Source organism: Rhodosalinus sp. 5P4, assembly GCF_041365695.1.
Classification (GTDB): domain Bacteria; phylum Pseudomonadota; class Alphaproteobacteria; order Rhodobacterales; family Rhodobacteraceae; genus Rhodosalinus.
Genome location: NZ_JBGFSJ010000009.1, coordinates 1 through 51,502, shown reverse-complemented (window position 1 = coordinate 51,502; position 51,502 = coordinate 1). Strand labels below are relative to the sequence as shown.

The 51,502-nt window shown below is 67.7% G+C and carries 64 protein-coding genes, 1 tRNA gene and 2 pseudogenes (1 of these 67 cut by a window edge); 19 read left to right on the top strand and 48 right to left on the bottom strand.

Annotated features, from left to right (window positions below; genetic code table 11):
* Window positions 1-427 carry the 5' portion of an aminoacyl-tRNA hydrolase gene (pth, locus tag AB6A69_RS15490; RefSeq protein WP_371061447.1) on the bottom strand. The gene continues 287 nt to the left of window position 1, outside the view, so 427 of the gene's 714 nt are visible here — the first part of the coding sequence; the start codon lies at window positions 425-427; its stop codon lies beyond the left edge, outside the window.
* An 83-nt stretch (window positions 428-510) separates the two neighbouring features.
* Here pth and AB6A69_RS15485 point away from each other — a divergent pair, with 83 nt between their 5' ends.
* Window positions 511-822, top strand: coding sequence for an antibiotic biosynthesis monooxygenase (locus tag AB6A69_RS15485; protein WP_371061446.1), 312 nt, complete (start codon window positions 511-513; stop codon window positions 820-822).
* Between the two features lie 143 nt (window positions 823-965).
* Window positions 966-1,814, top strand: a complete 849-nt coding sequence (locus AB6A69_RS15480) for a hypothetical protein (protein WP_371061445.1) — start codon at window positions 966-968, stop codon at window positions 1,812-1,814.
* 153 nt (window positions 1,815-1,967) lie between these two features.
* Here AB6A69_RS15480 and AB6A69_RS15475 read toward each other — a convergent pair whose 3' ends face one another.
* Window positions 1,968-2,618: a 50S ribosomal protein L25/general stress protein Ctc gene (locus tag AB6A69_RS15475; RefSeq protein WP_371056637.1), complete on the bottom strand. Its 651-nt coding sequence runs from the start codon at window positions 2,616-2,618 to the stop codon at window positions 1,968-1,970.
* A 148-nt stretch (window positions 2,619-2,766) separates the two neighbouring features.
* Here AB6A69_RS15475 and AB6A69_RS15470 point away from each other — a divergent pair, with 148 nt between their 5' ends.
* Window positions 2,767-3,921, top strand: coding sequence for an MFS transporter (locus AB6A69_RS15470; protein ID WP_371037264.1), 1,155 nt, complete (start codon window positions 2,767-2,769; stop codon window positions 3,919-3,921).
* On the opposite strand, the gene AB6A69_RS15465 is transcribed toward AB6A69_RS15470, so the two are convergent.
* The 3 genes from AB6A69_RS15465 to trpA all read right to left on the bottom strand — a co-directional run bounded on the left by AB6A69_RS15465 (window position 3,901) and on the right by trpA (window position 6,568).
* Window positions 3,901-4,521, bottom strand: coding sequence for a hypothetical protein (locus tag AB6A69_RS15465; RefSeq protein WP_371061444.1), 621 nt, complete (start codon window positions 4,519-4,521; stop codon window positions 3,901-3,903). The genes AB6A69_RS15470 and AB6A69_RS15465 overlap by 21 nt on opposite strands.
* An 8-nt stretch (window positions 4,522-4,529) precedes the next feature.
* Entirely contained in the window at window positions 4,530-5,699 is a 1,170-nt protein-coding gene (locus AB6A69_RS15460) for an L-lactate dehydrogenase (RefSeq protein ID WP_371061443.1), read from the bottom strand.
* A 77-nt stretch (window positions 5,700-5,776) separates the two neighbouring features.
* The gene (gene trpA, locus AB6A69_RS15455; protein WP_371037261.1) at window positions 5,777-6,568 is read right to left on the bottom strand and encodes a tryptophan synthase subunit alpha; all 792 of its coding nucleotides are present in this window, start codon (window positions 6,566-6,568) and stop codon (window positions 5,777-5,779) included.
* A gap of 169 nt (window positions 6,569-6,737) precedes the next feature.
* Here trpA and ychF point away from each other — a divergent pair, with 169 nt between their 5' ends.
* Window positions 6,738-7,835 (top strand): redox-regulated ATPase YchF, encoded by a 1,098-nt coding sequence (gene ychF, locus AB6A69_RS15450; RefSeq protein ID WP_371037260.1) that lies wholly within the window; start codon window positions 6,738-6,740, stop codon window positions 7,833-7,835.
* Window positions 7,836-7,881: 46 nt separating this feature from the next.
* Here ychF and AB6A69_RS15445 read toward each other — a convergent pair whose 3' ends face one another.
* On the bottom strand, window positions 7,882-9,207 hold the full coding sequence (locus AB6A69_RS15445; protein WP_371061442.1) for an esterase-like activity of phytase family protein: 1,326 nt from the start codon (window positions 9,205-9,207) through the stop codon (window positions 7,882-7,884).
* Between the two features lie 396 nt (window positions 9,208-9,603).
* Between AB6A69_RS15445 and AB6A69_RS15440 the strand changes: the two genes are divergently transcribed.
* Window positions 9,604-10,413, top strand: a complete 810-nt coding sequence (locus tag AB6A69_RS15440) for a recombinase family protein (protein ID WP_371061441.1) — start codon at window positions 9,604-9,606, stop codon at window positions 10,411-10,413.
* Window positions 10,414-10,751: 338 nt separating this feature from the next.
* On the opposite strand, the gene AB6A69_RS15435 is transcribed toward AB6A69_RS15440, so the two are convergent.
* The 6 genes from AB6A69_RS15435 to AB6A69_RS15410 form a co-directional block, all read right to left on the bottom strand.
* Complete coding sequence (locus AB6A69_RS15435; protein ID WP_371061440.1) at window positions 10,752-11,507, bottom strand: ATP-binding cassette domain-containing protein; 756 nt, start codon at window positions 11,505-11,507, stop codon at window positions 10,752-10,754.
* Window positions 11,508-11,518: 11 nt separating this feature from the next.
* Window positions 11,519-12,691, bottom strand: a complete 1,173-nt coding sequence (locus tag AB6A69_RS15430; protein ID WP_371061439.1) for an FtsX-like permease family protein — start codon at window positions 12,689-12,691, stop codon at window positions 11,519-11,521.
* Entirely contained in the window at window positions 12,688-13,917 is a 1,230-nt protein-coding gene (locus AB6A69_RS15425; RefSeq protein WP_371061438.1) for an HlyD family efflux transporter periplasmic adaptor subunit, read from the bottom strand. Before AB6A69_RS15425 ends, AB6A69_RS15430 begins: the two co-directional genes overlap by 4 nt.
* Window positions 13,918-13,970: 53 nt before the next feature.
* Window positions 13,971-14,396, bottom strand: a complete 426-nt coding sequence (locus tag AB6A69_RS15420; protein ID WP_371061437.1) for an EF-hand domain-containing protein — start codon at window positions 14,394-14,396, stop codon at window positions 13,971-13,973.
* A gap of 66 nt (window positions 14,397-14,462) precedes the next feature.
* Window positions 14,463-14,966, bottom strand: coding sequence for a cytochrome b (locus AB6A69_RS15415; RefSeq protein ID WP_371061436.1), 504 nt, complete (start codon window positions 14,964-14,966; stop codon window positions 14,463-14,465).
* Between the two features lie 62 nt (window positions 14,967-15,028).
* Window positions 15,029-15,556 (bottom strand): EF-hand domain-containing protein, encoded by a 528-nt coding sequence (locus AB6A69_RS15410; RefSeq protein ID WP_371061435.1) that lies wholly within the window; start codon window positions 15,554-15,556, stop codon window positions 15,029-15,031.
* A 173-nt stretch (window positions 15,557-15,729) separates the two neighbouring features.
* Here AB6A69_RS15410 and AB6A69_RS15405 point away from each other — a divergent pair, with 173 nt between their 5' ends.
* Together AB6A69_RS15405 and AB6A69_RS15400 are read left to right on the top strand one after the other, a co-directional pair.
* Window positions 15,730-16,461: a response regulator gene (locus tag AB6A69_RS15405; RefSeq protein WP_371061434.1), complete on the top strand. Its 732-nt coding sequence runs from the start codon at window positions 15,730-15,732 to the stop codon at window positions 16,459-16,461.
* The gene (locus tag AB6A69_RS15400) at window positions 16,461-17,828 is read left to right on the top strand and encodes an ATP-binding protein (protein ID WP_371061433.1); all 1,368 of its coding nucleotides are present in this window, start codon (window positions 16,461-16,463) and stop codon (window positions 17,826-17,828) included. Before AB6A69_RS15405 ends, AB6A69_RS15400 begins: the two co-directional genes overlap by 1 nt.
* Here AB6A69_RS15400 and AB6A69_RS15395 read toward each other — a convergent pair.
* Together AB6A69_RS15395 and AB6A69_RS15390 are read right to left on the bottom strand one after the other, a co-directional pair.
* Window positions 17,817-19,136 (bottom strand): MFS transporter, encoded by a 1,320-nt coding sequence (locus AB6A69_RS15395; RefSeq protein WP_371061432.1) that lies wholly within the window; start codon window positions 19,134-19,136, stop codon window positions 17,817-17,819. The genes AB6A69_RS15400 and AB6A69_RS15395 overlap by 12 nt on opposite strands.
* 8 nt (window positions 19,137-19,144) lie before the next feature.
* A complete protein-coding gene (locus AB6A69_RS15390) occupies window positions 19,145-19,405 on the bottom strand; it encodes a metal-sensing transcriptional repressor (RefSeq protein WP_371061431.1) in 261 nt (86 codons plus the stop codon).
* Between the two features lie 87 nt (window positions 19,406-19,492).
* Between AB6A69_RS15390 and AB6A69_RS15385 the strand changes: the two genes are divergently transcribed.
* From AB6A69_RS15385 to AB6A69_RS15375, 3 genes are read left to right on the top strand one after another with little or no spacing between them, the layout of a single operon-like run.
* Window positions 19,493-19,846 carry a hypothetical protein gene (locus AB6A69_RS15385; RefSeq protein ID WP_371061430.1) on the top strand — a complete coding sequence of 118 codons (354 nt, stop codon included), beginning with the start codon at window positions 19,493-19,495 and terminating at the stop codon, window positions 19,844-19,846.
* Between the two features lie 58 nt (window positions 19,847-19,904).
* A complete protein-coding gene (locus tag AB6A69_RS15380) occupies window positions 19,905-20,633 on the top strand; it encodes a HupE/UreJ family protein (protein WP_371061429.1) in 729 nt (242 codons plus the stop codon).
* Between the two features lie 12 nt (window positions 20,634-20,645).
* A complete protein-coding gene (locus tag AB6A69_RS15375) occupies window positions 20,646-21,296 on the top strand; it encodes a transmembrane anchor protein (protein WP_371061428.1) in 651 nt (216 codons plus the stop codon).
* A gap of 54 nt (window positions 21,297-21,350) precedes the next feature.
* On the opposite strand, the gene AB6A69_RS15370 is transcribed toward AB6A69_RS15375, so the two are convergent.
* From AB6A69_RS15370 to AB6A69_RS15360, 3 genes and pseudogenes are all read right to left on the bottom strand, one after another.
* Window positions 21,351-21,611, bottom strand: coding sequence for a hypothetical protein (locus tag AB6A69_RS15370; RefSeq protein WP_371061427.1), 261 nt, complete (start codon window positions 21,609-21,611; stop codon window positions 21,351-21,353).
* Window positions 21,586-21,777, bottom strand: a complete 192-nt coding sequence (locus AB6A69_RS15365; RefSeq protein ID WP_371061501.1) for a hypothetical protein — start codon at window positions 21,775-21,777, stop codon at window positions 21,586-21,588. Before AB6A69_RS15365 ends, AB6A69_RS15370 begins: the two co-directional genes overlap by 26 nt.
* Before the next feature lie 4 nt (window positions 21,778-21,781).
* Window positions 21,782-22,114: pseudogene (locus AB6A69_RS15360) on the bottom strand (peptidase M15); the annotation flags it as partial.
* A gap of 47 nt (window positions 22,115-22,161) precedes the next feature.
* Between AB6A69_RS15360 and AB6A69_RS15355 the strand changes: the two are divergent.
* Window positions 22,162-22,365 carry a hypothetical protein gene (locus tag AB6A69_RS15355; RefSeq protein WP_371061500.1) on the top strand — a complete coding sequence of 68 codons (204 nt, stop codon included), beginning with the start codon at window positions 22,162-22,164 and terminating at the stop codon, window positions 22,363-22,365.
* Here AB6A69_RS15355 and AB6A69_RS15350 read toward each other — a convergent pair.
* From AB6A69_RS15350 to AB6A69_RS15295, 12 genes are all read right to left on the bottom strand, one after another.
* Window positions 22,362-23,456 carry an IS630 family transposase gene (locus AB6A69_RS15350; protein WP_371061426.1) on the bottom strand — a complete coding sequence of 365 codons (1,095 nt, stop codon included), beginning with the start codon at window positions 23,454-23,456 and terminating at the stop codon, window positions 22,362-22,364. The genes AB6A69_RS15355 and AB6A69_RS15350 overlap by 4 nt on opposite strands.
* 67 nt (window positions 23,457-23,523) lie before the next feature.
* A protein-coding gene (locus AB6A69_RS15345; protein WP_371061425.1) for an IS5 family transposase occupies window positions 23,524-24,281 on the bottom strand; the annotation gives its coding sequence in 2 pieces (ribosomal slippage) (window positions 23,524-23,960 and window positions 23,960-24,281; 759 coding nt in all).
* 372 nt (window positions 24,282-24,653) lie between these two features.
* Window positions 24,654-25,187 carry a hypothetical protein gene (locus AB6A69_RS15340; RefSeq protein WP_371039407.1) on the bottom strand — a complete coding sequence of 178 codons (534 nt, stop codon included), beginning with the start codon at window positions 25,185-25,187 and terminating at the stop codon, window positions 24,654-24,656.
* Between the two features lie 74 nt (window positions 25,188-25,261).
* Entirely contained in the window at window positions 25,262-25,441 is a 180-nt protein-coding gene (locus tag AB6A69_RS15335; RefSeq protein ID WP_371039408.1) for a hypothetical protein, read from the bottom strand.
* 90 nt (window positions 25,442-25,531) lie between these two features.
* Complete coding sequence (locus AB6A69_RS15330) at window positions 25,532-26,338, bottom strand: transglutaminase family protein (RefSeq protein ID WP_371061494.1); 807 nt, start codon at window positions 26,336-26,338, stop codon at window positions 25,532-25,534.
* 34 nt (window positions 26,339-26,372) lie between these two features.
* A complete protein-coding gene (locus AB6A69_RS15325; RefSeq protein ID WP_371061424.1) occupies window positions 26,373-27,113 on the bottom strand; it encodes a hypothetical protein in 741 nt (246 codons plus the stop codon).
* 256 nt (window positions 27,114-27,369) lie between these two features.
* Window positions 27,370-27,855 (bottom strand): hypothetical protein, encoded by a 486-nt coding sequence (locus AB6A69_RS15320; RefSeq protein ID WP_371061423.1) that lies wholly within the window; start codon window positions 27,853-27,855, stop codon window positions 27,370-27,372.
* Window positions 27,856-28,152: 297 nt separating this feature from the next.
* Window positions 28,153-28,584 carry a phosphate-starvation-inducible PsiE family protein gene (locus AB6A69_RS15315; RefSeq protein WP_371061422.1) on the bottom strand — a complete coding sequence of 144 codons (432 nt, stop codon included), beginning with the start codon at window positions 28,582-28,584 and terminating at the stop codon, window positions 28,153-28,155.
* Window positions 28,585-28,637: 53 nt separating this feature from the next.
* A complete protein-coding gene (hflC, locus tag AB6A69_RS15310; RefSeq protein WP_371061421.1) occupies window positions 28,638-29,726 on the bottom strand; it encodes a protease modulator HflC in 1,089 nt (362 codons plus the stop codon).
* Window positions 29,723-30,790, bottom strand: coding sequence for an FtsH protease activity modulator HflK (gene hflK / locus AB6A69_RS15305; RefSeq protein ID WP_371061420.1), 1,068 nt, complete (start codon window positions 30,788-30,790; stop codon window positions 29,723-29,725). The genes hflC and hflK overlap by 4 nt, the downstream gene beginning before the upstream one ends.
* 105 nt (window positions 30,791-30,895) lie before the next feature.
* Window positions 30,896-31,240, bottom strand: coding sequence for a hypothetical protein (locus AB6A69_RS15300; RefSeq protein ID WP_371039414.1), 345 nt, complete (start codon window positions 31,238-31,240; stop codon window positions 30,896-30,898).
* On the bottom strand, window positions 31,237-31,551 hold the full coding sequence (locus tag AB6A69_RS15295) for a hypothetical protein (RefSeq protein WP_371039415.1): 315 nt from the start codon (window positions 31,549-31,551) through the stop codon (window positions 31,237-31,239). Before AB6A69_RS15295 ends, AB6A69_RS15300 begins: the two co-directional genes overlap by 4 nt.
* Before the next feature lie 432 nt (window positions 31,552-31,983).
* On the opposite strand from AB6A69_RS15295, the gene AB6A69_RS15290 reads away from it, so the two are divergent.
* Together AB6A69_RS15290 and AB6A69_RS15285 are read left to right on the top strand one after the other, a co-directional pair.
* Window positions 31,984-32,286, top strand: coding sequence for a hypothetical protein (locus tag AB6A69_RS15290; protein ID WP_371061419.1), 303 nt, complete (start codon window positions 31,984-31,986; stop codon window positions 32,284-32,286).
* Window positions 32,283-32,672, top strand: a complete 390-nt coding sequence (locus AB6A69_RS15285; protein ID WP_371039417.1) for a hypothetical protein — start codon at window positions 32,283-32,285, stop codon at window positions 32,670-32,672. The genes AB6A69_RS15290 and AB6A69_RS15285 overlap by 4 nt, the downstream gene beginning before the upstream one ends.
* 402 nt (window positions 32,673-33,074) lie before the next feature.
* Here AB6A69_RS15285 and AB6A69_RS15280 read toward each other — a convergent pair whose 3' ends face one another.
* Window positions 33,075-33,266, bottom strand: a complete 192-nt coding sequence (locus AB6A69_RS15280) for a Thivi_2564 family membrane protein (protein ID WP_371039418.1) — start codon at window positions 33,264-33,266, stop codon at window positions 33,075-33,077.
* A gap of 97 nt (window positions 33,267-33,363) precedes the next feature.
* Window positions 33,364-33,576, bottom strand: coding sequence for a DUF3185 family protein (locus tag AB6A69_RS15275; protein ID WP_371039419.1), 213 nt, complete (start codon window positions 33,574-33,576; stop codon window positions 33,364-33,366).
* Between the two features lie 320 nt (window positions 33,577-33,896).
* Between AB6A69_RS15275 and AB6A69_RS15270 the strand changes: the two genes are divergently transcribed.
* Window positions 33,897-34,085: a hypothetical protein gene (locus tag AB6A69_RS15270; RefSeq protein ID WP_371039420.1), complete on the top strand. Its 189-nt coding sequence runs from the start codon at window positions 33,897-33,899 to the stop codon at window positions 34,083-34,085.
* Window positions 34,086-34,143: 58 nt separating this feature from the next.
* Here the strand turns inward: AB6A69_RS15270 and AB6A69_RS15265 are convergent, their stop codons facing one another.
* Entirely contained in the window at window positions 34,144-34,878 is a 735-nt protein-coding gene (locus tag AB6A69_RS15265) for a Crp/Fnr family transcriptional regulator (protein WP_371061418.1), read from the bottom strand.
* Window positions 34,879-35,043: 165 nt separating this feature from the next.
* On the opposite strand from AB6A69_RS15265, the gene AB6A69_RS15260 reads away from it, so the two are divergent.
* A complete protein-coding gene (locus AB6A69_RS15260; protein ID WP_371061417.1) occupies window positions 35,044-35,286 on the top strand; it encodes a hypothetical protein in 243 nt (80 codons plus the stop codon).
* A 415-nt stretch (window positions 35,287-35,701) separates the two neighbouring features.
* On the top strand, window positions 35,702-35,860 hold the full coding sequence (locus AB6A69_RS15255; RefSeq protein WP_371061416.1) for a fatty acid desaturase: 159 nt from the start codon (window positions 35,702-35,704) through the stop codon (window positions 35,858-35,860).
* Here AB6A69_RS15255 and AB6A69_RS15250 read toward each other — a convergent pair.
* From AB6A69_RS15250 to AB6A69_RS15235, 4 genes and pseudogenes are all read right to left on the bottom strand, one after another.
* Window positions 35,855-36,612, bottom strand: a protein-coding gene (locus AB6A69_RS15250; RefSeq protein WP_371061415.1) for an IS5 family transposase whose coding sequence is annotated in 2 segments (ribosomal slippage) — window positions 35,855-36,285 and window positions 36,285-36,612 — 759 coding nt in all. Because the reading frame shifts where the segments join, the coding sequence is not laid out codon by codon here. The two genes, AB6A69_RS15255 and AB6A69_RS15250, sit on opposite strands and share 6 nt — an antisense overlap.
* Window positions 36,613-36,640: 28 nt before the next feature.
* Complete coding sequence (locus tag AB6A69_RS15245; protein ID WP_371061493.1) at window positions 36,641-37,720, bottom strand: glycoside hydrolase TIM-barrel-like domain-containing protein; 1,080 nt, start codon at window positions 37,718-37,720, stop codon at window positions 36,641-36,643.
* A gap of 31 nt (window positions 37,721-37,751) precedes the next feature.
* A pseudogene (locus tag AB6A69_RS15240) lies at window positions 37,752-38,141 on the bottom strand (phage tail tube protein); the annotation flags it as partial.
* A gap of 105 nt (window positions 38,142-38,246) precedes the next feature.
* Window positions 38,247-38,666, bottom strand: a complete 420-nt coding sequence (locus AB6A69_RS15235; protein WP_371061414.1) for an acyl-CoA transferase — start codon at window positions 38,664-38,666, stop codon at window positions 38,247-38,249.
* A 180-nt stretch (window positions 38,667-38,846) separates the two neighbouring features.
* Here AB6A69_RS15235 and AB6A69_RS15230 point away from each other — a divergent pair, with 180 nt between their 5' ends.
* A complete protein-coding gene (locus AB6A69_RS15230; RefSeq protein ID WP_371061413.1) occupies window positions 38,847-39,965 on the top strand; it encodes a calcium:proton antiporter in 1,119 nt (372 codons plus the stop codon).
* 62 nt (window positions 39,966-40,027) lie between these two features.
* Here the strand turns inward: AB6A69_RS15230 and AB6A69_RS15225 are convergent, their stop codons facing one another.
* The 5 genes from AB6A69_RS15225 to AB6A69_RS15205 all read right to left on the bottom strand — a co-directional run bounded on the left by AB6A69_RS15225 (window position 40,028) and on the right by AB6A69_RS15205 (window position 43,924).
* Window positions 40,028-40,768, bottom strand: coding sequence for a DUF6441 family protein (locus tag AB6A69_RS15225; protein ID WP_371061412.1), 741 nt, complete (start codon window positions 40,766-40,768; stop codon window positions 40,028-40,030).
* Between the two features lie 40 nt (window positions 40,769-40,808).
* Window positions 40,809-41,174 (bottom strand): head decoration protein, encoded by a 366-nt coding sequence (locus AB6A69_RS15220; RefSeq protein ID WP_371061411.1) that lies wholly within the window; start codon window positions 41,172-41,174, stop codon window positions 40,809-40,811.
* A 4-nt stretch (window positions 41,175-41,178) separates the two neighbouring features.
* Complete coding sequence (locus AB6A69_RS15215) at window positions 41,179-42,177, bottom strand: head maturation protease, ClpP-related (protein WP_371061410.1); 999 nt, start codon at window positions 42,175-42,177, stop codon at window positions 41,179-41,181.
* Between the two features lie 193 nt (window positions 42,178-42,370).
* Window positions 42,371-43,705: a phage portal protein gene (locus AB6A69_RS15210; RefSeq protein WP_371061409.1), complete on the bottom strand. Its 1,335-nt coding sequence runs from the start codon at window positions 43,703-43,705 to the stop codon at window positions 42,371-42,373.
* Between the two features lie 3 nt (window positions 43,706-43,708).
* Window positions 43,709-43,924 (bottom strand): phage head-tail joining protein, encoded by a 216-nt coding sequence (locus tag AB6A69_RS15205; RefSeq protein ID WP_371061408.1) that lies wholly within the window; start codon window positions 43,922-43,924, stop codon window positions 43,709-43,711.
* Between the two features lie 56 nt (window positions 43,925-43,980).
* On the opposite strand from AB6A69_RS15205, the gene AB6A69_RS15200 reads away from it, so the two are divergent.
* Together AB6A69_RS15200 and AB6A69_RS15195 are read left to right on the top strand one after the other, a co-directional pair.
* The gene (locus tag AB6A69_RS15200) at window positions 43,981-44,322 is read left to right on the top strand and encodes a type II toxin-antitoxin system RelE/ParE family toxin (protein WP_371061407.1); all 342 of its coding nucleotides are present in this window, start codon (window positions 43,981-43,983) and stop codon (window positions 44,320-44,322) included.
* Complete coding sequence (locus tag AB6A69_RS15195) at window positions 44,319-44,609, top strand: helix-turn-helix domain-containing protein (protein ID WP_371056887.1); 291 nt, start codon at window positions 44,319-44,321, stop codon at window positions 44,607-44,609. Before AB6A69_RS15200 ends, AB6A69_RS15195 begins: the two co-directional genes overlap by 4 nt.
* A gap of 3 nt (window positions 44,610-44,612) precedes the next feature.
* Here AB6A69_RS15195 and AB6A69_RS15190 read toward each other — a convergent pair whose 3' ends face one another.
* The 7 genes from AB6A69_RS15190 to AB6A69_RS15160 all read right to left on the bottom strand — a co-directional run bounded on the left by AB6A69_RS15190 (window position 44,613) and on the right by AB6A69_RS15160 (window position 51,411).
* Complete coding sequence (locus tag AB6A69_RS15190; protein WP_371061406.1) at window positions 44,613-44,948, bottom strand: hypothetical protein; 336 nt, start codon at window positions 44,946-44,948, stop codon at window positions 44,613-44,615.
* A 284-nt stretch (window positions 44,949-45,232) separates the two neighbouring features.
* Window positions 45,233-45,322: transfer RNA gene (locus tag AB6A69_RS15185), tRNA-Ser, on the bottom strand.
* Between the two features lie 359 nt (window positions 45,323-45,681).
* Window positions 45,682-46,566: a 2-oxo acid dehydrogenase subunit E2 gene (locus tag AB6A69_RS15180; RefSeq protein ID WP_371061405.1), complete on the bottom strand. Its 885-nt coding sequence runs from the start codon at window positions 46,564-46,566 to the stop codon at window positions 45,682-45,684.
* 1 nt (window position 46,567) lies between these two features.
* Window positions 46,568-48,025 (bottom strand): NAD-dependent succinate-semialdehyde dehydrogenase, encoded by a 1,458-nt coding sequence (locus AB6A69_RS15175; protein ID WP_371061404.1) that lies wholly within the window; start codon window positions 48,023-48,025, stop codon window positions 46,568-46,570.
* A gap of 14 nt (window positions 48,026-48,039) precedes the next feature.
* Complete coding sequence (locus tag AB6A69_RS15170; RefSeq protein ID WP_371061403.1) at window positions 48,040-49,410, bottom strand: biotin/lipoyl-containing protein; 1,371 nt, start codon at window positions 49,408-49,410, stop codon at window positions 48,040-48,042.
* On the bottom strand, window positions 49,400-50,398 hold the full coding sequence (locus AB6A69_RS15165) for an alpha-ketoacid dehydrogenase subunit beta (protein ID WP_371061402.1): 999 nt from the start codon (window positions 50,396-50,398) through the stop codon (window positions 49,400-49,402). Before AB6A69_RS15165 ends, AB6A69_RS15170 begins: the two co-directional genes overlap by 11 nt.
* A complete protein-coding gene (locus AB6A69_RS15160) occupies window positions 50,395-51,411 on the bottom strand; it encodes a thiamine pyrophosphate-dependent dehydrogenase E1 component subunit alpha (protein WP_371061401.1) in 1,017 nt (338 codons plus the stop codon). Before AB6A69_RS15160 ends, AB6A69_RS15165 begins: the two co-directional genes overlap by 4 nt.
* Window positions 51,412-51,502 lie beyond the last annotated feature (91 nt).

Sequence of the window (51,502 nt, the reverse complement as noted above, 5' to 3'; positions counted from 1 at the left end):
GCGCCACCAGCTCCTTGCGGCCCGGATGGCCGATGCCGAGGCGCACGCGGGCGTAGTCCGGCCCGATATGGGCGTGGAGCGAGCGCAGCCCGTTATGGCCGGCATGCCCGCCGCCCTGCTTGACGCGGCACTTGCCCGGCGCGAGGTCGAGTTCGTCGTGGAAAACGGTGATGTCCGCGGGCGTGAGCTTGTAGAAGCGCATCGCCTCGCCCACCGACTGGCCGGAAAGGTTCATGAAGGTTTCGGGCTTCAGAAGCAGCACCTTCTCGGCGCCGAGCCTGCCCTCGCAAAGCTGGCCCTGGAACTTCGCCCGCCACGGGGCGAAGCCGTGATCTTCGGCGATGCGGTCCACCGCCATGAAGCCGATGTTGTGCCGGTTCCGCGCGTATTTCGCGCCGGGGTTCCCGAGGCCCACGAAGAGTTGCATGGGGTCTCTCCTTGCTGGCGGCGGTCGCGGACTCTACATCGCCCGAAACGGCCCGGAAGGCCAGAGCTGGGAAGGAGACCGCGATGTATCTGACGATGAACCGTTTCAAGGTGAAGCCCGGGGAGGAAGCGGCCTTCGAGGAGGTTTGGACCCGGCGCGACAGCCATCTGAAATCGGTGCCGGGGTTTCTCGCCTTTCACCTTCTGAAGGGGCCGGAAAAGGACGGGTACCGCCTTTACGCCTCTCACACTGCCTGGGAAAGCGAGGGGCACTTCCTCGACTGGACACGGTCGGAGGCGTTCCGGGAGGCGCACAAGGGCGCGGGCGACAACAAGCATCTCTATCTCGAAACGCCCGAGCTGGAGGCTTTCGAGACCGTGCAGGCGATCGGCTGATCTCCGCCGGGGCCCGGCGCATCGGCATGTTTTGGTCGGCGCCGCGCCCGATTTCCGCCAGATTTGTGTTCGACCCGTGAAACGGTCGGGGCCGGTCGGACCGATCGTGTCCACCGGGTGGCGATCAGCAGAAGGAGTTGAACATGGGACAGTCTTTCATTCGAACGATGGGCGCCGCGGCGATATCCGCGCTTGCGCTGGGCACTCTTGCCGTCGGCGCGACTGCAATCTCCACCACGCAGGTCGAGGCGCAAGGCCAGGGCAATGGCGGTAACGGCAACGGAAATGGCGGTGATCGCGGCGGCGGCAACGGAAATGGCGGCGGCAACGGCAAGGGCGGCGACCGCGGTGGCGAGCGCAGCGGCAACGGCAAGGGTGGCGATCGCGGCGCCGGCGCATCGGGCGCCAAGGGCGGCAACGGCGCGGAGCGATCGGCCCGGGCGGGATCCCGCGGCGCGATCGCGAGCGAGCTCAAGGGCCTCAACGCCATGAACGCGAGCCCGCAGGCCTTCGCGAACGCCGCGCCCGAAAGCCAGGTGGGCCGGATCCGGGAATACCGCGATGCCGTGATTGCCTCGAAGGAACTCGATCAGGCGGCGACGGACGCCGCCAATGACCTCGAGGAGGCCCGCGCGTCCTTGAGTGGCGCCCGAAACGATGCGGTCAGCGCCCTCGGGGACGTCGAGCCGACCGACACCCTCTCGCAGGAGACGATCGATCAGGCGATCGCGGACCTCGAGGACGGGGTAATCGGGACAGAGGCGTTGAACGACGTGGCGGCCGCGCTCGAGGGCACCGAGACCGCTGGAACCCTCGACGCTCTCTTCGACAGCGCAACAACCTACGCAACGGCAAAGACGACGGCCGAGACTGCGGAAGCTGCGGCCGAGACCGCGCAGGAGGACGCCGATGCCGCGCTGCTCGACGCAAGTGGCGGGCGCACGCTTTCGGATGCGGCTCTGGCGGAGTTGAACGCCACGCTGGGGCTCTGAAGAAGCGCCGCGTGCGGGCTTCGCCGTTTCCGGGTCGCGCGGGGCGGCCATCGCCGCCGCCCCGGCCATTCGCCCCCGATCCAGAAAGACCGGCTGAAACGATAACGGGGCCCCGCGGGGCCCCGTCGCCGTCTTTCGTGAAGCGCGGAGGGTTCAATCCTCGGCTTCGGTCTCTTCCACCTCGGCTTCGGCGTCTTCGCCCTCTGCGCCCGCTTCGGCTTCGTCGGCCTTGAGGCCCGACGGCGCCGAGATGTTCGCGATGACGAAGTCGCGGTCGATCGTCGGTTTCGCGCCGGCGGGCAGGCTCACCATCGAGATCGTCACGGTGTCGCCGATGTCGAGGCCCGTCAGGTCCACGGTGATCTGCTCGGGGATGTCGCCGGCGGTCACGACGAGTTCCACCTCCGGGCGCACCGTGGTGAGCACACCGCCCCGCTTCAGGCCGGGCGCGGCCTCCTCGTTCTCGAACACGACCGGAATGTAGAGGTTGATCTTGGTCGTGCGGCGCAGGCGCATCAGGTCCACATGGGTGGGCAGGTCCTTGACCACGTCGCGCTGCACGCTGCGGCAGATCACGCGCACGTCGTCGTGCCCGTCCACCTTCAGGTTGAACAGCGTGGCGAGGAAGCGCCCCGCCCGCAGCCGCTTGATCAGCGCGTTGAAGGGGATGTTGATCGGCAGCGGATCGACGCCGCCCCCGTAAACGATCCCCGGCACCAGGTTCTCTCGGCGTGCCTGACGGGCGGCCCCCTTGCCTGTCCCCGTCCGAACCTGGGCGTGAAGATCCGGAATCTCTCCAGCCATGTCGGTGTCTCCTTGATTGAGGCAGGCATCCTCCAAGGGTGTATGCCCGCGTGAAGGCGCGCGAATAAACCGGATCGGCCCGGTTGGCAAGAGCGGTTCGGCAGAGACGCGGCTTGCCCGGGCGCGGGCGCCGTGACAGAGCCTTTCCATGCCGGCCTTGCGAGACCTTGCCCTGACACGCGCGCCCTCTGCCGCCTTCGCGGCGATGGCGCTCTTCTGGGGCATGCTCGCCGCGCTGATGCCGCAGATCAAGACGCGCGCGGGGGCGAGCGATGCGGAGCTCGGCCTTCTGCTGCTGCTGGCGACCTGCGGCGCGGGGGTCGCCGTCCTGCTGGCGGGGCCGCTGGAGCGGGCGCTCGCGGGCCGGGCTGCGGCGCTTTCGGCGCTGGCCATGGCGGTGGCGCTCGCGCTGCTGGGCGCGGCGGACACGCGCCTTCTGTTCGGCGTGGCGCTTTTCGTGGGTGGCACGGCCTCGGGGCTGATGGACGTGACGGTGAACGTCCGCATCGCCCGGACGGAGGCGGGCACCGGGCGCGGGCTGATGAACCTCGTCCACGGCATCTACGCCGTCGCGCTCGCGCTCGCCGCCTTCTCGGCCGGCCTCGCACGTGAGGGCGGCGTGCCCCTGCCGGTCATCCTGTGGGTGGCGGCCCTGCTCGTGCTGCCCCTTGCGCTTGCCTGCGCCGGGGCGGATCCCGATGCGCGGCCCGAGCCTGCCGCCGTGGGGCGGCCGCCCGCCGGCGCGGGCGCGCTGGTCGCCGCCGGGGGCGCGGTGATCCTCGTGGGCTTCATCGCGGAGCAGGCGAGCGACGGCTGGTCCGCGCTTCACCTCGAACGCAGCGCGGGTGCGGGCCCGGCGGCCGCGGCGCTGGGGCCGGTGATCCTGAGCCTCGCCACCGGGGTGGGCCGCCTGTCCGCGCAGGCCGTCCTCGGCCGCGTGGGCGAGGCCGCGCTTCTGCGCTGGGCGGCCGGGTTCGCGGCGGCGGGCGCGGGGCTGGCCGCCTGGGCGCCGGGGCTGGGCTGGGCCTATCTCGGCTTCGCGGCGATGGGGCTCGGCGTGTCGGTCATCGTGCCGCTCGCGCTCGCGCTCGTCGGACGCGGCGCAGGCGAGCGCCGGATGCGGGCGATCTCGCTCGCCTCGGCGATCGGCTACACGGGCTTCTTCCTGGGCCCGCCCGCCATGGGCTTCCTGTCGGAATGGCAGGGCCTGTGGCTGTCCTTCCTCGCCGTGGCGGGGGCGCTCGCGCTCATCCCTCTGGCCCTCGGGCCCTGGCTTGCCGCGTCAACGCGCCGGAGCGGCTGAGCCGGGTCCGAGGTAACCGCCCGCCGCCATGAGGCGCGCGTGAAGCGCGTATTCCTGCGCCCGCGCCGCGCGCAGGCGATCGTGCAGCGCCCCGGGCAGCGCGGCGTCGCGCGGTGCCGAGACGTTCTTGCGCGGCAGCGAGATCTCCGTCTCGAAGCGTTCGGACAGGAAGGCCAGCAGGCGCGGCATCGCCTCGTAGGCGAAGAGATGGTCCACCGCCAGCCGTCCCCCGTCCGTCAGGAAAGCGTGCTGGTCGCCCACGCCGGCCCAGGCGGGCGGGGAGGGGGACAGCACCGCCTGCACGAAGGCCGGGAAATCCGCGTCGCCGACGCCGTGGGTCGCGCCGGGGCGGCTGCGGTAGCGCCACCAGCTTGCGAGCCGGTCCGTGGGCTCGCGCATCACCGCGACCACCTCCGGCGCGAGGCGGTAGCCGTCTTCGAGCAGGGGCGCCACCCGGCGCGCGAAGCGCCGCGCGGTCATGTGGCGGAACCGGCCGCGAAAGACGATGTCCGCGCGCCCCCGCAGCGCCGTCTCCAGCGCGGTGGAGCCGGTCTTGGGCACCGCCAGCAGGGCGAGGTTCTGGCGCGAGAAGATCAGCACGGGGCCGGTCAGCCGGTCTGCCAGGTGCCCTCGAAATCGCGCGGCACCAGCAGGATGTCGCGGTCGAGCTCGTCGACGCGCCGCCGCCCGCAAAGCGCCATGGTCGTGTCGAGCTCCTTGCGGATCACGTCGAGCGCCGTGCTCACGCCCTTCTGGCCCATGGCGCCCAGCCCGTAGACGAAGGCGCGGCCGATATAGGTGCCCTTCGCGCCGAGCGCGACCGCCTTCAGCACGTCCTGGCCCGAGCGGATGCCGCCATCGAGATGCACCTCGATCCGGTCGCCCACCGCGTCGAGGATCGAGGGCAGGGCCCGGATCGACGAGAGCGCCCCGTCGAGTTGCCGCCCGCCATGGTTCGAAACCACGATCGCGTCGGCCCCCACGGCGAGCGCGGCCTTCGCATCCTCGGCGTCGAGGATGCCCTTGAGGATCACCGGCCCGTCCCACTTGTCGCGGAGCTTCTTCACCTTGTCCCAGTCGAGCGTGAGGTCGAACTGCTCGTTGATCCAGGACATCAGCGAGGCCGGGTCCGAGACGCCCTTGACGTGGCCCACGATGTTGCCGAACTGCCGCCGCTTCGTGCCGAGCATCTCCAGCCCCCAGCTCCATTTCGTGGCGAGGTCCGCCATGGTCGAGAGCGTCAGCTTCGGCGGGGCGGAGAGGCCGTTCTTCAGGTCCTTGTGCCGCTGGCCGAGGATCTGCAGATCGAGCGTGATGACGAGCGCGGAGCACTTCGCCTCTTTCGCGCGGGCGATCAGCCGGTCCACGTAGTCCTCGTCCTGCATGACGTAGAGCTGGAACCAGAAGGGTTTCGAGGTGTGCGCCGCCACGTCCTCGATCGAGCAGATCGACATGGTCGACAGGGTGAACGGCACGCCGAAGCGCTCGGCCGCCCGCGCGGCCTTGATCTCGCCGTCGGCGGCCTGCATCCCGGTCATGCCCACGGGCGCGAGCGCCACCGGCATCGCCACGTCCTCGCCCACCATGCTCGAGGCGGTCGACCGGTCCGCCATGTCCACGGCGACGCGCTGGCGCAGGCGGATCAGGTCGAAGTCCGAGACGTTCTCGCGGAAGGTCTGTTCGGTCCAGCTGCCCGACTCGCAGTAATCATGGAACATGCGCGGGACCCGACGGGCGTAGATCCGCTTCAGGTCGTCGATGTTCGTGATCACGGGCATGGTCGCCGCCTCCTCGCGCAAATCCCGAAAAGGCGTAGCAACGTGCGCGCGGCGTGGCAATTGCCAGGACGCCGCGCTCAGCCCCGGTGCGCGCCGTCCGCGAGGCTTCTCACGAAGGAGAGAATGTCCGGCACGGGCTTGCCTGCGGCGATTTCGCCCACGATCGCGCTGCCCACGACGGCGCCGTCGGCCACCCCGGCGATGGCCTCGGCGGTCGCGGGCGACCTGATGCCGAAGCCCACCACGACGGGCAGGTCGGTCTGCGACTTGATGCGCGCGACATCGGGGCCCACGTCGGCCGCCTGCGCCTCCGCCGCGCCGGTGATCCCGGTGATCGAGACGTAGTAGACGAAGCCGGAGGTGTTCTCGAGCACCTTGGGCAGGCGCCTGTCGTCCGTGGTCGGCGTGGCCAGGCGGATGAAATCGAGCCCTGCGGCCTTCGCCGGCAGGCAGAGCTCGTCATCCTCCTCGGGCGGAAGGTCCACCACGATCAGGCCGTCGATGCCCGCCGCGCGCGCATCCTCGAGAAAGCGCGCGACGCCGCGATTGTAGATCGGGTTGTAGTATCCCATGAGCACGATCGGGGTCTCGTCGTCGCGCTCGCGGAAGGCGCGCGCCATGGCGAGCGTCTTCTCCAGCGTCTGGCCGCCCTCCAGCGCGCGCTGGCCGGCACGCTGGATGGTGGGGCCGTCGGCCATCGGGTCGGTGAAGGGCACGCCCAGTTCCACGATGTCGACGCCCGCGCCGGGCAGGCCCATGAGCACGTCCAGCGAGGTCTCGTAATCGGGGTCGCCGGCCATGATGTAGGCGACGAACGCCTTGCGCCCCTCGGCCTTCAGCCTCGCGAAACGGGCGGCGATGCGGGTCATGGGCTCCTCCGGGCGCTGGTGGTCCGCGCTCCATTGCCTCACGGGCGCGGCGAAATCAATGGCTGCGCCCGTCCGGCCCGCGCGGTTTTTCCCGCCGTCGCCCTGCGCGGCTTGCGCCGCCCAGCCTTCCTGCCTAGACACGCGCCGTCACGCCAGGGAAGGGACGCGCATGGGCTTCAAGGTCGGAATCGTGGGGCTGCCGAACGTGGGCAAGTCCACGCTCTTCAACGCGCTGACCCGCACCGCCGCGGCGCAGGCGGCCAATTTCCCCTTCTGCACGATCGAGCCCAATGTGGGCGAGGTCGCCGTGCCCGACGCGCGGCTCGATCGGCTGGCCGCCATCGCGGGCTCGCGGCAGATCGTGCCGACCCGGATGACCTTCGTGGACATCGCGGGCCTCGTGAAGGGCGCCTCGAGGGGTGAGGGGCTCGGCAACCAGTTCCTCGCCAACATCCGCGAGGTGGACGCCATCGCCCATGTGCTGCGCTGCTTCGAGGACGACGACGTGACCCATGTCGAGGGCCGCGTCGATCCCGTCGCCGACGCCGAGACCATCGAGACCGAGCTCATGCTCGCCGACATGGAAAGCATAGAGAAACGCCTTCAGGGCCTGTCGCGGAAGGTTCGCGGCGGCGACAAGGAGGCGGTGCAGCAGGAACGGCTGCTCAACGCCGCCCTCGCCATGCTGTCGGAGGGCAAGCCCGCGCGCCTCGTCGAGGTGGACGAGGAGGACGCGAAGGCGTGGAAGGCGCTCCAGCTTCTGACCGCGAAGCCCGTGCTCTACGTCTGCAACGTCGAGGAAAGCTCGGCCGGACACGGCAACGCGCAGTCCGCCCGCGTGGCCGAGATGGCGGCGGGGCAGGGCGCCGGCACGGTGGTGATCTCGGCCCGCATCGAGGAGGAGCTCGCCCAGCTCGACGCCGAGGAGGCCGAGATGTTCCTCGACGAGATGGGGCTCGAGGAGCCGGGTCTCGACCGGCTGATCCGCGCGGGCTACGAGCTGCTGCACCTTCAGACCTTCTTTACCGTGGGCCCGAAGGAGGCCCGCGCCTGGACGATCCGCGAAGGCACCCGCGCGCCCCAGGCGGCGGGCGTCATCCACGGGGATTTCGAGAGGGGCTTCATCCGCGCCGAGACCATAGCCTATGACGATTTCGTGGAGCTTGGCGGCGAGCAGGCCGCCAAGGAGGCGGGGAGGATGCGCGCCGAGGGCAAGGCCTACGTCGTCAAGGAAGGCGACGTGCTGCACTTCCTCTTCAACACCTGAGAGGGGGACGGGCCGGGCCCGCCCCCGTCGCGCAGGCCCCCCCGCCTCATTCCGCGGCGAGGAAGTCGCCGACCTCGAGCAGGATCATCTCGGTGTCGTCGGCCCGGCCCTGCTGTCGGCCCACCGAGAAGGGGTAGTTGTTGTCGTTGGCCACGACGATCCGGGCCGGCCCCACCCGGTCCACGTTCTCGATCGTGACGAAGGGGAACGCGAACACGCCGTCGATCGTGCCGCGGGGCGCGACGCCTGCCGGATCCGCGATCGCCATGAGATCGATGTAGGCGATCTTCTCGAGCACCCCCGACGGATCGGTCCGCGCGAGATCGACGAGATAGATCCGCTTGAACCCGGCCGGGCGCGCGGGCCAGCCCTCGCGCGGGTCGCCCTGGCCGCCGTCGCGCTCGATGACGAGCGCGCGCGTGCCCTCGACGATGTTGAAGTCGCCGATGGCGTGGCCGGCGTCTTCGAGCGGGTAGTAGCGCACTGCGTCCCCCCATTCGCCGGTCAGGGCGTCGAACTCGAACATGCGCAGGACGGGCCGTCCGTCGATCGTCTCGGGCCCGCCCGTGGCCGGATCGAAAAGCGGCTTCTCGAGCAGGGGATGGAGCGTCCGGCCGTCCTCGGAGAGCGCCATTCCCTCGAAACCGCCCGAGCGCGGGGCCACGACGTCCGCGGGCAGGTCGGCGCCCGGGTCGGGCGCGGCGACGAAGGCATTGTCGGGCGAGCGGATGAGATCGCCGCCGGGCGCGGTGGCGATCACCTGCCGGACCGCGCCCGCGCCGTCCACCTCCAGCAGCCAGGGCCCGAACTCGTCGCCGATCCAGTAGCCGTCGCCCACGGGCTGGATGGATTCGGGGTCGAAGTCCGCGCCCGTGAGATAGCGCGTCTGCGTGGCCTCCGTGGCGATCGGGAAGGGCACGACGCGGTCCGGGTCGGACAGGAAGACCGTGCGCTCGGGCACGAGCCGCCCCGCCTCCCAGTCCGCCCGGAGCACGCTGAACATCAGCAGCGCGTCGGCCGAGTTCGCCTTGGAGCCGAAGCCGTTGTCGGTGAGCATCAGGAAACGGTCGTCGCCGAGGCTCCGTATGCCGGAGAAGCCCTGGAGCGCCATTTCGGGGAAGGGGCGGGCGAGGCCGGTCGCCGGGTTTCGAATCGCGTAGAGCGACTCCGTCCGCGCGCCGACGGTGAAGCGGCCGGACATCGCGAAGAGGGCCGGCGCGTCCGGTGGCGCGGGCACGAAGGACTGCGCGGGCAGGACCGCATGTGCCCTGAGCGTGGCCGTGAACGACTGGGGATCCGCCGGGGCGCGGCCGCCGGCAAGGCCGGCGAGAACGAAAATGGCGGCACAGCGCCGGAAAACGGGACCGAGCATCGGGACATGTCCGCTGCGGTGCATTCTGCGTCGTACCCCTTGCCACGCTTTCTCAACAGGGGGGTTGCAGTTTCATGACGGAACAGTGACCCGTGACCGCGGCGTTTTCATGGGGCACGTCCGCGGCGTGGTGTCCGATGGTCGGCCGCGTGCCCACCAGGGGCGATCCCCGCTCAATCGGGCGCGGCCGGGTGCGCGGCGCCACCTTTTGTCGTGGCATCGCCGAGAAGACCGGGCTCGACGCGCCATGCGCTCGCGTTGCGCATCCGCGCGAAGGCTGGCGCGTGTTCTGCCCCGGATCCGACGACGAACTCCGGCGGAGAGACAGAGGGCTGAAAGTCAGCCTCGACCGGGCGCGCGACCTCGCCGATGCGATCCGGCACATAGGGCGGCTACGTGCCGCTCGGCTACGACGTGGTCGACCGCAAGCTTATCGTGAACGCGGCCGAGGCCGCGCAGGTCCGGAGCATGTTCGAGCTTTTCGCGCCCTCCGACTCAACCACCGCCGTGATCCGGGAACTGAACGCCCGCGGCATCCGCTCCAAGCGCGGCCGGCCCATCGACCGCGGGGCGCTCTACAAGCTGCTGCACAACCGCATCTACCGCGGCGAGATCACCCACAAGGGCGAGACCTATCCCGGCGTGCACGAGCCCATCGTCGATGCGGAGCTGTGGGACGCGGCGCATGCCGTGCTGGCCGGCAACCGGAACCAGCGCGCCGGACGCACCCGGAGCACCGAGCCGGCGCTGCTGCGCGGGCTGATCTTCACCCAGTCCGGCGCCGCGATGACCCCGCACCACACGAAGAAGGGCAACCGGCGCTACTGCTATTACGTCTCGATGGACGTGATCCAGAAGCGGCCCACGGCCGAGCTGCGCGGGCCCCAGCGGCTCCCCGCGGCCATGGTGGAGGAAGCGGTCATCGGCGAAATCCGGCGGCTGCTGCGCACGCCAGAGATCATCGCGCGCACCGCCCGCACGCTCAAGAAGGAGCGGCCCGACCTCGACGAGGGCACCGTGACCGCGGCGCTCACGCAGTTCGATGATCTCTGGAAGGCGCTGATTCCGGCCGAGCAGGCCCGCGTCGTTCAGCTGCTCGTGGCGCGCGTGACTGTGGGCGAGGGCGGGATCGACATCGACCTGCGCCATGACGGCCTCGGCGCGCTTGCAAGTCTGATAGCGCCCTCGCGGGAGGACGCTGCCTGATGCCCTCGAACGAGACGATCCGCGTCCACATCCAGCTCACGATCCGCAAGCGCGGCGGTCGCCCGCGCATCCTGCCGCCGCGGGATATCGAGACCTCGGAACCGCCGCCAGGACAGGATCCCCGCGTGCTGCGTGCCATCGGCCGGGCATGGGCGTGGCGGAAGCGGATGGAGCGCGGCGAAATCACCCGGAGGGAATGGGACCGGGGCCGGACGTTCTCCGCCGTTCAAGTCTCTGTTTTAAATTAGAAAATAATTATAAGACGGTTGATCCTCCGCGAGCGCGTCCCAGACCGGAAGATGTCGCGGCACATGAACAGAATTCCGTGGCCATCTTGATCATCCCTGCGGACTGGATGACCCTGAATCCGAATATGCGTTGCGGTCAGCGAGTGTTGCGGCCGGTCCAATGTCGCTGGAGACGATACGGCCATCCTCCAGCGTGAGGATGCGGTCGGCACGGTCGAGGATGCGATTGTCGTGCGTGACCAGAAGGGTCGTCGTGCCGCGCGCCGCGCCGAGGCGCTTGAGAAGATCGATCACGTCGGCCGCGCTGTCCTTGTCCAGCGCGGCCGTCGGCTCGTCCGCCTGCACCATCGCCGGGTTGCCGACCAGCGCACGGGCCACCGCGACGCGCTGTTTCTGCCCGCCCGACAGGTTCGCGGGCAGGTAATCTATTCGGTCGGACAGCCCCACCAGGTCGAGAGCACGGGCCGCCGCCTGCCGGGCAAGGCCGTCCGGCAGGCCAGGGCGGACCTGTACCCCCATGATGACGTTCTGCAGCGCCGTCAGGCTTTCATGCAGATTGTGTGCCTGGAAGATGAACCCCAGCCGCTGGCGCAGCAGGGTCAGCTCTGCCTCGGGCGCATCGCGCAACTCGTGCCCCAAGAGCCGCACAGACCCGTCTTCCACGCCGCGCAGACATCCGGCCAGTGTCAGCAGCGTGGTCTTGCCCGATCCTGACGGTCCCATCAGCACGGTGAAACTGCCGCGCTCCAGCGTCATGTTTATGTCGAACAAAGCCTGTTTGCGGGCGTCGCCGCTGCCGAACCAATGGTTCAGGCCGCGTATGTCGAGGACGGTCTCGTTGCTCATGACAGGGCCTTTCAGAACAGGTCGGCCGGGTCGGCGGCGGACAGCCTGCGCGTTGCGATGACGCCCGAGAGCACCGAGAAGACGACGGTGCCCGAGAAGACCATGAGCGCCATGGCCGGCGTCATCGACAATGGCAGGGTCGTGATCGCGCCCATGAGCATCAGGATCGCAGTGCCCACCGCCAGCCCCGGCACGAAGCCCAGGAGGCCGAGCACCAGCGCCTCTTCGACGACGATGCCAAGGAAGAAGCGCGGCCCGTAGCCCATGGCCTTGAAGGTCGCGTATTCGCGCAGGTGGTCGGCCACGTCCGCCGACAGGACCTGATAGACGATCACCAGCCCGACCAGAACGCCGATCAGCACGCCGAAGCCGAAGATCACGCCCGTGGGCCGCTGCGTCTGCTGGTAGCGCAGATCCTCCTGCGCGGCCGCGTCGTAGCTGCGGATGCGCAGATCGTCGGCGGAAATCAGCGCGCCAAGCCGCGCGATGGTGGCGTCCGCGTCCGCACCGGGGCGCAGGCGCAGCAGGATATGATCGGGCGCGGCCGAGCTGCGCGCCGGAAAGAGCGAAAGGAAGGTCTGGTCCGACACGAACATGTAGCCGTCGCCCCCGAAGCCGCCGCCGCCCGCGAAGGTGTCGAGCGCGGTGAGCGTGCGGCCCTGCGTCTCGAACGACAGGGGCGTCTGCGGGCGGATCGCGGCGGCCTCGTCGCGCGGCAGGCCGCGCGCCAGCCGGTCGAGGATCGCGACGTCCTGCACCTGCAACAACGCAAGATCGCCGGCGATCGCGGGCGCGACGAACCCCGGCTGGCCGGGGTCGATCCCGAAGGTGGTGAAGGTGATGTCGGTGTCGCCGCGATCCCAGGGCGCGCTGCCCACGAACAGCCCCATGCCGGCGACCACGTCCGGGTCCGCGAAGGCCTGCAGCATCCATTGCCGCGCCACGTTGCTGCCTTCGGCCAGCGCGTTGGCGTCCGCGGCCGAGATCATGATGTCGGCCTGGAACAGCTCGTAAGGTTTCAGCGTCGCTGCGGCCATCGAGTTCATGATGCCGAGCTGCACGAAAACCAGCACATTGGCGAAGGCGACACCCGACAGGGCCGCCACGAACCGACCCCGCTTGTGGGTCAGTTGCAGCCAGCCGATCGGCAGCCGCCCGAAGATCCATTGCAGCAGACGGCTCATTGACCGACCCGCCCAGGCGCGCCCGTGTCGATCCGAGCCACCGCCTCCAGACCGACATAGCGCGCGGCAAGGCGCGAGGACGCGGGGTCTAGCGTCACGAGCACCCGGACCACGCGCGCGTCGGAATTTGCCGCCGCGTCGTCCGAGATCAGCCCCTGCCGCCCGACGGTCAGGCCGATGCTTTCGACCGTGCCGCGCACGCCTTGCCCCAGTGCGGGGGCGGCCAGTTCGACCGGTTGGCCCGCCGCGACGGCGGCAACGCGATCCTGCCAGACCTCGACCTCGGCCATCATGGCGCTTGTGTCGCCCATCTCCATGATGCCTTCGGCGGGCGGGCGCTGGCCGGGCGTCGCGTTGACCTCGAGGATCGTGCCGTCGATGGGCGCGCGCACCTCGGCCCGGGCCAAGTCGGCGCGGGCGCGCGCAAGCTCGGCCCGTGCTGCGTCCACGTTGCGTGCGGCCACGACGACATCGGGCTGGTCGTCCAGCGCCGTGCCGGTAAAGCGCGCCAGCGTCGCCTCGGCCCTTGCGACGGCCAGCCTGGCCTCCTCGGCCGCGGTGCGGGCCGCATCGAGCGTGGCATCGGTGGCGACACCGCGTTCGGCCAGCCCCTCGGTCCGCGCGAGGTTGGCTTGCGCCTCTCGCGATGCCGCCCTTGCCTGATCCAGCGTGGCCTGCGCCTCGGCCCGGCTCGCGGCGACGGCGCTGCGCGTCTGCGTGAGGGTCGCCTGCCGGATGGCGAGCGTCGCCTCTGCCGTCAGGACGGCGCTTTCCAGGGCCTGCATGTTGTCGAGCCGGGCCAGCGTATCGCCACGCGACACGCGGTCGCCGACCGAGACGAGGATCTCGGCAACCCTCGCATCGCCCGCGCCGTAAGGGGCCGCGACGATGGCGACGTCTCCACGGGGCATGAGGCGCGCCAGGCCCACCACGTCCGAAGGCAACAGGGTCTCCGCCATCTCCTCTGGCAGTTCGATCTCCGGGGGCAGCGCGATGGGGTTGTCGGCTCCGCCGCCCGGTTGCAGGCCCGTCATGGCGTAGAAAGTTTGCAGGCCGGGGGGCTGGTAATAGAGCCCGATCACCGCCCCGGAAAACATGAAGACCGGGATCAGCAGGACCAACAGATACCGCTTGCGGAACCAGCGCCGGCGCGGCGCCGGGGCGGCGGCGTCGCCTGTGTCCCTGCCCAGGTCGAGCGGCAGGTCGGGGGTGTCGGGGGCGGTCATCTGTCTGATCCTGTCGGGTGTGACACGGGGGGCGCAGCCGCGCCCCCAAGCGTTTACATGGCGAAATCGTCGAGCGTGATGATACCATCGCCATCGTTGTCGAGTTCGGCGAACCAGGCGTCCGTGCCGGCGAGGAATTCTTCGCGTCCGACGACACCGTCACCGTCCGTATCGCTGGCGGTCAGGCTCATGCCATCGGCGACGGCCTGCATCTGGTCGCGCTGTTCGGCTTCGTAGTTGGCCACGTCATTGGCGCGCGCCTCGTCGAACAGGACGTATTCCTCGGCGTCGAGGATGTCATTCTGATCGGCATCGAAGGCCATGAACACGTTGCCGCGCATTTCGCGCAATTCTTCCAGTGTTGCCTCGCCGTTTCCATCAAGGTCCCAGCTTTGCATGAACTGGTCTCCGGGCGTGGTCTGGGCCAGCGCAGCGGTGGCGGTGAGGGCAAGGACGGCGGGGATGAGGTGGCGTTTCATGGCTGTATTCCTTGATTTTTCGGGCGTGGAGTTGACCGATCCGGCTGTCCGCATTGGGCGCTCAATTCAGGCAGACGGGCGGATCATCCGCCGCATCATGTTGTTCTTGAGAACGAGGCGGTGGAACGGCACCGCGAGCACGTGCAGCGCGATGAAGGTTAGCAGCACGACCTTGAGGACGTTGTGGGCCTGTGCGGCGGGTGTCAAGTCACCGAACCAGGCCAGCGAGCCGGTCACGGCCATCGCCGCGAGCACCGCGTAGAAAGCCCAATGCGCGATGTGGCTCAGGGTCTTGAGCGGCGCGGGCTCGTTCTCGGGGGCCGCAGGCACGCCGCGGCGCAACTGCAGGACAAGACGCCAGACGACGAAGGCGAGGATCAATGCGCCGCCCGCCACATGGGCGAGGATCAGCGGATCGAAGGCATAGGTCTCGCCCGCGCGGATCGCATCCCAGGCGCCCGAGATGGCGTCCTTGAAGATGTACTGCCCGGCGACGAGCACGGCGACGGCCCAATGCAGGGCGATCTGGGTGGCGGAATATCCTTGTGGAGCGGTTGTCGTGGCGGTCATGGCTCAGGTCCCTCGTCGTGCGCGGCAGCCGGCGCCGTTGCGACGCCGACCGCACGCTTGTGTCATTGCCGGTCTTTATCGGCGCCGTGCATGCGCTGCATGCGGGCCATCATCTGCGCCGGGAACGCCATCTCCTCGGCGCTGATCTCGCCGTCATCGTCGGCATCGAGCATGGTGAAGGGCCGCTCGGCCATGCCCCGGGTGACCTCGGCGAAGAGGGCCGCGAACTCGTCCGAGGACAGCGCGCCATTCCCGTCAGCATCGTGCTCGGTGTGCAGCGCGGCGATGCCTGCCTCGAGTTCGGCCGCCGTCACCGTGCCGTCCTCGTCGGAGTCGAAGGACTGGTAGACCGGGTTGTCTGCCATGCCGGTCATGCCCATCGGTCCATGGCCTCCGCGCTGCATCATCACGCCGGAACCGCGGCCGTCCTGCATGACGCCGGCCTGGTCGCCATGCATCATCTGCATCATCTGTCGCGGTCCCCAACCGTCATGCGGACCCCAGCCACCGGCGATGGCGGGGATGGGGATGGCGCCGATCACGGCGGCGGTGGCGGCCGCGCCGAGGGTCAGAATGGTCTTGCGTTTCATGGGTCACCTCTTCGGGTTTCTCGTTTCGATGAGGCGAAGATGGCGGCCCCTTGTCGCAGAAGCGTGCCGGTCCGCCCCCCGAATTGTATCGCTCTGTCGCAAATCCGGCCGGTTGCGACGGATCCCGACAGAATACTCTCCCGAACAGGGCCACCCCGCGCTATCAAGGACTTATGACCGATCCCGCCCGCGCACCGCATATTCTTGTCGTCGACGATCATCGCGAAATCCGCGATGCGGTGACGCGCTACCTCGAAAAAAGCGGCCTGCGCGCAAGCGCCGCCAAGGACGTGCCCGAAATGGACGCGGCGCTTCGCGCGGGCCGCTTCGATCTCGTCGTGCTCGACGTGATGATGCCGGGGGAAGACGGGCTGTCGGCGGCGCGTCGGCTGGCTGCGGCAGGCGGCCCGCCGGTGCTGATGCTCAGCGCGCTTGGCGAGGATACCGACCGGATCGTCGGGCTCGAGGTCGGCGCCGACGACTACCTGGTGAAGCCCTTCAACCCGCGCGAGCTGCTGGCGCGGGTGAAGGCGATCCTGCGCCGCTCCGACCGGCCCGAGCCGCTGGCGGGCGCGCTTGGCGGGCGCAAGCTGGCCTTCGCGGGATGGGTTCTGGACACCGACACGCGCGCGCTGACGCACGAGGACGGGCGTGCGGTCTCGCTCACCACGGCGGAGTTCAAGCTGCTGACGGCCTTCATTGAGCGGCCGCGCTTCGTGCTGTCGCGCGACCAGCTCCTCGACATCACCAGCGGCCGCACGGCAGACGTGTTCGATCGGACCATCGACAACCAGGTGAGCCGCCTGCGCCGCAAGATCGAGGACGACCCGGCGCACCCGCAGATCATCGCGACGATCCGGTCGGGCGGCTACAGCCTTGCCGCCGACGTCCGCGAGGTGACGTGATGCGTCTCGTCCCCCGCAGCCTGCTCGGCCAATTGGCGCTGCTGATCCTCGGGGCCTTCCTCGCTGCGCAGGCGATCAGCATCTGGCTCTTCGCCGACGAACGCGGCGCGGCGATCCGCGCGGCGCAACGATTCGAGACGGTCGAACGTGCTGAAGCGGTGGCCCGCGCGCTCGATGCGGCGCCAACCGAGAGCCGGGAGAGCATCCTCGCGGCGGTGAACTCCCGCCTCGTCCGGTTCGGGGTGGGCGATGCGCCCCTGGTCGAGACAGGGCGCATGGAGTTGCCGGCGCTCGAAGGCGGCGACATCCGCGCGACGGAAATCACCGTGTCGCCGCATGATGGACAGCCCGCAGAGCCGCCCGCCGCCTTCGCCTGGCTACACGAGCGGATGCGCGCGGCGGGCGTCGCGCCGGTGGAGTTCCGGATTTCGATCTTGCTTGCAGGAGGAGACTGGCTCAACGTCCAAGCGCGGTTCCAGAGGCCGGACATCCAGGCGCCGCCCGCGCTCATGGGCGCCACGCTTCTGTCGCTGGCGCTCCTAATGGCGGCGCTCTGGGTCGGGCTCGGGCGGATCACCCGGCCGCTCCGGCAGCTTGCCGACGCCGCGGACGGGTTCGGCCTCGATGCGCCCGCGCCGGAGATGCCGAGGCACGGTCCGCGCGAGGTGCGCGCCCTGTCGGACGCACTCGGGCGCATGCATGCGCGCCTTACGTCCATGATCGCAGATCGCACGGGCATGCTCGCCGCGCTCGGCCACGACCTGCGTTCTCCCATCACGGCGCTGCGGGTCCGTGCGGAGATGGTCGATGACGACGAGACGCGCGAACGGATGGCCGCCACGCTCGACGAGATGCAGGATATGGTGGACTCGACGCTGGCCTACGCGCGGGGTGTTTCAACCGATCAGCCGATGGAGGCGTGCGATCTTGCCCTGCTCGTGGGCGAGCTCGCGGACGAGCTGTCCGAGACGGGTCCGCAGATCGCGGTGATGTCATCGGAACCGGTCCGGGCCGAGGTCCGCCGCATGGCGATCCGGCGCGCCCTGCGCAACCTGATGGAGAACGCGCAGCGCTACGGGAGCGGGGCGCGGGTGTCGGTCACGCAGCTTGGCGGTCGCGCGGAGATGCTGATCGAGGATGACGGTCCCGGCATCCCGGAGCAGGATCTGGAAAAGGTCTTTGACCCCTTCACCCGGCTCGAGACGTCGCGCTCGCGTGAGACCGGCGGGATCGGCCTCGGCCTGCCGATCGCGCGGGCCATCCTGCGCGCCCATGGCGGGGACGTGGTCCTGTCGAATCGCGCAGAGGGCGGATTGCGGGCAACGGCTCACCTGCCGCTGGTGCAGGTCCATCCCTCAGAGTTGTGAGCCCCAGCGAGGATGCTGGTCATCGACGACGAAGGGATGCGCGTGGTGGCGCTCGCCCTTGAGGTGGGGATGGTCGAGCGGCAGGTTGGCGTGTGTGTGCTCGAGGATATCGGGATCGTCTGACGGCCAGAGGCGCAGCGCGACGAGCGCGCCGGCGCCTGCCAGCGCCGCGAGCAGCCCCAACGCGGTGACCGGTCCGAACTGCGCCATCAACCAGCCCGACAGCGGATAGGTGACGAGCCAGCAGGCGTGGCTCAGCGCGAACTGCGCCGCGAAGAGCGCGGGGCGATCCTCGGCATGGGCCGAGCGGCGCAGGAGCCGGCCGGAGGGCGTGAGCACCGCCGAGTAGCCGAGGCCGATCAGCAGCCACGCGCCGAGGAGGAACGGCCAGTCGAGACCGAGGGTTGCGACCTCACCGGCCAGCGCCAGCAGCGTCAGCACCATGAGCGCGGCGCCGCCGACCATCACGGGGCGGTCGGGCACGCGATCCAGCAGGCGCGGCAAGGCCAGCGCCGCCAGCATCGAGCCCGCGCCGAAGGCGAACATCGTCCAGGCCAGCGCGCTTTCCGACAGACCCAGCGTGCCCCGCACCAGCACAACCGAGTTGACCAGCACCATGGCGCCCGCCGCGGCGGCGGCGAGGTTCAGCGCCAGAAGCCCCCGCAGGCGCGGCGTGGCGAGGTAGATGCGGATGCCGCGCGTCGTGCGGTCGTAGACGCCGCGCGGCTCGGACGGTTTCGGCGAAGGCAGCAGGACCGAGACGACCAGCACCGCAGAAGCCGCAAACCCCACCACCGTTCCAAGGAAGAGGGAATTGTAGCTCACCACCGCCAGCAGGAGCCCGGCCAGCATCGGGCTGACGATGTTCTCGAGGTCATAGGCCAACCGCGACAGCGACAGCGCGCGGGTATAGCGCGCCTCCTCCGGCAGAACGTCGGGGATCGTCGCCTGGAAGGTCGGCGTAAAGGCGGCGGAAGCCGATTGCAGCAGGAAGATCAGCACGTAGACCTGCCAGACCTCGGTGGCGAAAGGCAGGCAGAGCGCCGCGCCCGCTCGCAACAGATCGAGCCCCACCAGAAGTGCGCGGCGGTTTACCTTGTCGGCAAAGGCCCCGGCGATGGGCGCGATGCCCACATAGGCCACCATCTTGATCGTGAAGACCGTGCCCAGAACCATCGCGGCCCCTTCCCCGGCGAGATCGTAGGCGAGCAGACCAAGTGCCACCGTGGCCAGCCCCGTGCCGAGCAGCGCCACGACCTGCGCGAGGAACAGGTGGCGGTAGGTGCGCTCAGTGAGGATCTCCAGCATGGGCGGTCTCAAAGGTAGCGGGCGATGGCCTTGAGCTCGTCGCGGTCCGCGGGTGAATGGTCTGCATCGAGGCAATGGTCCATGTGATCGTGGATCAGCGCCCGCTTGGCGTTCACCACGGCCTTCTCGACTGCCTGAAGCTGCTGCGCGATCTCGAGGCAGGGCTTGCCCTCCTCGATCATGCCGATCACCGCGCGCAAATGACCGTCGGCGCGTTTCAGCCGGGCGATCAGGGCGGGATGGGTTGCGTGGATATGGGGCTTCGTCATAGAACGACGCTATCCTCCCCGGGGGGATAGAACAAGATGGCCCGCCACCGGGCTGCGGGCAGTCACGGGCGAAGCAGGCAAGGACCGATGAGATTTTTGGCGACACTCGGACGACAGGCGTTCGCGGCGGTTCTCTGCCTGTCGCTGGTCGTCTGGTCCGTCATGCCCGCAGCGACCCATGCGCCGACCGTCTTCGGGACGATTGAGGATCATCTGGAGATGATCGCGGATCACGGGCATTCCCACGAGTTCGAGGAAGACCTCTATTGGGCGATGCACGGCCACAGCCACGACGCGGCCGACCACGATCACAGCCAGGCGCTGCTGGCGCTCGGCGACCGAAGCAATCCGACCTCTGCCTACCGCGACGCATGGCGACTGAAGGCCTCTCCAGGTGGCGGGCACCACAGCTTCAGGATCGAACGACCTCCGCGTGCCTGATTGGTGCCGCGCCCGCGCGCGGCTTCACCGATCATCAATCGCACGAAAGGAGACTTCCATGAGTTCCAACTCGACGGGCCTGCACGCACTCGCGTCGCGACGCGTCACGGCCATCCTTCTGACAGCCCTTGCACTCTACGCCTCCAGCGTGGCGCAGGTGCTGGCCCATGACGTCACCCCCGGTGACGCGGGCTACATCCAGGAAATCTGGGGGGTGCACGTCATCTCCTTCATCTACCTCGGCGCCAAGCACATGGTGACGGGCCATGACCACATCCTTTTCCTTCTGGGGGTCGTGTTCTTCCTCTACCGGATGAAGGACGTCGCCATCTACGTCAGCATCTTCGCGGTCGGACACTCGGTGACGATGCTCGCCGGCGTCTGGTGGGGATGGGGCATCAACGCCTACATCATCGATGCGATCATCGGCCTGTCGGTCGTCTACAAGGCGCTCGACAACCTCGGCGCCTACCGCGCGTGGTTCGGCGTCCAGCCGAACACCAAGGCCGCGACGCTGATCTTCGGGCTCTTCCACGGCACCGGCCTCGCGTCGAAGATCATCGAATACGACATCTCGGACGACGGCCTGTTGTGGAACCTTCTGGCGTTCAACGTCGGCGTCGAGGTCGGCCAGATCCTCGCCCTCTTCGTGATCCTGATCGTGATGGGCTACTGGCGCCGGTCCGAGCGGTTCATGAGCCAGGCCGTGGTCGCGAACGTCATCATGGTGGGCCTCGGCCTCTGGCTCACCGTCTACCAGATCAACGGCTTTCTTGCGGCCGCTTAAGGAGAAATCGATATGCAACGCATCGAGAAAATGCGCGACACCATGCAGCTGAACGCGGAGAAGCCCGATCCGGCCCTCCTGCCGACGCCGAAACAACTGCGGCGCTCGACCATGGCCGCCGTGATCGGCGCGGCCGTCATCGGGGTCGGCGTCTACCTGCCGGCGGAATACGGGATCGACCCGACCGGCTTGGGGAATGTGCTTGGCCTCACCGAAATGGGCGAGATCAAGCAGCAGCTCGCCCTTGAGGCAGCAGAGGACGAGCTGATCCACGGTGGCGGCGACCAGTCCTCGAGCGTCATGGACGACATCTTCGGCCTCTTTGTCGGCGCGGCCCATGCGCAGGAAGCCTGGACCGACACGGTGACCTTCACGCTCGAGCCCGATGCGGCGACCGAGATCAAGCTCGTCATGGCCGAAGGCGACGTCGCCGAGTATTCGTGGGTCGCGGAGGGCGGCCGGATTAACTTCGACCTGCACGCCCATGGCGACGGTCAGTCCGTCGATTACGACCGGGGCCGTGGCGCGACCGACGGCGCAGGCAGCATCGAGGCGCCGTTCCCCGGCGAACACGGCTGGTTCTGGCGCAACCGCGACGACGCCGACGTGACCGTCACGCTGCAACTGCGCGGTGCCTACGGCGAAATCGTTCGGAGCGAGTGAAACTTCCGCGCCTGCGTAACCATCGCAGGCGCGCGCTTCCCGACGCCGACGAGTTCAACCGTCGCCCGCACATATGCGCGCCTGTCCCCGCATCACCGCGTAGTCGCTCAGCATATGCGCGATCGCTGAGCCTTCAGGCAGCATGAACAGTTCATCGGCTGCTTGCGCCTGGAACTCCCGGCTGTACGCGACGACCGGCGGGCACGCCCCGGCCCAGCCGAAGTCAGAAGCGCACGTAGCGCAGCCGCTCAACCAGATCGTCGCGAGAACGAGTGCGACGCGCCGCCGCCTACAGCATCCGTCTCTGTGCGTCATGGGCTTTCTTCATGGTCTCGAGCCGCTTGGCCAGCCGGCCGGCGCGCTTGCCAGAGCGGCGCAGGATCAGCAGGAACAGAAGGATCGAAAGGGCGGTGACGCTGTGGCGGAGAACCGTGCGCAACCATGCCGATCCGGCGAGCGTGGCGAGGAGCCCGCCGATCATCGCCGCCCCGCTTCCAGTAGTCGAGCCGAGCGTAGATCGTGACTGCGATGCCCCCGAGGGCGACGGCGATGAATACCCAGCGCAGGGTATCGAGATACGGGACGAGCGGCAGGATCGCGGCCTAGGTCTCCGCCAACACCTGCTGGGCAACCTCGACTTCGGCCGCTCCGAGCGTCGCGACGCCTGCCGCTCCACCGCCCTTCATGGTCCGGCTCTGCGCCAGGACCTCGCGCGCCGGCAGGGTCTCGGCGGCGAAGGGTACGGTTCGCGCGGGCAAGCGCTCGCCCCACTGACGCGCCGGGCCGAGGTCGATGTGCATGAAGCCCGAGCGGGGGTAGCCGCGGCGTTGGCCTCGACAAGGCCGACGCGACGTCCGACCCAGCCATGTGCCGTACGCGACAGAACAAACTCGCCATTTCCTCCAGTTCGAAGGAACTGGCTGAAACCGGATTGCCTGACACCCTGACCGATCTGACCACACCGCAGCTCGACGAGACGAGTTTCGCCGCAATCGACCACGACCGGCTGCTGTCCCCTGCCATCAGCACGCATCCGCCCCGCATCCTGAGCCTAGTCACCCGAATCTAAAGTTCGGCGCATAGGGTCTGCTGCGTTCGCTGGCAGAGCCGTTTGACGGATGCGAGGATTTCATCGGCGGACTTGACCCATCTGTAGGGCTTGGGATTTTCATTATGGGCCTCGATAAAGGCGACGATGTCGGCCTCCAGTTCGGCGGTGGAGCGATGCACACCGCGTTGCAACTGCTTCCGGGTCAGTTCCGCGAACCAACGTTCCACTTGGTTGATCCAGCTGGCTGATGTCGGGGTGAAGTGGATGTGCCAGTGCGGGCGGCGGGCCAGCCAGGCCTTGATTTTCGGCGTCTTGTGCGTGGCGTAGTTGTCCATCACCAGATGCACGTCCGGCCCTTCCGGCACCGCGGCGTCGATCTTTTTCAGAAAATCGAGGACCTCAGTTGCCCGGTGGCGCTTGTAGCATTTCCCAATCACCGCGCCTGTTGCGATGTCGAGCGCAGCGAACAGCGAGGTTGTTCCGTGACGGACATAGGTATGGGTTCTCCGCTCGGCGACACCGGGCGCCATCGGCAGCACCGGCTGCTCGCGGTCCAATGCCTGGATCTGGGATTTCTCGTCCACGCACAACACGATGGCTCGGTTCGGCGGCGACATGTAGAGACCGACGATGTCCTGCACCTTATCGACAAACAGCGGATCAGTGGACAGCTTGAACGTCTCGCTCCGGTGGGGTTGCAGCCCGAAGGCGGTCCAGATCCTGCGGATCGTGGTGTGCGACAGGCTCGTCTCGGCGGCCATGGTCCGGATCGACCAATGGGTGGCGTCCTTGGGCGTCGTGTTCAGCGTGCGCTCGATCACCTCAGCCACCTGCGCGTCAGACACAGTGCGCGGCCGACCGGGGCGGTATTCATCGGTGAGACCTTCGATCCGATCCTTCACGAAACGCCGGCGCCATTTTCCGACAGTGTGTTCATGGACTCCGAGCCGAGCACCGACTTCTTTGCTTTGCAGCCCGTCCGCACAAAGTAGGATCATACGGCATCGGTCCGAAAGCGATCGCGCCGCCTTGTGTCGCCGAACCTGTGCCTCCAGAAAGGTTCGCTCCTCGTCGCTCAGAACCACCTCGTCCGCCACACGCCCCACCATCGCATCGGCTCCTCATATATGTCAGACAATGATACGAACTATGGTTCCGGGTGACTAGGCTCAGGACTCATAGCCAGTAGATGACCATAGCGGCGAGAGCGATGGCCGAGAGGAAGACCTTCGAGCACCGGTCATAGCGCGTGGCCACCCGCCGCCAGTCCTTGAGCCTGCCGAACATGATCTCGATCCAGTTTCGGCGTTTGTAGCGGCGCTTGTCATATTTGACCGGCTTGTTGCGCTGTTTCCGACCAGGGATGCAGGCGCGTACCCCCTTGTCTTTCAGCGCTTCCCGGAACCAGTCAGCGTCATAGCCGCGGTCCCCGAGCAGCCAGTCGACATCCGGCAGACTGTCGCAAAGCGCCCGCGCACCGATGTAGTCGCTGACCTGTCCCGCCGTCACGAACAGGTTCAGCGGGCGTCCCTGGCTGTCGCAAATGGCGTGCAGCTTGGTGTTCATGCCGCCCTTGGTGCGTCCGATCAGGCGGCCGCGCCCCCCTTTTTGACGCCCAGACTGGACGCGGTGCGGTGGGCTTTCAGGTAGGTGGCGTCGATCATCACGGTCTTCTTCTCGCCGTGCCCGGCAGCCAGTCCAGCCATCATCTTCGCGAAGATGCCTTTATCGCTCCAACGTTTCCAACGGTTGTAGAGCGTCTTGTGGGGCCCATATTCCTTCGGCGCATCTCGCCATCGCAACCTATTGCGTTTGATGAATATAATCCCACTGAGGACGCGCCGGTCATCGACGCGCGGCTTGCCGTGGGACTTCGGAAAACAGGGCTCCAGACGTGCCATCTGCGCGTCGCTCAGCCAGAAGAGATCAGACATGTTCACCGCCCGGTTTTCGCGCGGTGAATCATGCCCTTCGACTGAAATCAATGGGTCCTGAGCCTAGCAGCCCGGCTGCCCGGACCACCTCACGCCGCCAAACCGTAATATCGTCTCCGCCGCGGCTAATTCCACTGCGCAATGCCGGTAGAGTCAGGATGGTTCAGCGGCGGCGCGATGACCCGGAGCTATCGGGCACGGCGTTTCGCCAGGCGTTCAATCCCTTGCAGCGCCGACAGATCCGCTCTCCGAACCCTTCGCTCCAGAAATGGGTTTCGCACCGCAGGCATTGGCGTTCCTGCGGAACGTCGCGCCGGGCCCGAACGGTCGTAATGCACGGCGTTGCGCCTTCCGCCATGGCCTTGCCAGACATCAAATCTGTCCCGCTAAGTGGCGGCTGCGCGATCGCGACGGTATTTCCGGCCTTGAAGGCATGCCTTCGTTTTCGGCGGCCCGGATTGACGCATCGTACCGCGTCCTTTGGGTGGTCGTCATCGACGCCGGCATATTCAGATCGGGATCAGGCGTCCCGCGGCCTGAATAGAGATGCCGCAGATGTGCTTCGGAGACGCCATCGGCCTCCATCACGAGGCGCACCATCGGATCCGCCAACATTTCCTCGAGGAAGAAATCGGACAACGCCTTACCCGTCAGCTTGGCCCTCGCACGTGCATGGTCCAGGTCGGCAAGGGAAACGGTCAGTGTCCGCGCAAGTCCAGGATGCGATGTTCGGGGGTGAAGCTTTACAAGGACGGAGGCCTTCCACGCCTCGGGGTCCGCTTGATCCGGGGGTGAAACCAACTCCGTCTCGATCTCGTACTCTCCCGCCGGGAGCGTCTCGGCAAAACCCGGAACGGTGAACGGTCGAGAGAAAACCGCAACGGTCTTGCTCGTCAGATCTTCCATTGGCGTGATCCTCTCACTCATTGTTTCGGGTGGCCCGCGCCCCTTGAAAAGGGGGCGCGCAGCCGGTGTGGGTCTCAAGATGTCTTTGATTTCGCTGGCGCTCCGTCGTCGGCGGCCTTGGACTCGTTCTCCTTGGCAGAAGCCTTGGCGGTCTTTGCAGGCGTCGGCCTCATTGCGGCCGCAGCCCTGGCGGTCAGGTCCTTGAAGGACATGTCATCGATCCCTTGATTGGCCGACGCCATCTCCTCGTCCATGACGGACCGGGATGCTTGGCATCGGTACTACCTATATGGGGATCGAAGACCCGATTTACGATGGCGCATCGACAAGGAGGCCGAGGCGAGTCAGGCCAATTCATCCGTCCACACCTTGAATTCCGTCAATGTGTTCTGACCGAATGTCTGGGTCAAAGGGACATCGGCGGCATCGCGGCCGCGCGCGATCAGAATTCTCGCAAACCTCGGCTTGTTGTTGCGCGGGTCGAAAATGTGCCATTCACCAGAAAGGAACACCTCCATCCACGCGGCGAAGTCCCCCGGAGGATGAGGGAGAGGTTCACCGATGTCGCTCAGATATCCGGTACAGTAGCGTGCCGGAATATTCATGCAGCGACACAAGGCGATGGCGAGATGGGCGAAGTCGCGGCAGACACCCTGCCGCTCGGTCATTGTCTGCGACGCGGTGCGCGTCGCCTTCGCCTGCATGTAGTCGAAGCGGACATGTCCGTGCACGAAATCGCAGATCGCCTGGACGCGGGACCAACCGGGTTGCGTGGTCTCGAAAAGCCGCCAGGCTTCCTCCGAAAGAAGATCGGTTTCGCAATACCGGCTCCCCTGTAGGAACACGAGCGTATCGGATGGCAGATCCTGAACCGCATGCTGTTGCGCGTCGGGAAAGACGGGATCGGGCCGGCCCGTGTCGCGGAAGATGCCATCCGTCGACAGGCAGAAGTCGCCGGCCGGAGCCACGAGGCGCGTACACCAGTTGCCGAAGCCGCCCCGATAGCTTTCGAGCGGCACGCTCGGCGACGTGACGAGGTAATCGGCGCGCTCCAGATCGCCAAAGCGCGAGTAGTGGACGTTCAGCAGCGCGATCAGCGGCGTCGGATGGGGGAAGCTGTATCGCAGACGACACCCTATGCTGACGCGCATGCCGGACACAATGCCGCGCCTTGTCATGTCAAGATCACCGTCCAAGAATGCACACCCCGTCGGAAAGCTGGAAGCCTCGATTGCATCTCCATCGGTTGCCGGAACGGTCGAGAAAGGCGTTCTCCGGCAGATCGATAGCGACGCAGGCGCCGCTCAGCGGCTCGTACCCACGCTCACAGCTCCAGCCTGGTCCATAGGGCGCTTGGTCGAGAAACGCGTTTTCAGGCAAGACAATGACGTCGCATCCGTCATCGATCTTGACGAACCCTCTCTCGCAAGCCCAGGCGGCTCCGTAGTCTGCGTTGGTCAGATATGCGTCCTCTGGCACGGCAATCGGCATGCATGTCCCTTCAAGGGCCTCATAGCCACGATCGCAGGTCCATCCCGTCCCCGAGCTGTCTTCTGTCAGATAGGCGTGCTCGGGCAGGACGATTGGCACACATGCGTCGCGCTCTTGCCGGTAACCGCGTTCGCATTGCCACTTGTCGCCGTAAGACCGGAGGAAGGCGTTGGCGGGCACCGGTATGAGATTGCAGGACGTCCCGCTCACTTCCTGATACCCGCGGCCGCACTCCCACCCCGTCCCGGAGGAGCGCCCGGTTGGATTGGCATGCTCGGGGATATCGAGCGCCAAGCATTCGGCGCCGTCCACCCGGTAACCTAAATCGCAGACCCAACCGCCACCATAGCTGCGCGGCTGGGCGTTCTCGGGCATCGGGCCGATGCCATCCTGCGCAAGGACGGGGAAAGCGAAGGATGCGATCACAGCGGCCATGACTGCCGTCCTCGCGATCAGCCTCGCCAAGGGATGTCTCGTTGGTTCCTTGTGGTGTCCGATCGGCGCTCCCTCCTTAGCGGACCAGAGTCCGTCGGTTGCCCCGCTTGTCTTCGATAGCCCAAGCGTGAGCGTTCCGGACAAACGTCGGGTGCGCGCGGACGGTGGTGAGGGGGCCGTGAAATTCGGTTTCGACGGCATGCCTTCGTTCTCGGCCACCTGGATCGAGAAGTCCTGCGGAACTGTCGGATGAGTGCTACCGGTCATCGGGCGACAACTTGTGCAAGGCCGCAGCGGCAAGGGCATGTTCCTTCTGGTGGTAGTCGCCGCGAAACCTGCCATCGACCCTCACCTCCCATATGCCATTTCTTTCATGTACCTGAACCCCGCCTCGCAGCGTTGGCCGGTTCATGGAAGAACCTTGTCCTCCACTGCTCTTCGGCGGCACGGCTTGCTTGTCGGTCACGTCCGGCTCCTTCGCCTTGGGCGCGCGCACGTCTCCGAGGAGCATCACGGCGCGAATGAATTCTTCCGCGTAGTCGTCGGTTTCGCGGTGATCGTGTTCGTGCCGGGCCATCCGCATCGGTTCGACGAACCGTTCTCGCAGGTGGTCGATGAAACGTGGCTCGGCGCGGGCCATGTAGGCGATAAGCGCCTGCAGAACCCTTTCATGGGCCAGTACGCGCCGCTCGAGATCCGTTGCCTCTGTGGGGATCCCGGGAAGGCTTTCGACTGATGACATGGATGTTCCTCCTTCGCTCTGCGGGGGTGACCTGCGCGTCAGGTGTGGGAGCAACGACAGTCAGGCCGTCACCTCATCACCGTCCAGCCCGTAAGAAGCATTTACCAGTTGGGCCAACATCGCGTGCTGACGCAGGCTAGGACCGTGAAAATCCCACCTGCTCGTCTCGATCGAATGTGGAAAAACCGGCGTCGGTAGTCCGACTTCCATGAATAGTTTCGAGCCCTCAGTGAAAGAAACTCTTGGCCACGAGGGTGGTGGATGGCAAAAGACGCATGTCTTGAATGCGATCGAAGGTCATTGTGCACCCTGCTTGCCGATCGCCCAGATTATCACGAGCGCAGAGAGTGAAAGGAGAAGAATTGCGGCCGCCTCGATCAGAATGTTTTCCGGCGCCATTTCCTTGCCCTGCAGCACAACCAGACGACCGACCGCGGTGATGGCGATGAATATCGGATAGACAAAGACGGAGTTGCGCCGCGCATAGTAGACCGACACCATGCCAATCACCTCCAGATACAGAAACATCAGGAGGATATCGGCCAGCAGAATGGTTCCGAGCCGATAGATGGCCAGGATCTCGAAGACAACAGCGAGAAGTGTCATGGCCACAATAACCACAAGCAACAACCGCTCGATCATATGGAACAGACCGAGAGCAAATCGCCGTTCACCGCGCCCCGCCCCGGTGTCTCCATGTCGGTCATCGGCCTTGTCCGTCTCCGCCACGGATGGACTGTCGAGGTGGCCCTTACCCATGATGACGAACTCCAGCCATGAACCTACTGGCCGGGTTCGTCATCTGTCCGGGCAACGATCGGCGCCACAGTTTCTGTCCGGGGTCGGTCTTTGTGTGTTGACGGTATACCACCATCGCCCGGGACCGCGGGAGGGTCGCCAACGGGGTCTGCCTCTACCTGCATTCCGCGAAGGAATCTGAACAGGTCGCTGTCTGTCGTCAGGACGAGCGTCGTGTCGTCGGAAATCATGTCGCCATAGGCCTGCATGGTGCGGGTGAAGTCGAAGAATTCGACCGAAACGGCATCGACATTGTAAGCGCCAGCATAGATGTCCGCCGCAGCTGCATCGGCGGCGCCGCGGATTTCCTCGACGGCGCGATAGGCTTCGGACTGGATCTTGTTGAGATCCCGCACCCTGTTGCCTTGAATACGGGCCGCTTCGCCGTTGCCTTCGGACAGGAAGCGTTCGGCGATCTGTCGGCGTTCCGAGATCATGCGGTCATAGATCTTGGGCCGCACGCTCTCGTTGTAGTTTATGCGCTTGAAACGAATGTCGAGAAGCTCGATCCCGAAGACCCGCACCTTCTCGGCCGCCGCCTCGAAGATCTGCTGCTCGACCAGCGCCCGCCCCTTGGTGATGGGAACGAGCGCGCCGATATCCTGCGCAAGCTCCTGATCCGTCAGAAGATTGTCGCGCAGTGGCGTCCGCCCCTTGGTCGTCCGAATGATCTCGATGAGTTCATGCTTCGCGACGGCATTCCGCGTCTCGCTGCCGAGGATATCGTCGAGGCGCGACTGCGCGCTGCGCTCGTCGCGCAGGCGCAGGAAGTATTGCAGCGGGTCGGTGATCTGCCACCGCGCGAACAGATCGACGGAGATGTAGAGCTTGTCCTTGGTCGGCATGTCCGACGGCGAGCCATCCCACTCCAGGACCCGGCGATCGATCCGGTTGACCTCCTGAACGAAGGGCAATTTCACCTTGAGCCCCGCCTCGGTGATGGGCGGGCCCACGGGCTTGCCGAACTGGGTGATGATGGCCTGCTCCACTTCGCCGATCGTATAGACGGCGGAGGACGCCGTGACGACGCCGGCCAGGGCGATCCCCGCGGCAATGAACGAAATGGTCTTCACGGGGTCTCTCCTGTTCGTCGATTAAGGTTCAACAGCGGCAGGATGCTTGCCGTGGACCCGTCGACGATGATCTTGGAACCGATGCCCGGCAGAACATCCTGCAGGGTTTCGATGTAGATCCGGCGCCGCGTCACTTCGGGAGCCTGACGATATTCCGTCAGAAGCGCCGTGAAGCGGGCGGCGTCGCCCTCAGCCTCGTTGATCCGCCTCAGGCGGTACCCGTCGGCTTCGCGGATGCGCTGGTCCTTTTCGCCCTCGGCCAGAGGAATGACCCGGTTGTATTCGCGGCGGGCCTCGTTGATGATCCGCTCCTTTTCCTGCTGTGCCTGGTTGACCTCATTGAACGATGCCTGGACGGGCTGAGGCGGATTGATGTTCTTGAGCTGCACCTGGTCGATACTGATGCCCATGGCGTATTTGGTTGTAAGCGCCTGCATCTTCAGAAGCGCCTCGCTTTCGATCTCCTGGCGTCCGACGGTGATCACCTCGTCGACAGTGCGGTCCCCCACGACCTCGCGCATGACGGATTCCGACACGTAGCGCAGGGTCGCGCTCGGCTCGCGCACCTCGAAAAGGAACTTGCGCGGTTCGGGAATGCGATACTGCACCACCCACTCCACAAGCGCCGCGTTGAGGTCTCCGGTCACCATCTCGGTCTCGCGGCGGCCGTCGGTCGGGCTCTGATAGGGGTCCGTAGCGCCCGGCGTCGTGAAGCCGAACTCCTGTTTCAGCTGGCGCTTGACCGGCACCAGCGTTGTCGCGTCGACCCCGAACGGGATCTTGAAATGCAGCCCCGGCGGGATCTCGGCCGAGTACTTTCCGAACCGCTGGACGATCGCGACCGAGTCGCTGGGAACCGTGTACCAGGAGGACCAGGCCGCGACTGCCGCAAGCGCGATGGCGGCCCCGATCGCCAGACGCCTCACCGGCGGCGGGCCGTCCGGCAAGATACCGTGCAGCCGATCCCGGGCCTTTCGAAGAATTGCGTCAACCTCGGGAGGCGCGCGGGTCTGCCTGTTTTTCCATGGTCCACGGTCTCCAGATCCATTCTCATCAGACGGCATTGAAAGGTCCTCGCTTGGGTTTTTGCGTTTGGTTTGTGTGTCGCGCGCGTTTCACGGCGTGACGCGTTTTGCGCCATCACTCGGTCGGCTCTGACCAGCATGCCCTCAGAGGTCGAGTTCCTTCAGGCAGGCTTGCGCGATATCCCGGTCCGGGGCATCGGTTCCCGGCATGGTCGCCCAGCCGGCTGTCATGAGCGCGTCGCGCCGCTGGTAGGTCGAGGCAGCACGGATCGCTTCCATCTTGTCCGCCCGTGCCGGATCGGAGCGCGCCATGTCGAGGCAGACCGGCACCATGGAAGCGACGACATCGTCTCGGGACATCGCCATCGCCCTGTCGTTCGAGGTGCCACCGGTCACCCAGCCGCCCCATGTAAATCCGACAACGCCGACGAAGACAGCGCCGATCACGGCACCGTAGATGCCGGGCTTGAGCCATTCGGGAGTGTTCATGTTCTATCCTCCTGCGGGGAAAGCGCCGCTTCGCTGTGAGTGTTTGTCTCGGTGGTGGCCGCGTCCCGTCGCAGCGCCTCCTCGAGGTCGCTGTGCGAGATCGCGTGCGACACGCTGCGTCCGGCATGGCTGCCGCTGCCGCGCACTGTCAGGTAGGTCGCCGTGCGTCTCCAGCCCTCGAAGCTGAGCCCCTGCAGGAGTTCTTCCTCGACGACGACCTCGTAGGTGCCAGCGGGCAGTTCATCCGGGTAACCCGAGAGGGCGAACGGGGCGGAGAAGGTGACTGTCGATCGGGTCGAGCGCGTGGTCATGCGGGGCCTCCAGGATGTTGGCAGAGCCGTTGTCCATCGCCATTACCGGGACGCCATTGCGGCGCCGGGACGGTCGAACGGTTGGCCTCTTGTAGGCGAGAGCCGCTCGACGGGTGCTGACGCAGGTTAGTCCGGGGCCAGCGCGCGCTCTGCGTCGGCGCGCGGGGGTGGCGAACGGCCGGGCTGACCTGTGTAAGGGCGCGTGGGCCGACGCGTGCGTAGAATGGCTGAAATGGCTGCACGAAGGTGTCTGCGTTCGTCATGCCGCAAACGGCGAGCCGGCCGCCCCCCTTCCATCGAGGAGCACGATCACGATGTCCAAATCATTTGTTCTCAACCCCCACCCCCCCCGAACTCGAGCCTTTCCTTTACGCGTTCGTCGGCGAGGACCCCCGCGGAAGCCCGGTTACGGTTCTCTCGGCACTTGCGCGATTGAACCTCGACCCCTGGGCGGAGGCGGCAAACCTCGCGGCGCTTGGCCGGGAGGCAGCGGCGACCCGTTTCGGCGCGCTGCTGTCGCGCGTGCGCGACGTGCCGGCGCTCGGACAGGCGCATGGCCCGGTGGGGCGGGAACTGGCCCGTCTTCTTCCCGACCGCTCGGCGCGTCCCGGCAGGGCCGGTCCCGCATCGGCACAAGGGGCTCCGCTCGCGCCGGGTCTGGTCTGGGCGATCGTTGCCGTGCTTCTTCTCGCGGCGCAGATGATCTTCGGCGGCGGGTCGGGGACAGGCGAATGAAGCCCGCAATACCGGCCCCGCCCGCCGGAGGGTCTGCGCCGGAGGATTCCGCTACCCTCTGGGATCTCGAGGAACGGTTCTGGACCGGCGGTGCGGACAGCGCGCGCCGGATGACAGCGCGGGGCGCGGTCTTCGTCTTTCCCTATCCTGCCGGCATCCTTCAGGGCGATGCGATCTGGCGCGAGAAGGACGTCGCCCAGCGGTGGCGCTCCGTCGAGATGAGCGAGCGCTACCTCACGCGCGAGGGCGAGATCGCCGCTCTCGCCTACCGCGTCTCCGCCGAGCGGGCGGGCGAGCCCATCCGCAAGGCGGTCTGCACCTCGACCTATCTGAGGGACGACGGCAAGTGGCTGCGCCTGACCCACCAGCAGACGCCGGCACGATAGGCCAGGCAGCGCCCGCAGTGAGATCGGGATGGTGAGGGATCCGCGCGATGCTGCCGCGGGGCGCCTCGCCCCGGCTCGGATCGATGCTGCTAGCCAGCCTATGGCTTCGCCAGGGAATCGCCTGTATCGCTTCGGCGGGCCCGGCCGATCAGCGCGGCAGTGCCGTCAAGACGCCCACCGACATGGCGTCCTGCACCATTCGGGGCGCCGGAAGATGGTTGCCAGTTTTCGGGCATACTGTTGCCCCCGGCAATCTTGAGCCGGCCTCATCCAGTCGGATGACCGCCGGGAGGATGTCCACGGATGCATCGTTTGCGGCTAGGACGATCCGGTGCCGGGCCCTCGCCGAGAATGGCGGCGTCATCGCCACTGACAGGGCCAGCAGCGACGGCAGGGACGGCCTCAGCCACTGAAGCCGATTTCGCCGACACCGCCAAGAACCCCGAAGCCGCGCAGCAGCCAGAGGACGACCAGGATCACCACCGCCACGTTCAGGATCTGCTTTATCCTGCGGTCCATCGGGACATAGGTGTTGATAGCCCACAGCCCGACGCCGACGACGACAAGTGTGATGACCAGATTGACAAGAGACATTGAGTAGGACTCCCTGTGAGTGGATCATGCCGGGCCGCCAGCGGCCCGGCGCCGTGGGTCGGCGGCCCGGACCTCTTCCCGGGCGCCGCAACTCGGGTCAGACGCCGGCAAAGCCGCGCAGCAGCAGTCCGCCGCCGGCCACGACGCCGATCACGCCGCCGATCAGATACCACATCGTATTGCCGGTGAAGCGACCGGTCAGAGCCTCCGACATCTGCTCGACCGGCGCGTTCGATGCCCTCCATGCGAAGAAGAGCAGAGCGACGCCGACCACGAGGGCAACGGCGCCGATGATGCTTGGCAGTGTCATGCTGAGATCCCTTGATGCTTTTCTGCCCATTGCCTGGTCACACGACCGCTGTCGCGCGGCGGATAACCCTGACACGATTGAATACTGCAGATTCGCGTGCGGCTGCACTTACGTAGATCAGCCACGTGGGTCGCGAGTGTCGAAGCTAACCTGCGTCAGTGCGGCGGCGTGGAAGCGTCGATTACAAGAACGCAGCCCGCCAAATGTTGGCGGGCCTGTGTTCGAGTGGTTTCGTTACGCACAAGGCGGGCAGGTCTTCGATGAGATCTGTCCGCTTGTACGCGACCTGCACTCGGACGGTCCATGAAAGGACAACGCTCATGACCCCCGAACAGACCGCGACCGCCGACAAGATGAAATCCGTCAAGGCCGCCTGGGACAAGGCGCCCTCCGGCCCCAAGAAGGACGCTGCGCTCAAGCACTACCAAGCCGCCGAGAAGGCCCACACGGCGAAGGACGACGCCGAGACGAACAAGGAACTCGACGCGGCGAGCCACGCGCTCGGGTGACCCCGGTTGTCTGACACGATCGCCGGGCCGCCCGCCGCATTGCGGAGGGCGGCCCTTCTCATTTGAGCAGGGGGCCCGTCTGGTCCAGGTACGCGGAATCGAAATCGGCGAGGTTCACCAGTCCGCCAGTGTCGTGGACGGTCACATGGCCGTCGCGAAAGGTCACGAGGCCGCGCTCACGAAGCTGCCGCAACACGCGGTTCACATGGACCGCGCTCAGCCCCAGCGCATCGGCCAGATGATATTGCGTCAACGGGCAGACGAAGCCGGTCCTGTCGCCGAGACCCACGAGAGCCAGCCGCGACCCCAGTTCCAGCAGGAAATGCGCCATGCGGGCGTCCGCGTCGCGCCGCCCGATGCTGACGAGATGCTCGACCACCATCGCCTCGTCCCGTGAGGCCGCCCAGAGGATGGCCGTCGCCAGGCGCGGCGTCTCGGCGAGCGCTTCGAGAAGGTCGCTCGCCAGCACTTCGGCAGCCTCGATGTCCCCGACGGGCTCGAAGCTGTGGTCCGAGGTGCGCAGGAGAACGCTGCGCAACCCGAGAAAATCTCCGGGGATCTGAAAATCGACGATCTGGCGCGTCCCGTCGGCCTGGACCTTGTAAGAGCAGACCCACCCCGCCGAGAGGATGAAGGCCGCCTGCCCGGACTGCCCCTGATGCACCATGTCCCGCCCGGCGGCGAAGGTCCGGCGGCGCTGGTGCAGCCGCTCTAGCACGGCAAGCTCGACCTCCGACAGGGCGACGAAGGCCGAGAGCTTGCGGGTGAGCGGGCTTTTCGCTGCGATGGTCATGCGCCCCCTCGCGCTGCTGGCAATCCCGGTGGGGAAACTACCGGATTTTTCTCGCACGGCGGCTGCTTCAGATCAGTCCACGATACCAGATTTCCTGCGACAAAGGGTAGATCATCCCGGCGCGCCACGGCCGTGCACGCCAGTTCGGAGCGAGGAATGCCCACGATGCCCGACCAGACAGATCATGCCGGCATGGCGGCCCTCTCGATCTGCGAGGCGCTGCTGCTTGCCATGAACGATCACAAGCTGCTGCCCGAGAGCGAGATCATGGGGGTTCTCCGCGATGCCGCGGCGACCCACGAGAGTGCCACAGGCACGGAGGCCGAAACCGAAGCGCACCGGACCGTGGCGACGATGATCAACCGAATCATCGCTGGCGGCAACTCCGTTCGCAGACCGCCGGAATGACAGGCTCGACCAGAGAGGAGACGACGCACAACCATGACATTCGCGATCAGACCAGCTGACACCCCGGCCGCCGGTCGGCCCGACAATCAGGACATGCCGGCTGACGCGGGAAACCATGTCGCCACGCCGCAATCCGGTGCACAGGCCGGGCAGCCCGCTGCGGACAACGACGAGTCCGGGCAGGCACAGACACGCCGGGGCGAGACGCCCGCGTCCTGCGCCGACCCGGCCGCCGGCGGGCAAGGCCCGCAGCGCGACACCGCGTTGCGGCCCTCTGACTGGACCCGGACACTGGCAGCCTACCGCCAGCCCAACCCCTCCCGTAGCGTCTTCGAGCTGACCGTCACGCTGGTGCCCTTCGTCGCGATCTGGGGGGGGGGCGTGGTGGCTGGTCTCGATCAGTGCGTTGTTGGCCATGGCCCTTGCGCTGGCGAACGCAGCCTTCCTCGTCCGTGTGTTTATCATTCAGCACGATTGCGGGCACGGGTCGCTGTTCCGCGACCGGCGCTTGTGCGACTGGATCGGCCGCGGGCTCGGCGTGCATACGCTGACGCCCTGGGCTCAGGACTCATAGCCAGTAGATGACCATAGCGGCGAGAGCGATGGCCGAGAGGAAGACCTTCGGGCACCGGTCGTAGCGCGTGGCCACCCGCCGCCAGTCCTTGAGCCTGCCGAACATGATCTCGATCCGGTTTCGGCGTTTGTAGCGGCGCTTGTCATATTTGACCGGCTTGTTGCGCTGTTTCCGACCAGGGATGCAGGCGCGTATCCCCTTGTCTTTCAGCGCTTCCCGGAACCAGTCAGCGTCATAGCCGCGATCCCCGAGGAGCCAGTCGACGTCGGGCAGGCTGTCGCAAAGCGCCCGCGCACCGATGTAGTCGCCGACCTGTCCCGTCGTCACGAACAGGTTCAGCGGGCGTCCCTGGCTGTCGCAAATGGCGTGCAGCTTGGTGTTCATGCCGCCCTTGGTGCGTCCGATCAGGCGACCACGCCCCCCTTCTTGACGCCCAGACTGGACGCGGTGCGGTGGGCCTTCAGGTAGGTGGCGTCGATCATCACGGTCTTCTTCTCGCCGTGCCCGGCAGCCAGTCCAGCCATCATCTTCGCGAAGATGCCTTTATCGCTCCAACGTTTCCAACGGTTGTAGAGCGTCTTGTGGGGTCCATATTCCTTCGGCGCATCTCGCCATCGCAACCCATTGCGATTGATGAATATAATCCCACTGAGGACGCGCCGGTCATCGACGCGCGGCTTGCCGTGGGACTTCGGAAAACAGGGCTCCAGACGTGCCATCTGCGCGTCGCTCAGCCAGAAGAGATCAGACATGTTCACCGCCCGGTTTTCGCGCGGTGAATCATGCCCTTAGACTGAAATCAATGGGTCCTGAGCCTGGAAGGGCGAGCGCGACCGCATCCTTGCCGAGGCCAAGAAGGGCATCGGGCGCCGACGCCAGCGCGAACCGCTCGACGCTGACCTGCTCGCTCTGCCCCACAATCCGCGCCGCCTCGACCGTCGCCCCGTCATACGCCTCGTCGGCGCGCGCGATGGTCCAGCGCAGGACACCGGGAAGCTCGGTCTCCTGGCCCCGCGTGATCTCGAGCACGTCGCCATCGACCTCGCCGGATGCCACGAGCCCGTCGAGCGAGATCCGCGCGACCGGATCCGAGCCGCGCTCGACAAAACGCAGCTTTCCGCCGCTCTCGACCGCATCGAAGCCGAAGAACCGCGCGAGCCGGCCGAGCGAGGCCCGCGGGCTTTCCACCGCGGTGATCACGAAGCCGTCGCAGCACTGCCAAAGCTCCGAGACGTTGAGGAAATCGCCGTGGATGCAGTCCGCCGACGCGATCTGCCGCACCATCGCCCGCAGATCCGCCACGCCCGCCCGGCCGGTCAGCCAATGCCCGAGGCGCCAGTTTTCCCGATCCGACCAGATCGACGCCTGCGCGGGGAACTCCGGAAACGGCCGCGCGTCCCAGGTCCAGAGCGCGCATTCGCCGAGATCGAGCATCGGACCCCCGTAGACGTCCGACTGCGGATTATTGTCCCGCCAATAGCCCAGCGCCGCCTCGAGGAACGCCCGCTGCATGGCGTCATCCCGCCACCCGCGCGAGAAATAGGGCAGGCGCCCGTCCGCGGATTTCGGATCGTAGAAGGCATTGGGCTCGTTGGCCCCGCGATCCACCGCCGCGCAGCCGATCTCGGTGAAGCGCAGCGGCTTCGACCGCGGCACCCAGGCGGTAGGCGTCGAGCTCTCGACGCCGCCCGGCCGGTCGAAATGCTGGTTCGACCACCAGGAGCGGATGTCCTTCGGGCGGAACACCCAAGGCTTGCCGTAGGCCCCGTCCTCGACAGGCGTCCGGACCTGAGCGTCACGATCCGCCGCCGAGGCGTAGAACCAATCGAACCGCTCGCCGCCCTCGACATTCGCGCGCAGATACTCGCGCTGGTGCGTGTGCGCCCACCCGGCAGCCGGGATACATGGCGTAATGCGGCACCTCCGGAAGGCCCTTCTCCAGCGCGAAGCTGGGCAGGTCCCAGGCGCCCGACTGGAATTCGTGGGTGTAGGGCCCGGTGCCGCTGGTCGCGGGCGCCCCGAAGGCGGCCTTGAGCCAGTGGCCCCAGGCCTCCGCGTCGATCGGGACCACCACGTCGCCATCGGCCGTGATCGCGTCCTTGACCGGGGCCAGCGGATCGCGGCCGTAGCCCAGCAGCTCGGAGTCGAGCAGCGGCTGTTCGGCGACGACGGTCAGCCCCGGCGCGAACGGAATGCGGATGAAGCCGCTGGCGGGCGGCGAGCCGTAGATGGTCTCGAAGCCGAGCGCCAGCCGCGCCCGCGCCCCAAGGGATCGTGCCATGGTGGTCTCTTCTCGCAGAAAGGAACGGCCCGCGGAGCGGGTCCGCGGGCCGGTGGGTCAGTGGTGGGGTTACGGGGAGTGCCCCCGGTGTCGTGGGCGCCGCGCTCAGCTCAGCGGGTCGTCCGTCGTGTAGTGCAGCACCACCGAAATGGTCGCCGCCTTCAGGCTCGCCGCGCCCTCTACGGCCAAATCGACCGGCCGCGGCGCCTCCGCCTCGACCCAGTCGCACAGTCCGCCCAGCGTCCGGTCGGCCGCGAGCGCCGTGCCGATACTGGCTGTCAGCGTGTCGAATGCGGCGTCACGGTCGGCGCCCTGCACGACCGCCTCGATCTCGGTCCGGTGCCGGTAGTGGTAGGCGAGCGGCGACAACGTCACCTCGGGCTCCCCCGGCTCGCCGTCGCGCAGGATCAGCAGGCCGCCAGCCGGGACGCGCTCGGGCAGCACCTCGCCGCGCAGGGCCGTGGCGGGCAGCGCCAAGAGCCGCGCATGCAGCGCGGCAAGGATGGTTTCGCGGGGCGTGGGCATATGCGACCACTTGTCGAAAGGCTGAACGATACACTCGGGCCGAACTCAATCCGGACTGGATCGGTCGAACCTTGGCCGGCGCCGTCGGACGTATTGGGCGGTGCCGGAACACATTCCCAGATCGACTCGTGGGAACTGCGCGTTTATGGGACGGCGAACACGGCGTCTTGCGAAAGCTTGATGGGCCAAGAAATCTTGCGGAGGTACGTCGTCGTGTCAGCCAATTCCGGAACACCGTGGTGGTCGTGGGCCGCGCCGACTGTCGCCATTGTTATGGGCGCTGCCGGGACCATCGTTCTGCACGGCCAATTCCCGGTCGCGGTCTTCGTGGTCGCGGTTCCCGTTCTTTTCGCCGCCGTCTTCGCAGCTGTGCATCATGCCGAGACCGTGGCCCTTCGGATCGGCCAGCCTTTCGGGTCCATCCTTCTGGCTCTTGCAGTCACCGTGATCGAGGTCTCGCTGATCGTGTCGATGCTCCTCTCGTCGCCAGAGGCCGACAGCAGCATCGCCCGCGACACCGTCTTCGCGGCCATCATGATCGTTCTGAACGGCATTGTCGGGATGTGCCTTCTTGTTGGCGGTCTCCGGTTCCATGAGCAGAGTTTTCAGGCCGGGAGCGCGAGTGCAGCCCTTGGGGTGCTTGGCACGCTGGCGGTTCTCGGTCTCGTGCTGCCGAACTACACGACGACGGTTCCCGGACCGGTCTATGCACCTGCTCAGCTGGCTTTCGTGGCAGTGGTCTCCCTCGCGCTCTACGGCCTGTTTCTTTATGTGCAGACGGTCAGGCACAAGGACTCCTTCCTCGAACTCGACGAGGACGACGAGCATCATGCGCCACCGGACCGGCGCACCTTTCTGATCGCCCTCGTCCTCCTGCCGCTCTCGCTGCTTGCGGTCGTTCTGCTGGCCGAAGTCCTGGCGCATCCAGTGGGCGATGCCATCGTCGGATCGGGCTTTCCTGAAGCTCTGATCGGCGTTCTTATCGCGTTGATCGTGCTCATGCCCGAGGGTGTGGCCTCCTTGCGGGCCGCGCGATCGAACCGGCTACAGACCAGCATCAACCTCGCCCTCGGATCGGCACTGGCCAGCCTGTGCCTGACCATCCCGACCGTCGCAATCCTGTCGATCGCCATGGGCCAGACGCTGATCCTTGGGCTCGAGGCCGAGCATATGGTGTTGCTGCTCCTCTCATTGTTCATGGCGACGCTGACACTGGCCACAGGTCGGACGACCGTGCTTCAGGGGGGCATTCATCTTGTGATCTTCTTCGCGTTCCTGACGATCTCTGCCATTCCCTAGCAACAATGTGCTGCGTGAGATCTTGCGCACGTATTTTCAGCTACCACGACCACCAGCAGCCTTCAGCGAACCCGACGTTCCACCCAGTTTGCCAGGATCAGCCCCGGCACGCTGTCGTGCGCGCGCTCGGCGTCGCGGTCGAGGTCGAGCCGCTTCGGCAGCTTGACCTGAGGCACCAGCAGGAAGATCGGCGCGGTGACCTGGTTGCGCCCCGTTTTCGCGCGCGACGCCACCGCCTGGCCCCGCTTGTTGATGCGGGCGCGGTCGGCGACGAGCAGGCTCGGCCCACGACGACGGTAGACGAAGCGCAGGCGCAGGCCGCGGCGGCGCTCCCATTCGCCGGGGGTGATCTTGCCGCCGCGGAGGCCGCGGCCGGCGGCGGGCGTGGGGATCGCGAGCCAGAAGCCGGTCTTCGAGCGGATCAGCGGGCCGGTATCGTGCGCGCCGAGGATGGCGGGGGCCTTCGACCAGACCAGCGACGCCGCGCCGATGCTGGTGGTGCCCTTGGACTGGATCTCCGAAGCCCAGAGCACGTCCTGCTTCTTGAACTGGCGGCAGACGAAGGCGCGCATCTCGCGGCGCTCGGGGATCTGGGACTCGTAGGCCGAGCCGCGCTCGGAGAACGGGATCAGCGAGAGCGTGCCGTCGCGGCTTTCGATCATGACCGTGCGGCTGCGCACCCCGCGGGCGCCGAAGAGGTTGGTGCCCGACAGGATGGCGGGCTTGTAGGGGATGTTCTCGAGCGCGCGGGTGAGCTCGACGATGGTGAAGGCATCGCCTTCGAAGATGTCCATGGTGGCCATGTTGATGCCTCCGGGTCAGGGATGGTTGTGGGGTGCGCGGTCAGCGGACGAGGATGCCCGCGGCGACAAGTGCTGCGTGGGCGGCGGCGATCTCGGGATCGCTCGGCGTGCCGGCAAAGACGAGATCGTGCCGGTTGACGATGGCGGGACCGCGGACGACGGCGCCGGCCGGGGCGTCGCCACCCGACGCATCGGCCTTGCCCCAGAGCACCGCGACAGCGGTCTCGGTGCCGTCGGTGGCATTCGGATCGTGCGCGGCGTATTTGCCTGAGGCCGTGATCTTGCCCAGCACCGTACCGGGCTCGAGCGTGCCCGCGGCGACGGTGATCGTCTCGCGGGTGTAGTCGCGGAAGGCTTCCCAGACGAGGAAGCCGCCGGGGTGCGTGCCTTCGACCAGCGTGGTCATGGTGTCATCCTTTCAGTTTGAAGGTGCGGGCGACGATCTCGCCCCAGGGGCGCGCGGCCGAGGAACGGCCGGGCTGCGGGTGATGGGGCGCGATCTCGGGCTCGGCCTCGGCCTTGGCGGCGAGGAGCGCGGCGCGCACCTCGTCGAGGCTCGCGTCCTGTTCAAGGAAGCGACCGGCCATCTGCGCATGGCCGGCAAGGCGGCAGAGATCGATGACGGCCCTCGCATGGGCGATGGCCTCGGCGCGGATGGCAGCCGCGTCCGGGCCCGTGCTGGCAGCTGCCGCCGTGCCGTCCGGATGGTGCGCCTCGGGCTGGGGTGTGGGCTCGGGCGGCGGCGCCGGCGCGACATCGTTGGCGTCTTCAACGATTTCGGCTCGCGTCGTGGCGTCTTCCGAATCGGCGGTCTCCACCGCTTCCACCAGCTCGGGCGGCGCGTTCCGGAAGCGGGCGATGTCGAAGCTGGCGGCGATGCGCACGGGCTCGGCCAGCTGCGTGGCAAGCCCGGCCTCCAGCGCCTCGGCGGCATCGAACCATGTCTCCGCCGCCATCAGCGCCGCGATCTCGTCCTCGGTCTTGCCGGAGCGGGCGGCGTAGCCGCGCGTCATGCCGGCCGCGATCTTGTCCAGCGTGCCGGCCATGTCGCGCATGTCCCCGGCCGTGCCCATCACGAGGCCGGAGGGATCGTGGATCATCAGGAAGGTGTTTTCCGGCATGACGATCTCGTCGCCGGCCATCGCGATGTAGCTCGCCGCCGAAGCGGCGATGCCGTCGATCCAGACGGTGACCGTGCCCGCGTGCCGGTTGATCGCGTTGTGGATCGCGACCGCGTCGAAGACGGACCCACCGGGACTGTTCAGCCGCAGATCGACGGGCGTGCCCTCGGGCAACGTGCCCAGTTCGGCCAGAAAACCCTTCGCCGAGACCCCGTAGGCGCCAATCTCGTCATAGATCGCCACTTCCGCACCGGTCCCCCGGGCGCGGATCGCATACCAGCTTGCCATGTCGTCACTCCTGTTCGGTGGCCGGATCGGTCGCCGCGGCGCCGTCGTCCGTATCGTTGCCGGCGCCATTGCCGGGCTCGGCCCGCGTTGCAGGCGTCGCGCGGGCGCCCTGCGTCTCGCCGGGACTCGTGCGGTAGCGCAGGCCGAGACCTGTCGCGCGCGCGGCGTCGGCGGCGTTCTCGCGGTCGACTTCCTAGACATCGTAGCCGGTCGCCTCGACCACCTTGCGCCGCGAGGTGATGCCGGCCTCCATAGCCAGCACCTGCGCCTGGATGTCCTTCAAGGGATCGACCCAGTCCCAGCGGGGCGGAATCCATTGCACCATGCGCGCCGCTGTCGGGTCGGACAGATCCAGCCGGCCGGCGAGCTGCGCGGTCTCCAGCCAGCGCGTCCAGACAGGCCGGCAGAGCTGATGCGCGATCACCCCGTGCTGCAGCTGCTGCACCCGCCGGCGGAACTCCACGAGCTCGGCCCGCAGGCTCGAATAGTTCGCTTGGCGCACATCGCCGGTGACCAGGTGATAGGGCAGCCCGAGCGAGGCCGAGACGCCGAGCAGCGTGCGGTACTGGAACGCCTCGTAGCTGCTGCCCACATCCGCGGGACTGGAGAACTTCACGTCCTCGCCGGGCAGCAGCACCTGCAGGGTGCCGGGCTCCAGGCTGGCGATGGCCGCGCCGTCGGCCTCAGACTCCTCCGTGCCCATCATCGGCTCTTCCGGCGCGGTCTTGGTGATGAAGCCCGCGAACATCGCCGCGGTCTTCTTCCGGTCGAGCTCTGCGTCGTCGTACTGGTCGAGCAGGAACAGCCGCACCATCGCCGGCGCGATATGCGGCAGCCCCCGGATCTGGCCCGCGTCGATGGGACGGTAGATGTGGAGCACGTCCGCCGCAGGCACGCGCACGGTCTCCGGGATGACAGCTCCCTGGTCGGTGCTGTCACCCGGATGCCGGCGGCGGAAGTGGTAGGCCACCCGCCGCCCGATCCCGTCGAACTCGATCCCGCAGCGGATGCGGTTGCCGTTCGCCGCCGTCTCGGTCTTCTCGAGGGGCAGCATCTCGGACTGGAGCAGCTGCAGTTGCAGCGGGACCAGCAGCCCGTCCTCGGCACGGCGCGGGCGCAGCCGGACGAAGCACTCGCCCGCGACGAACATCTCGCGGGCCACCATGGCCTGCAGGCCGTAGAAGTCGGTCAGCCCATCCGCGTCGGCCTCGTCGGTCCAGGCGAGCCAGAGCCGCTGAACCCGGTCGCGGAGATCCGCGTCTCCGATGAGCGAGGACGGCTTGATCCCCTCGCCGACGAGGTTTGCGGCGAAGGCTTCGCAGGCATTGGCGGCATAGCCGTTGGTCACGACCAGCTCGCGGGACCGTGCCAGCAGCCGCGGGCCACCCGAGGTGACCAGCGCATTGATGTTCTCGACCGGCGGGTTCCAGCCGCGCAGCCGGCGCTTCGCCATGGCGCCCTCGAGACGGGCGCGCACGGCAGCGGGGCCGCCAGTGGGCGGGCGGCGAAACCGGTCGAACAGCCCCATGGATCACAGCCCCTTCGTCGTCGTCACGCGCAGCTGCCGCACGATCCGCCGGCCCTCCGCCGCGGCAATCTCGCGGTCCAGCGCCTCGATCGCCCGGTCGATCTCGGCCACGCTGCGATACTCCACGGTCTTGCCGTCATAGCTGACCCGCGCCACGCCCGAGGACCGCTGCGCCGAGAGCGCGTCGCGGCGAGCGCGGAGGGTTGCAGGATCGGACATGAGCAATCCCTTGGGTGCGTCATTGACATATGCGCCATTGGCGCATACATGCAGGTATGACCATCGTGACTGTCGCCGAGACGCCCGAGTTCCAGCGCCGCGCCCGCGCCATCATGAGCGACGAGGAACGGATGGCGCTGATCGATTACATCGCCCGCAACCCCACAACCGGGGTCTCGCTTGGCGGTGGCGTGCGAAAGGTGCGCTTTGCGCGCGACGGGGGCGGCAAGAGCGGCGGATATCGTGTCATTCACTTTTACGGCGGCGACGTTGGCATTCCGGTCTTTCTGATCACCGTCTTCGCCAAGAACGAAAAGGCCAATCTGACCCGGGCGGAAACGGAAACGGTCAAGTCTCTCGGCAAACTGCTGGCCGACAGCTACAGGAGCGCAAGATGAGCGACGCATTCAAGAGCATCGAACAGGGCCTCAAGGAGGCCATTGCCCATGCCCAAGGCGAAGGGGCGGTCACGATCCACGAGATCGATATCCCCGACGCGGACGTCCAGGCCATCCGCGCCCGCACCGGCCTGTCGCAGGCCGAATTTGCCCGGAGCATCGGCGTGAAGAAGTCCACGCTTCTGAACTGGGAACAGCACCGGCGTTCGCCAGAGGGGCCGGCCCGCGTCCTGCTTGCGCTGATCGACAAGGATCCGAGTATCGTTCAGCGCACCCTGACGGGTTGAGCCTCACCCCATGTAACTCGATCGCCGCGTCTGCCGCCGCGCCGCCGCGCCGCCGGGCGCGGGCCGGGCCGGCGCCTCGCCGTCCGCCGCGGGCGTCTCCACCGAAAGTTGCCGCTCCAGGTCCTGCCAGCGCGCCTCCGACCATCGGTCGGCCCCGGCGATCCAGGCGGCGGCGTGGGCGTAGAGCCGGGTGAGCCCGCCCTTGTGATAGACGGTTCCGGGAACCCGGATCGGTTGGTGGGCCGAGCGGAAATGCGTGTCGCCGCCGACCTTCAGCGCGATTTCGCCGCGCAGCTGGCAGAGCCTGTCGAGATCAAGGCTCTCCGCGGGCTCGGTCATCCGCTGCGCCTCCTGCATGTTCGGTCTCTGTCTCGCTCGATAGCGATGGAAACAGGACGCGCAGTTTTGGCGGCGCAGCGAGTCAGGCCATTGGAAAAGAGAGGAAATTTTCGACCGAACCGGAATCGACGCGGTTCGCCCGACCAGAGACGAGAGGCCATTCAGAGACTGAAATCGCTGCGCACCCGCGTCTCAGCGGTTCGCACCCATCCGGCAAACCCCTTTGAAAACAGGGGAAATTCCGCCTCGGGCGGGCGGCTTGAACGGGTTCGAAAGGGTGATGGTGGCGGAGACGAAGGGATTCGAACCCTCGAGACGGTTTCCCGTCTACTCCCTTAGCAGGGGAGCGCCTTCGACCACTCGGCCACGTCTCCACCTGTTCGTCTACCGGGAGGTCCGGCAGGTGGCAAGGGCGGATTGGGCAATTCCTTGGCTCGGGTGGCCTCCGGCCGTGGAGCAGCGTGACGCCCGGTTCCACGCTGCGCGACCGAACGGTGGTCCTCGCGCTTAGACGGTCCGATCGGGCTGCCTTCGGTCCTCGGCACCAGGATTCTGGCTCGGAGACCCGACAGTTCGCCCGCCCGCCAGCGCCCTTGCGGTACCTTCGATCGTCGGGCTTCGCCGCCCGAGGAGGCCGCATCCGGGGAAGGGCGGGGTCGCAGTCGTCGGGCGGCGGCCGCGGCGGGCAAGGGTGACGGGGGCAGTCCTGCCCGCCCGGCTGATATCTACGGGGCTAGACCAGCATCCGGCGCGGATCGGCAAGGTAGCCGGCATGGGCGGCGAGGAACCGCGCGGCGTCCGCCCCGTTGATGACGCGGTGATCGTAACTCAGATCGAGCGGGGCCATGGGAACGGGGCGGAAAGCCTCGCCGTCCCAGACGGGCACCGTCTCGGTGCGCGTGATGCCGAGGATCGCGAGCTCGGGCGGGTTCACGATCGGGGTGAAGGCGGTGCCGCCGATGCCGCCCAGGTTGGAGATCGTCATGGACGCGCCGCCCATCTCGTCGGGGCGGATCTTGCGGGCCTGCGCGCGGGCGGCGAGGTCTCCGATCTCCGCGGCGATGCGCAAGAGCCCCTTGCGGTCGGCGTCGCGGATCACCGGCACCATGAGCCCGTGGACCGTGTCCACGGCGATGCCCACATGCACGTAATCCTTCAGGATCAGCGTCTCGCCGTCGGCGGACAGCGAGGCGTTGAAGCGCTCGAAGTCGCGCAGGCAGCGCGCCAGCGCCTTGACGTGGAAGGCGAGCGTGGTGAGCCGGACGCCCTCGGCGCGCGCCTCGTCCCTGACCCGGGCGCGGAACGCCTCGACGGCGGTGAGCTCGGCCCGGTCATGATGGGTGACGGCGGGGATGAGCGCCTGCGCCGCGGCGAGGTTCTGGGCGGCGACGCGGGCGAAGCGGCTCATGGGCGCCTCGCGCACAGGGCCCCAGGCGGCGTGGTCCACCTCCCAGTAGCTCGTGTCGGCGGCAGGGGCGGCCGCGGCCGGCCCGGCGGCACCCGTCACATCCTCCTGCGCGATCGTCTCGCGGCCGAGATCGCGGGCGAGCGCTGCGAGGTCCACGCCCCGCTCGGCGGCGCGCTTGCGGACGGAGGGGCTGGCGATCACGTCGGCCATCTCACCACTCCGCCGAGATGTACTGGGTTTCCATGAACTCGTGCATCCCCTCATGGCCGCCCTCGCGCCCGAGGCCGGACTGCTTCGTGCCGCCGAAGGGCGCCGCCGGGTCCGAGACGAGACCCCGGTTGAGCCCCACCATACCGTAATCGAGCCTCTCGGAGACCTGGAGGCCACGCCGGAAATCGCCCGAGAACACGTAGGCCACGAGGCCGTATTCCGTGTCGTTGGCGCGCCGGATCACGTCCTCGGTGTCGGTGAAGGTCTGCATCGCGACGACCGGGCCGAAGATCTCGTCCCTTACGCAGTCGGCCGTCTCGGGGACGTCCGTCAGCACCGTGGGCGGGTAGTAGAAGCCCTTGCCGCCGGGAAGGCGCCCGCCGAGGCGCAGCCGGGCGCCCTTGGCGACGGCGTCCTCCACGAAGGCGTGCACCTTGTCGCGCGTGTCGGCGTTGACGAGGGGGCCCACGTCCACGCCCTCCTCCCGCCCGTCGCCGAGTTTCAGGGCGCCCATCGCCTCGGTCATCTTCCTTGCGAACTCTTCCGCCACCGCCTCGTGGACGTAGAAGCGGTTCGCCGCGGTGCAGGCCTCGCCGAGGTTGCGCATCTTGGCGAGCATCGCGCCCTCGACCGCCTGGTCGAGATCGGCGTCCTCGAAGACGATGAGCGGGGCGTTGCCGCCGAGTTCCATCGCGGGCTTCAGGACCTGGTCCGCCGCGCCGTGGAGAAGCTTGCGGCCCACTTGCGTCGAGCCGGTGAAGGAAATCACGCGCACCCGCGGGTCGTGCATCAGGTGATCCACCAGCGCACCGCTCCGGCGCGAGGGCAGCACGTTGACGAGGCCCCTGGGCACGCCCGCCTCCTCCAGAAGCGGCATGAGGGCGAGCATGGTGAGCGGCGTCTCGGAGGCCGGTTTGATGATTACGGGGCAACCCGCCGCCAGGGCGGGGGCGATCTTCCGCGTGCCCATGGCCGCCGGGTAATTCCAGGGCGTGACCAGGACGGCGATGCCCGCGGGCTTGTGCTGCACCACGATCCGCGCGCCGGTCGAGGGCCCGCGGGTGACGAGCCCGTCGGCGCGCACGGCTTCCTCGGCGAACCAGCGGAAGAACTCGGCGGCATAAGTGGCCTCGCCCATCGCGTCGGCGTGGGCCTTGCCGTTCTCCAGCGTGATGAGGCGGGCGAAATCCTCCAGCCGCGCGGTCATCAGCTCCCACGCCCGGCGCAGCACCTCGGCGCGCTCGCGCGGCTTGGCGGCGGCCCAGTCGGCGAAGGCGGCCTCGGCCGCGTCGAGCGCCGCGTCGGCATCCACCGCCGTGGCCGAGGCGACGGAGGCGAGCACGGTCTCGTCGGCGGGGTTGATCACGTCGAAGCGCGCGGCTTCGGCGCCCGGGCGCCAGTCGCCGCCGATGAAGAGATCGGTGGGCAGGGTCTCGAAGATCCGGTCGAGCTTGGTCATTGGGGTCTCCCGTGTCAGAGCAGGTGCCGCAGCGGCTCGGAGAGCCGGTCGGCGAGGCCCGCGACGAGGGCGAGCGCGGCCTCTTCCGGCAGCGCGGCGGCGTCGTGGGCCAGATGCAGGGCGAGTGTGTCGCCCCTGCGGGTGACGGTGAGCCGGGGAACATGCGCGGCGGCGGGTTTCACGGCGGTGAGCGCGGTGCCCGTCAGGTCGCGGAGGATGAGCGCCGGCGAAGCCTCCGACGGCGCGGGCTCGGCCGAGAGCGGCGCGAGGTCCGGATCGTCCATCGCGGCAGGCGCGCCGAGCGCCCCTGCCGCGATCGTCAGCGGTCCTTCCGCGCCGAGGGCCGCGCGCATCGCCCCGGCCGCGAAGGCCGCGAGCAGGCGCGGCCCGCCCGGGGACGTGTCGGTCGCCGTGGCCAGCCAGGCGCGGAAGTCGTCATAGGCGGCGGCGTCGATCTCGGCCGAGATCACCCCGACCTCGCCGCCCGCAGGCGCCGCGGCGGGCGCGGCGGATTTCGGCAGGGCGCGGAGCGTCTCCAGGTCCGCGACGTGGAAGGGCTGGGGGTATCCCGCCGCCGCGAGACGGGCGAGGTCCAGCCCCTCTTCGGCGGCGAGCCTGCGCGCCTTCGGCGAGGCGAGGATGCGCCCCGCCGGGGCGGCGGCTGTCGCAGGCCCTTTGGGGCGGGGCGCGGGCGGCGCGGGACGCTCGGCGCCCTTGTCCGGCGCCGCGTCCGGCTGCGCCGTGGCGGCCTCTTGCCGCGCCGGGGCGGGTGCGGTGGACATCGCGCGGCGGACCGGGGTCGCCGGCGCCTCCGCCGAGATCACGGCGATGACCTGTCCGACCGGCACGTCGTCGCGCTCCTCGGCGAGGATCGCGGCGAGATAGCCCGCCCGGTCGGCCTCCACCTCCATAGTGGCCTTGTCGGTCTCCACCTCGAGGAGCGCGTCGCCCTCTGCCACCGCCTCGCCCGCGTCCTTCAGCCAGGCCACGACGATCCCGGAATCCTGCGCCATGCCGAGCGCCGGCATGATGACCTGGTGCCCCTCGGGCAGCGCCGCCTCGTCGCCGGGCTCGGCGGCCTCGGTGGCGGCCTCCGGCCCGTCCTCTGTGCGCGCGGCCGGGGCAGGGGCCTCGCCCGCGCCATCCGCCGTCTCGGCGATCAGCGCCACGATCTGGCCCACGGGCACGGTCGCGCCCTCCGCGGCGCGCACGTCGGCGAGGAAGCCGTCATGGGCGGCCTCCACCTCCATCGTGGCCTTGTCGGTCTCCACCTCCATCAGCGCGTCGCCGGCCTTCACCTCATCGCCCGGGCTTTTCAGCCAGGCGACGATGACGCCCGAGTCCTGCGCCATGCCGAGCGCCGGCATGATCACTTCATGCGGCATCGGCCAGCTCTCCCCTGACGGCCGCGCCGGCGCGCCGGGCCACCGCCTCCGGCGTGGGCACGGTCAGGTCCTCGAGCGCGGGGCTGAACGGCACGGGCACGTCCATCGCGCCCATTCGCTGGACGGGATAATCGAGATGGTAGAACGCCTTTTCCGAGATGCGGCTGGCGATCTCTCCCGTCACCCCGAAATTCCTGTGGCCCTCGTCGATGACGATCGCGCGGGAGGTCTTCTTCACGCTCTCCACGATGGTCGCCTCGTCGAAGGGCACCAGCGTGCGGGGATCGATCACCTCGGCCGAGATGCCTTCGGCAGCGAGCGCCTCCGCGGCCTGCTGCGCCACCTGCACCATGGAGGAGGTCGCCACCAAGGTGATGTCGCGCCCCTCCCGGAGCACCGCCGCCTCGCCGAAGGGGATGAGATACGCCTCCTCCGGGACGGCCGCCTTGTCCTGGTACATCAGCTTGTCCTCGAAGATGACGACCGGGTTGTCGTCCCGGATGGCCGTCTTCAGGAGACCCTTGGCCTCGTAGGCCGAGGAGGGCATCGCCACCTTGAGACCCGGGATATGCGCCACCAGCGCGTGCAGCGACTGCGAGTGCTGGGCGGCCGAGCGCCGCGTGGCGCCGAGATTGGTGCGCAGCACCATCGGCACCTTGAGCTTGCCGCCCGACATGTAATGGGTCTTGGCCGCCTGGTTGCAGAGCTGGTCCATCACCAGGTAGAGGAAATCCCCGAACATCAGGTCCACGATCGGGCGCGAGCCGGTCATCGCCGCCCCCACCGCCATGCCGACGAAGCCGGGCTCGGAGATGGGCGTGTCGATCACCCGTTCGGGGCCGAACTCGTCCACCAGCCCGGCCAGGACCTTGAAGGGGGTGCCGGCCTCGGCCACGTCCTCGCCCATCAGGAAGACGGTCTGGTCGCGGCGCATCTCCTCGGCGATGGCCTCGTTCACGGCCTTGGCAAGCGTGATCTCGCGGGTCATGTCCGCTCTCCGTCGATATAGGGCAGGGCGTGTTCGACGCCGGCGAAGACATGCATGTCCACTTCGCCCGCGTCGGGGTATCTCGCGTCGAGCGCGTAGGCGACGGCGGCCTCGGCCTCGGTCCGGATCTCGTCGTTGATCGCGACGAGCTCTTCCGCGCCGAGGATCCCTTCCGCCTCCAGCCACTTGCCGAAATTGACGATCGGGTCGCGGCGCTCCTTCCACGCGGCCTCCTCGTCCTTCGAGCGGTAGTAGTCGCGGTTGATGTCGCCCACGTGGTGGCCGTGATAGCGGTAGGTGTCGAGCTCGACGAAGAAGGGCCCCTCGCCGCGGCGGGCGCGCTCCACGAGCTTGCGCGCCAGAGCGTTCACGGCGAGCACGTCCTGGCCGTCCACCTTGTGCGCCTCGATCCCGAAGGCCTCCGCCCGCGCGGTGAGCGAGCCCGCCGCGATCTCCTCGGTCTTCGTGTATTCGGAATACCCGTTGTTCTCGCAGGCGTAGATGACCGGCAGCTTCCAGAGCGCGGCCATGTTCATCACCTCGTACCACAGACCCTGCGCCGTGGCCCCGTCGCCGAAGAAGCAGACGGCCACGAAGTCCAGCCCGAGGCGCTTCGCGCTGAGCGCCGCCCCCGTGGCGATCCCCATGGAGCCGCCCACGATCGCGTTCGCGCCCAGGTTCCCGTGGGCCTGGTCGGCGATGTGCATGGAGCCGCCCTTGCCGCGGCAATAGCCCTCCGCGCGGCCCAGAAGCTCGCAGAACATCTCGCGGAACTCGGCGCCCTTGGCCACGCAATGCCCGTGGCCCCGATGGGTGGAGGTGATCCGGTCCTCGTCGGTCAGCGCCTCGCAGATGCCCACGGCGACCGCTTCCTGGCCGGAATACATGTGGGTGAGCCCCGGCATCTTGGCCGAGAGATAAAGCTGGTTGGCGTTGTCCTCGAAGGCGCGGATACGCACCATCTGGCGATACATCCGCAGGTAGTCCTCGGTGTTGGCTTTGGCCTCGGCCATGGGTTTGCCTCCCGCGCGGGCCATGCCGCGCCCCTGTCTTCTTCTTGGCGAAAATACTCTCGGGGGGTGTGGGGGGGGGGAAAACCCCCCC

What these genes read in the sequence shown, in the direction of transcription:
- AB6A69_RS15300 (WP_371039414.1), bottom strand. Translation starts at nt 31,240, where the DNA reads ATGAACACTCCCGAATGGCTCAAGCCCGGCATCTACGGTGCCGTGATC.
- AB6A69_RS15365 (WP_371061501.1), bottom strand. Translation starts at nt 21,777, where the DNA reads ATGATCGGCGGGCTCCTCGCCACGCTCGCCGGATCGGCATGGTTGCGC.
- AB6A69_RS15380 (WP_371061429.1), top strand. Translation starts at nt 19,905, where the DNA reads ATGAGTTCCAACTCGACGGGCCTGCACGCACTCGCGTCGCGACGCGTC.
- AB6A69_RS15255 (WP_371061416.1), top strand. Translation starts at nt 35,702, where the DNA reads ATGGCCCTTGCGCTGGCGAACGCAGCCTTCCTCGTCCGTGTGTTTATC.
- AB6A69_RS15190 (WP_371061406.1), bottom strand. Translation starts at nt 44,948, where the DNA reads ATGACCGAGCCCGCGGAGAGCCTTGATCTCGACAGGCTCTGCCAGCTG.
- AB6A69_RS15170 (WP_371061403.1), bottom strand. Translation starts at nt 49,410, where the DNA reads ATGCCGCATGAAGTGATCATGCCGGCGCTCGGCATGGCGCAGGACTCG.
- AB6A69_RS15295 (WP_371039415.1), bottom strand. Translation starts at nt 31,551, where the DNA reads ATGACCACGCGCTCGACCCGATCGACAGTCACCTTCTCCGCCCCGTTC.
- AB6A69_RS15160 (WP_371061401.1), bottom strand. Translation starts at nt 51,411, where the DNA reads ATGGCCGAGGCCAAAGCCAACACCGAGGACTACCTGCGGATGTATCGC.
- AB6A69_RS15175 (WP_371061404.1), bottom strand. Translation starts at nt 48,025, where the DNA reads ATGACCAAGCTCGACCGGATCTTCGAGACCCTGCCCACCGATCTCTTC.
- AB6A69_RS15320 (WP_371061423.1), bottom strand. Translation starts at nt 27,855, where the DNA reads ATGTCATCAGTCGAAAGCCTTCCCGGGATCCCCACAGAGGCAACGGAT.
- AB6A69_RS15210 (WP_371061409.1), bottom strand. Translation starts at nt 43,705, where the DNA reads ATGGGGCTGTTCGACCGGTTTCGCCGCCCGCCCACTGGCGGCCCCGCT.
- AB6A69_RS15205 (WP_371061408.1), bottom strand. Translation starts at nt 43,924, where the DNA reads ATGTCCGATCCTGCAACCCTCCGCGCTCGCCGCGACGCGCTCTCGGCG.
- AB6A69_RS15260 (WP_371061417.1), top strand. Translation starts at nt 35,044, where the DNA reads ATGCCCGACCAGACAGATCATGCCGGCATGGCGGCCCTCTCGATCTGC.
- AB6A69_RS15485 (WP_371061446.1), top strand. Translation starts at nt 511, where the DNA reads ATGTATCTGACGATGAACCGTTTCAAGGTGAAGCCCGGGGAGGAAGCG.
- hflK (WP_371061420.1), bottom strand. Translation starts at nt 30,790, where the DNA reads ATGCCGTCTGATGAGAATGGATCTGGAGACCGTGGACCATGGAAAAAC.
- AB6A69_RS15325 (WP_371061424.1), bottom strand. Translation starts at nt 27,113, where the DNA reads ATGGCCGCTGTGATCGCATCCTTCGCTTTCCCCGTCCTTGCGCAGGAT.
- AB6A69_RS15370 (WP_371061427.1), bottom strand. Translation starts at nt 21,611, where the DNA reads ATGACGCACAGAGACGGATGCTGTAGGCGGCGGCGCGTCGCACTCGTT.
- AB6A69_RS15390 (WP_371061431.1), bottom strand. Translation starts at nt 19,405, where the DNA reads ATGACGAAGCCCCATATCCACGCAACCCATCCCGCCCTGATCGCCCGG.
- AB6A69_RS15385 (WP_371061430.1), top strand. Translation starts at nt 19,493, where the DNA reads ATGAGATTTTTGGCGACACTCGGACGACAGGCGTTCGCGGCGGTTCTC.
- AB6A69_RS15225 (WP_371061412.1), bottom strand. Translation starts at nt 40,768, where the DNA reads ATGGCCACCATGGACATCTTCGAAGGCGATGCCTTCACCATCGTCGAG.
- AB6A69_RS15280 (WP_371039418.1), bottom strand. Translation starts at nt 33,266, where the DNA reads ATGTCTCTTGTCAATCTGGTCATCACACTTGTCGTCGTCGGCGTCGGG.
- ychF (WP_371037260.1), top strand. Translation starts at nt 6,738, where the DNA reads ATGGGCTTCAAGGTCGGAATCGTGGGGCTGCCGAACGTGGGCAAGTCC.
- AB6A69_RS15335 (WP_371039408.1), bottom strand. Translation starts at nt 25,441, where the DNA reads ATGGACGAGGAGATGGCGTCGGCCAATCAAGGGATCGATGACATGTCC.
- AB6A69_RS15270 (WP_371039420.1), top strand. Translation starts at nt 33,897, where the DNA reads ATGACCCCCGAACAGACCGCGACCGCCGACAAGATGAAATCCGTCAAG.
- AB6A69_RS15410 (WP_371061435.1), bottom strand. Translation starts at nt 15,556, where the DNA reads ATGAAACGCAAGACCATTCTGACCCTCGGCGCGGCCGCCACCGCCGCC.
- AB6A69_RS15230 (WP_371061413.1), top strand. Translation starts at nt 38,847, where the DNA reads ATGGGCCAAGAAATCTTGCGGAGGTACGTCGTCGTGTCAGCCAATTCC.
- AB6A69_RS15470 (WP_371037264.1), top strand. Translation starts at nt 2,767, where the DNA reads ATGCCGGCCTTGCGAGACCTTGCCCTGACACGCGCGCCCTCTGCCGCC.
- AB6A69_RS15195 (WP_371056887.1), top strand. Translation starts at nt 44,319, where the DNA reads ATGAGCGACGCATTCAAGAGCATCGAACAGGGCCTCAAGGAGGCCATT.
- AB6A69_RS15285 (WP_371039417.1), top strand. Translation starts at nt 32,283, where the DNA reads ATGAAGCCCGCAATACCGGCCCCGCCCGCCGGAGGGTCTGCGCCGGAG.
- AB6A69_RS15445 (WP_371061442.1), bottom strand. Translation starts at nt 9,207, where the DNA reads ATGCTCGGTCCCGTTTTCCGGCGCTGTGCCGCCATTTTCGTTCTCGCC.
- AB6A69_RS15265 (WP_371061418.1), bottom strand. Translation starts at nt 34,878, where the DNA reads ATGACCATCGCAGCGAAAAGCCCGCTCACCCGCAAGCTCTCGGCCTTC.
- AB6A69_RS15425 (WP_371061438.1), bottom strand. Translation starts at nt 13,917, where the DNA reads ATGACCGCCCCCGACACCCCCGACCTGCCGCTCGACCTGGGCAGGGAC.
- AB6A69_RS15165 (WP_371061402.1), bottom strand. Translation starts at nt 50,398, where the DNA reads ATGACCCGCGAGATCACGCTTGCCAAGGCCGTGAACGAGGCCATCGCC.
- AB6A69_RS15340 (WP_371039407.1), bottom strand. Translation starts at nt 25,187, where the DNA reads ATGGAAGATCTGACGAGCAAGACCGTTGCGGTTTTCTCTCGACCGTTC.
- AB6A69_RS15460 (WP_371061443.1), bottom strand. Translation starts at nt 5,699, where the DNA reads ATGCCCGTGATCACGAACATCGACGACCTGAAGCGGATCTACGCCCGT.
- AB6A69_RS15480 (WP_371061445.1), top strand. Translation starts at nt 966, where the DNA reads ATGGGACAGTCTTTCATTCGAACGATGGGCGCCGCGGCGATATCCGCG.
- AB6A69_RS15415 (WP_371061436.1), bottom strand. Translation starts at nt 14,966, where the DNA reads ATGACCGCCACGACAACCGCTCCACAAGGATATTCCGCCACCCAGATC.
- AB6A69_RS15180 (WP_371061405.1), bottom strand. Translation starts at nt 46,566, where the DNA reads ATGGCCGACGTGATCGCCAGCCCCTCCGTCCGCAAGCGCGCCGCCGAG.
- AB6A69_RS15375 (WP_371061428.1), top strand. Translation starts at nt 20,646, where the DNA reads ATGCAACGCATCGAGAAAATGCGCGACACCATGCAGCTGAACGCGGAG.
- AB6A69_RS15330 (WP_371061494.1), bottom strand. Translation starts at nt 26,338, where the DNA reads ATGCGCGTCAGCATAGGGTGTCGTCTGCGATACAGCTTCCCCCATCCG.
- trpA (WP_371037261.1), bottom strand. Translation starts at nt 6,568, where the DNA reads ATGACCCGCATCGCCGCCCGTTTCGCGAGGCTGAAGGCCGAGGGGCGC.
- AB6A69_RS15350 (WP_371061426.1), bottom strand. Translation starts at nt 23,456, where the DNA reads ATGGTGGGGCGTGTGGCGGACGAGGTGGTTCTGAGCGACGAGGAGCGA.
- AB6A69_RS15475 (WP_371056637.1), bottom strand. Translation starts at nt 2,618, where the DNA reads ATGGCTGGAGAGATTCCGGATCTTCACGCCCAGGTTCGGACGGGGACA.
- AB6A69_RS15435 (WP_371061440.1), bottom strand. Translation starts at nt 11,507, where the DNA reads ATGAGCAACGAGACCGTCCTCGACATACGCGGCCTGAACCATTGGTTC.
- AB6A69_RS15220 (WP_371061411.1), bottom strand. Translation starts at nt 41,174, where the DNA reads ATGACCACGCTGGTCGAAGGCACGCACCCCGGCGGCTTCCTCGTCTGG.
- AB6A69_RS15275 (WP_371039419.1), bottom strand. Translation starts at nt 33,576, where the DNA reads ATGACACTGCCAAGCATCATCGGCGCCGTTGCCCTCGTGGTCGGCGTC.
- AB6A69_RS15355 (WP_371061500.1), top strand. Translation starts at nt 22,162, where the DNA reads ATGTGCCGTACGCGACAGAACAAACTCGCCATTTCCTCCAGTTCGAAG.
- AB6A69_RS15430 (WP_371061439.1), bottom strand. Translation starts at nt 12,691, where the DNA reads ATGAGCCGTCTGCTGCAATGGATCTTCGGGCGGCTGCCGATCGGCTGG.
- AB6A69_RS15420 (WP_371061437.1), bottom strand. Translation starts at nt 14,396, where the DNA reads ATGAAACGCCACCTCATCCCCGCCGTCCTTGCCCTCACCGCCACCGCT.
- AB6A69_RS15395 (WP_371061432.1), bottom strand. Translation starts at nt 19,136, where the DNA reads ATGCTGGAGATCCTCACTGAGCGCACCTACCGCCACCTGTTCCTCGCG.
- AB6A69_RS15235 (WP_371061414.1), bottom strand. Translation starts at nt 38,666, where the DNA reads ATGCCCACGCCCCGCGAAACCATCCTTGCCGCGCTGCATGCGCGGCTC.
- AB6A69_RS15405 (WP_371061434.1), top strand. Translation starts at nt 15,730, where the DNA reads ATGACCGATCCCGCCCGCGCACCGCATATTCTTGTCGTCGACGATCAT.
- AB6A69_RS15215 (WP_371061410.1), bottom strand. Translation starts at nt 42,177, where the DNA reads ATGGCAAGCTGGTATGCGATCCGCGCCCGGGGGACCGGTGCGGAAGTG.
- AB6A69_RS15400 (WP_371061433.1), top strand. Translation starts at nt 16,461, where the DNA reads ATGCGTCTCGTCCCCCGCAGCCTGCTCGGCCAATTGGCGCTGCTGATC.
- AB6A69_RS15200 (WP_371061407.1), top strand. Translation starts at nt 43,981, where the DNA reads ATGACCATCGTGACTGTCGCCGAGACGCCCGAGTTCCAGCGCCGCGCC.